Annotated in this window: 47 protein-coding genes and 1 pseudogene (1 of these 48 running past the window's edge); 21 read left to right on the top strand and 27 right to left on the bottom strand. The window is 60.0% G+C overall.

Going from position 1 to position 57,671, the window contains the following annotated elements; translation table 11 throughout:
• A protein-coding gene (locus LCH65_RS07025) for a hypothetical protein (protein ID WP_054080626.1) crosses the window boundary here: on the bottom strand, positions 1–187 show its 5' end (the start). Its footprint begins 377 nt before the window's first position; only the first 187 of its 564 coding nucleotides appear in the window; it begins with the start codon at positions 185–187; the stop codon falls past the left edge of the window.
• Positions 188–521: 334 nt separating this feature from the next.
• On the opposite strand from LCH65_RS07025, the gene LCH65_RS07020 reads away from it, so the two are divergent.
• Together LCH65_RS07020 and LCH65_RS07015 are read left to right on the top strand one after the other, a co-directional pair.
• Entirely contained in the window at positions 522–1,034 is a 513-nt protein-coding gene (locus LCH65_RS07020) for a sigma-70 family RNA polymerase sigma factor (RefSeq protein WP_003345995.1), read from the top strand.
• Positions 1,034–1,696: a ChrR family anti-sigma-E factor gene (locus tag LCH65_RS07015; protein ID WP_054080625.1), complete on the top strand. Its 663-nt coding sequence runs from the start codon at positions 1,034–1,036 to the stop codon at positions 1,694–1,696. The genes LCH65_RS07020 and LCH65_RS07015 overlap by 1 nt, the downstream gene beginning before the upstream one ends.
• A gap of 22 nt (positions 1,697–1,718) precedes the next feature.
• Here LCH65_RS07015 and LCH65_RS07010 read toward each other — a convergent pair whose 3' ends face one another.
• The 3 genes from LCH65_RS07010 to LCH65_RS07000 all read right to left on the bottom strand — a co-directional run bounded on the left by LCH65_RS07010 (position 1,719) and on the right by LCH65_RS07000 (position 4,562).
• Positions 1,719–2,975 carry a 3-phosphoshikimate 1-carboxyvinyltransferase gene (locus LCH65_RS07010; protein WP_054080624.1) on the bottom strand — a complete coding sequence of 419 codons (1,257 nt, stop codon included), beginning with the start codon at positions 2,973–2,975 and terminating at the stop codon, positions 1,719–1,721.
• 96 nt (positions 2,976–3,071) lie between these two features.
• The gene (locus tag LCH65_RS07005) at positions 3,072–3,554 is read right to left on the bottom strand and encodes a PAS domain-containing protein (RefSeq protein ID WP_003365711.1); all 483 of its coding nucleotides are present in this window, start codon (positions 3,552–3,554) and stop codon (positions 3,072–3,074) included.
• 3 nt (positions 3,555–3,557) lie between these two features.
• Positions 3,558–4,562: a response regulator gene (locus tag LCH65_RS07000; RefSeq protein WP_003433765.1), complete on the bottom strand. Its 1,005-nt coding sequence runs from the start codon at positions 4,560–4,562 to the stop codon at positions 3,558–3,560.
• A gap of 265 nt (positions 4,563–4,827) precedes the next feature.
• On the opposite strand from LCH65_RS07000, the gene LCH65_RS06995 reads away from it, so the two are divergent.
• The 4 genes from LCH65_RS06995 to LCH65_RS06980 all read left to right on the top strand — a co-directional run bounded on the left by LCH65_RS06995 (position 4,828) and on the right by LCH65_RS06980 (position 8,340).
• Positions 4,828–5,277, top strand: coding sequence for a DUF2384 domain-containing protein (locus LCH65_RS06995; protein ID WP_003408523.1), 450 nt, complete (start codon positions 4,828–4,830; stop codon positions 5,275–5,277).
• The gene (locus tag LCH65_RS06990) at positions 5,274–5,735 is read left to right on the top strand and encodes an RES family NAD+ phosphorylase (protein ID WP_054080623.1); all 462 of its coding nucleotides are present in this window, start codon (positions 5,274–5,276) and stop codon (positions 5,733–5,735) included. Before LCH65_RS06995 ends, LCH65_RS06990 begins: the two co-directional genes overlap by 4 nt.
• A 303-nt stretch (positions 5,736–6,038) precedes the next feature.
• The gene (locus LCH65_RS06985) at positions 6,039–8,075 is read left to right on the top strand and encodes an S-type pyocin domain-containing protein (RefSeq protein ID WP_226439265.1); all 2,037 of its coding nucleotides are present in this window, start codon (positions 6,039–6,041) and stop codon (positions 8,073–8,075) included.
• 1 nt (position 8,076) lies between these two features.
• Positions 8,077–8,340, top strand: coding sequence for a hypothetical protein (locus LCH65_RS06980; protein ID WP_003433769.1), 264 nt, complete (start codon positions 8,077–8,079; stop codon positions 8,338–8,340).
• A gap of 98 nt (positions 8,341–8,438) precedes the next feature.
• Here the strand turns inward: LCH65_RS06980 and LCH65_RS06975 are convergent, their stop codons facing one another.
• From LCH65_RS06975 to LCH65_RS06905, 15 genes are all read right to left on the bottom strand, one after another.
• The gene (locus LCH65_RS06975; RefSeq protein ID WP_054080621.1) at positions 8,439–9,590 is read right to left on the bottom strand and encodes a cell division protein FtsQ; all 1,152 of its coding nucleotides are present in this window, start codon (positions 9,588–9,590) and stop codon (positions 8,439–8,441) included.
• 11 nt (positions 9,591–9,601) lie between these two features.
• Positions 9,602–11,017 carry an MBOAT family protein gene (locus tag LCH65_RS06970; protein WP_226439264.1) on the bottom strand — a complete coding sequence of 472 codons (1,416 nt, stop codon included), beginning with the start codon at positions 11,015–11,017 and terminating at the stop codon, positions 9,602–9,604.
• 18 nt (positions 11,018–11,035) lie between these two features.
• Positions 11,036–11,710: an alginate O-acetyltransferase AlgF gene (locus LCH65_RS06965; protein WP_096105107.1), complete on the bottom strand. Its 675-nt coding sequence runs from the start codon at positions 11,708–11,710 to the stop codon at positions 11,036–11,038.
• Entirely contained in the window at positions 11,707–12,372 is a 666-nt protein-coding gene (locus LCH65_RS06960; RefSeq protein ID WP_003433776.1) for an SGNH/GDSL hydrolase family protein, read from the bottom strand. The genes LCH65_RS06965 and LCH65_RS06960 overlap by 4 nt, the downstream gene beginning before the upstream one ends.
• 16 nt (positions 12,373–12,388) lie before the next feature.
• A complete protein-coding gene (locus LCH65_RS06955; RefSeq protein ID WP_226439263.1) occupies positions 12,389–16,264 on the bottom strand; it encodes a cellulose biosynthesis protein BcsC in 3,876 nt (1,291 codons plus the stop codon).
• On the bottom strand, positions 16,240–17,451 hold the full coding sequence (bcsZ, locus tag LCH65_RS06950; protein ID WP_226439262.1) for a cellulose synthase complex periplasmic endoglucanase BcsZ: 1,212 nt from the start codon (positions 17,449–17,451) through the stop codon (positions 16,240–16,242). Before bcsZ ends, LCH65_RS06955 begins: the two co-directional genes overlap by 25 nt.
• 3 nt (positions 17,452–17,454) lie before the next feature.
• Positions 17,455–19,710, bottom strand: a complete 2,256-nt coding sequence (gene bcsB, locus LCH65_RS06945) for a cellulose biosynthesis cyclic di-GMP-binding regulatory protein BcsB (RefSeq protein WP_226439261.1) — start codon at positions 19,708–19,710, stop codon at positions 17,455–17,457.
• 14 nt (positions 19,711–19,724) lie between these two features.
• Positions 19,725–21,944 carry a UDP-forming cellulose synthase catalytic subunit gene (bcsA, locus tag LCH65_RS06940; RefSeq protein ID WP_226439260.1) on the bottom strand — a complete coding sequence of 740 codons (2,220 nt, stop codon included), beginning with the start codon at positions 21,942–21,944 and terminating at the stop codon, positions 19,725–19,727.
• Entirely contained in the window at positions 21,941–23,080 is a 1,140-nt protein-coding gene (gene bcsQ / locus LCH65_RS06935) for a cellulose biosynthesis protein BcsQ (protein WP_060708687.1), read from the bottom strand. Before bcsQ ends, bcsA begins: the two co-directional genes overlap by 4 nt.
• 268 nt (positions 23,081–23,348) lie before the next feature.
• Positions 23,349–24,551 carry an MltA domain-containing protein gene (locus LCH65_RS06930; protein ID WP_074805872.1) on the bottom strand — a complete coding sequence of 401 codons (1,203 nt, stop codon included), beginning with the start codon at positions 24,549–24,551 and terminating at the stop codon, positions 23,349–23,351.
• A 79-nt stretch (positions 24,552–24,630) separates the two neighbouring features.
• Positions 24,631–25,887: a phospholipase D-like domain-containing protein gene (locus tag LCH65_RS06925; RefSeq protein WP_226439259.1), complete on the bottom strand. Its 1,257-nt coding sequence runs from the start codon at positions 25,885–25,887 to the stop codon at positions 24,631–24,633.
• A 64-nt stretch (positions 25,888–25,951) separates the two neighbouring features.
• A complete protein-coding gene (locus LCH65_RS06920; RefSeq protein WP_003365740.1) occupies positions 25,952–26,602 on the bottom strand; it encodes a MotA/TolQ/ExbB proton channel family protein in 651 nt (216 codons plus the stop codon).
• Between the two features lie 25 nt (positions 26,603–26,627).
• Positions 26,628–28,910 carry a TonB-dependent receptor gene (locus LCH65_RS06915; protein WP_003433789.1) on the bottom strand — a complete coding sequence of 761 codons (2,283 nt, stop codon included), beginning with the start codon at positions 28,908–28,910 and terminating at the stop codon, positions 26,628–26,630.
• A gap of 20 nt (positions 28,911–28,930) precedes the next feature.
• Complete coding sequence (locus LCH65_RS06910; RefSeq protein ID WP_060708684.1) at positions 28,931–29,695, bottom strand: energy transducer TonB; 765 nt, start codon at positions 29,693–29,695, stop codon at positions 28,931–28,933.
• A 2-nt stretch (positions 29,696–29,697) separates the two neighbouring features.
• A complete protein-coding gene (locus LCH65_RS06905) occupies positions 29,698–30,105 on the bottom strand; it encodes a biopolymer transporter ExbD (protein WP_060708683.1) in 408 nt (135 codons plus the stop codon).
• Between the two features lie 201 nt (positions 30,106–30,306).
• Here LCH65_RS06905 and LCH65_RS06900 point away from each other — a divergent pair, with 201 nt between their 5' ends.
• The 3 genes from LCH65_RS06900 (at position 30,307) to ycaC (ending at position 33,219) form a co-directional block, all read left to right on the top strand.
• The gene (locus LCH65_RS06900; RefSeq protein WP_003433795.1) at positions 30,307–30,870 is read left to right on the top strand and encodes a GNAT family protein; all 564 of its coding nucleotides are present in this window, start codon (positions 30,307–30,309) and stop codon (positions 30,868–30,870) included.
• Positions 30,867–32,438: an alkaline phosphatase D family protein gene (locus LCH65_RS06895; RefSeq protein WP_226439258.1), complete on the top strand. Its 1,572-nt coding sequence runs from the start codon at positions 30,867–30,869 to the stop codon at positions 32,436–32,438. Before LCH65_RS06900 ends, LCH65_RS06895 begins: the two co-directional genes overlap by 4 nt.
• Positions 32,439–32,592: 154 nt before the next feature.
• Entirely contained in the window at positions 32,593–33,219 is a 627-nt protein-coding gene (ycaC, locus tag LCH65_RS06890) for an isochorismate family cysteine hydrolase YcaC (RefSeq protein WP_058416325.1), read from the top strand.
• Positions 33,220–33,411: 192 nt separating this feature from the next.
• Here the strand turns inward: ycaC and LCH65_RS06885 are convergent, their stop codons facing one another.
• Entirely contained in the window at positions 33,412–34,725 is a 1,314-nt protein-coding gene (locus tag LCH65_RS06885) for a PAS domain-containing methyl-accepting chemotaxis protein (protein WP_226439257.1), read from the bottom strand.
• A gap of 303 nt (positions 34,726–35,028) precedes the next feature.
• Between LCH65_RS06885 and LCH65_RS06880 the strand changes: the two genes are divergently transcribed.
• Together LCH65_RS06880 and LCH65_RS06875 are read left to right on the top strand one after the other, a co-directional pair.
• Positions 35,029–36,222, top strand: a complete 1,194-nt coding sequence (locus tag LCH65_RS06880) for a GGDEF domain-containing protein (protein WP_003433802.1) — start codon at positions 35,029–35,031, stop codon at positions 36,220–36,222.
• Positions 36,223–36,303: 81 nt separating this feature from the next.
• Positions 36,304–36,741, top strand: a complete 438-nt coding sequence (locus LCH65_RS06875) for a GNAT family N-acetyltransferase (RefSeq protein ID WP_054080612.1) — start codon at positions 36,304–36,306, stop codon at positions 36,739–36,741.
• A gap of 8 nt (positions 36,742–36,749) precedes the next feature.
• Here LCH65_RS06875 and LCH65_RS06870 read toward each other — a convergent pair whose 3' ends face one another.
• On the bottom strand, positions 36,750–38,390 hold the full coding sequence (locus tag LCH65_RS06870) for a methyl-accepting chemotaxis protein (RefSeq protein ID WP_187809384.1): 1,641 nt from the start codon (positions 38,388–38,390) through the stop codon (positions 36,750–36,752).
• A 258-nt stretch (positions 38,391–38,648) separates the two neighbouring features.
• Here LCH65_RS06870 and LCH65_RS06865 point away from each other — a divergent pair, with 258 nt between their 5' ends.
• Positions 38,649–40,661: an alkaline phosphatase D family protein gene (locus LCH65_RS06865; protein WP_096108033.1), complete on the top strand. Its 2,013-nt coding sequence runs from the start codon at positions 38,649–38,651 to the stop codon at positions 40,659–40,661.
• Between the two features lie 86 nt (positions 40,662–40,747).
• Positions 40,748–41,467, top strand: coding sequence for a phosphatidylcholine synthase (gene pcsA, locus LCH65_RS06860; protein WP_003433808.1), 720 nt, complete (start codon positions 40,748–40,750; stop codon positions 41,465–41,467).
• Between the two features lie 66 nt (positions 41,468–41,533).
• On the opposite strand, the gene LCH65_RS06855 is transcribed toward pcsA, so the two are convergent.
• The 3 genes from LCH65_RS06855 to LCH65_RS06845 form a co-directional block, all read right to left on the bottom strand.
• Positions 41,534–42,742: a sugar transporter gene (locus LCH65_RS06855; protein WP_054080609.1), complete on the bottom strand. Its 1,209-nt coding sequence runs from the start codon at positions 42,740–42,742 to the stop codon at positions 41,534–41,536.
• A gap of 268 nt (positions 42,743–43,010) precedes the next feature.
• Positions 43,011–43,442 (bottom strand): thiol-disulfide oxidoreductase DCC family protein, encoded by a 432-nt coding sequence (locus tag LCH65_RS06850; protein WP_032609522.1) that lies wholly within the window; start codon positions 43,440–43,442, stop codon positions 43,011–43,013.
• A gap of 108 nt (positions 43,443–43,550) precedes the next feature.
• Positions 43,551–43,895: a zinc ribbon domain-containing protein YjdM gene (locus LCH65_RS06845; RefSeq protein WP_032609549.1), complete on the bottom strand. Its 345-nt coding sequence runs from the start codon at positions 43,893–43,895 to the stop codon at positions 43,551–43,553.
• Between the two features lie 257 nt (positions 43,896–44,152).
• On the opposite strand from LCH65_RS06845, the pseudogene LCH65_RS06840 reads away from it, so the two are divergent.
• From LCH65_RS06840 to LCH65_RS06830, 3 genes and pseudogenes are all read left to right on the top strand, one after another.
• Positions 44,153–46,174: pseudogene (locus LCH65_RS06840) on the top strand (acyltransferase family protein).
• A gap of 65 nt (positions 46,175–46,239) precedes the next feature.
• Entirely contained in the window at positions 46,240–46,899 is a 660-nt protein-coding gene (locus LCH65_RS06835; RefSeq protein WP_058396866.1) for an HD domain-containing protein, read from the top strand.
• Between the two features lie 119 nt (positions 46,900–47,018).
• Positions 47,019–48,683 carry a methyl-accepting chemotaxis protein gene (locus LCH65_RS06830; RefSeq protein WP_226439256.1) on the top strand — a complete coding sequence of 555 codons (1,665 nt, stop codon included), beginning with the start codon at positions 47,019–47,021 and terminating at the stop codon, positions 48,681–48,683.
• 57 nt (positions 48,684–48,740) lie between these two features.
• Here the strand turns inward: LCH65_RS06830 and can are convergent, their stop codons facing one another.
• Positions 48,741–49,379, bottom strand: coding sequence for a carbonate dehydratase (gene can, locus LCH65_RS06825; RefSeq protein ID WP_003345939.1), 639 nt, complete (start codon positions 49,377–49,379; stop codon positions 48,741–48,743).
• A 170-nt stretch (positions 49,380–49,549) separates the two neighbouring features.
• Between can and LCH65_RS06820 the strand changes: the two genes are divergently transcribed.
• A complete protein-coding gene (locus tag LCH65_RS06820) occupies positions 49,550–49,957 on the top strand; it encodes a hypothetical protein (RefSeq protein WP_003365778.1) in 408 nt (135 codons plus the stop codon).
• A 9-nt stretch (positions 49,958–49,966) separates the two neighbouring features.
• On the opposite strand, the gene rimI is transcribed toward LCH65_RS06820, so the two are convergent.
• Both rimI and LCH65_RS06810 read right to left on the bottom strand, forming a co-directional pair.
• The gene (gene rimI, locus LCH65_RS06815) at positions 49,967–50,419 is read right to left on the bottom strand and encodes a ribosomal protein S18-alanine N-acetyltransferase (RefSeq protein WP_003365779.1); all 453 of its coding nucleotides are present in this window, start codon (positions 50,417–50,419) and stop codon (positions 49,967–49,969) included.
• Positions 50,412–51,218 (bottom strand): hypothetical protein, encoded by an 807-nt coding sequence (locus LCH65_RS06810; protein ID WP_003365782.1) that lies wholly within the window; start codon positions 51,216–51,218, stop codon positions 50,412–50,414. The genes rimI and LCH65_RS06810 overlap by 8 nt, the downstream gene beginning before the upstream one ends.
• 144 nt (positions 51,219–51,362) lie before the next feature.
• Here LCH65_RS06810 and mksB point away from each other — a divergent pair, with 144 nt between their 5' ends.
• From mksB to LCH65_RS06790, 4 genes are all read left to right on the top strand, one after another.
• Positions 51,363–52,640, top strand: coding sequence for an Mks condensin complex protein MksB (mksB, locus tag LCH65_RS06805; RefSeq protein ID WP_003404706.1), 1,278 nt, complete (start codon positions 51,363–51,365; stop codon positions 52,638–52,640).
• On the top strand, positions 52,630–53,337 hold the full coding sequence (gene mksE, locus LCH65_RS06800; RefSeq protein WP_003365786.1) for an Mks condensin complex protein MksE: 708 nt from the start codon (positions 52,630–52,632) through the stop codon (positions 53,335–53,337). The genes mksB and mksE overlap by 11 nt, the downstream gene beginning before the upstream one ends.
• Entirely contained in the window at positions 53,334–56,153 is a 2,820-nt protein-coding gene (gene mksF / locus LCH65_RS06795) for an Mks condensin complex protein MksF (RefSeq protein ID WP_003391215.1), read from the top strand. Before mksE ends, mksF begins: the two co-directional genes overlap by 4 nt.
• Before the next feature lie 173 nt (positions 56,154–56,326).
• Positions 56,327–57,574, top strand: a complete 1,248-nt coding sequence (locus LCH65_RS06790) for a right-handed parallel beta-helix repeat-containing protein (RefSeq protein WP_187809386.1) — start codon at positions 56,327–56,329, stop codon at positions 57,572–57,574.
• Positions 57,575–57,671: the final 97 nt, after the last annotated feature.

Raw genomic sequence — 57,671 nt, 5'->3', positions numbered from 1 at the left:
CATTGACCAACTGATCGGTGTTGGTCAGTCCCGGCGACCAGTCGGCAGTGTGAGTCCCTGTCAGACAGGTCGCCAGGTTCGCAACCTGAGCCTGTGATCGCTCAGGCGCAAAAATAAGCCCCATGCAAACGATGATCAACAACAGGGTGGCCAGCGAAGATGAAACGCGTGCAACCTGAGTATCCATGTTTGTCTCCATGACATTGATGACATCCAGAACACAAAGTAATCATTTAACGTTAATGACTCTACTGTCAGAAATGACAGTGACCAAAGACGGCAAGATCTGGCCCGCGGCCACTGCCATGGCCGGATCTGCAAGTCAAACCGCCACTCATCACATCCTGTGATCCACTCCCCACCCCGTTACGTAACACCTCTGCATAGCGAACCAAACCCACACAATGGTGATCAGAAGGTGGATCATGCGCATAACTGCCAGTCTCAGGACCTTCTGTCACTTGTCCCCCTCTCACAGCGAATCGACAATCACCCGACTTTGGATCGATGAAGTCACCGCCGTGGCCCGCCAGAGGGACCGCGACAGCTTCATGCGCATTTACGATCACTTCGCTCCGCGCCTGTTGCGCTACCTCACCGGGCTGAATGTGCCGGAAGGTCAGGCCGAAGAGTTGGTGCAGGAAGTGCTGCTCAAACTGTGGCACAAGGCCGACTCGTTCGACCCGGCCAAGGCCAGCCTGGGGACATGGTTGTTTCGCATCGCACGCAATCTTTACATCGACAGTGTGCGCAAGGACCGTGGCTGGGTGCAGGTGCAGAACTCGCTGGAACAACTCGAGCGTCTGGAAGCTCCGGTAGATCGAACACTCGATTACAGCCAGCGCCAGGAGCAACAACTCAACATCGCCATCCAGAACCTGCCTGCCGATCAGGCCCGAGTGTTGCGAATGTCGTATTTCGAAGCGCTCAGCCACCGGGAGATTTCCGAACGCCTGGGTATGCCGCTCGGCACAGTAAAGTCCTGCCTGCGCCTGGCGTTTCAAAAATTGCGCTCGCGGATAGAGGAATCATGATGGGTCCACAACATCATCCGGACGACGCCACGCTGGTCAGTTATGCCGCAGGGGCGCTGTCGCAGGTCATCGCGGTGGTCACTGCCGCGCACCTGGAACGCTGCGCCGAATGTCGGGCGCGGCTCAGGCAGGCCGAGGCAATTGGCGGCGTGTTGATGCAGCAGCACACCAGCAGTGTGGTGCCGCTCAAGGGCAGATCGGCCATGCTGGCGCGGCTTGACGAGCAGCAAGCGTGGCTTGTACCCGCCCAGCACTCGATGCCGGCCGCCAATCAGGACCCGGACCTGATGCCGGTCTGCATGCAGGCGCATTTTGGTCGACACCTGAGCGCATTGAAGTGGAAGACCCTGATCCCCGGCGTACAACGAGTACGCGCCGAAGGCATCGAACAGGGCAACCTGATGCTGCTGAAAATCGCCCCCGGCGTGAGCATGCCGGTCCACAGCCACGAAAGCGGCGAGATGACCATGGTCCTCAAGGGCGCGTATTACGACGTGCAGGGAGAGTTCGGACTCAACGATGTGGCCGACCTGGACAGCCATATCCATCACCAGCCCATCGCCTACCCCGACCGGGAATGCATTTGCGTACTGGCCACTGAATCGAAGCTGCGTTTTCACGGGTTGCTGGCGCGGATGATGCAGCCGTTTTTCGGGATTTGAAAAACGGCCGCTGCGCCCGCGGTCAGCGCTGGACGGTGACGCCCAATGAGGCCAGCGCATCCCAGTAGCCCGGGTAGGTCTTGCCGACGCAATCAGGGTCGAGAATGCGGATGCCGGCGATCTTCAGGCCCGCCAGCGCAAAGCACATGGCGATACGATGGTCGGAGTGGGTGTCGATCAAGGCATCGACCGTAGTGCCTGCCAGCGCCGGGTTGGCGTTGACGATCAGATCGTCACCCTCCTCGACCGCCAGGCCGGGTGCGATGGCGCACAGGCCGTGGGACAGTGCCGAGATGCGGTCGCACTCCTTGACCCGCAGGTTGGCGATACCGACAAAGCGCACCGGCTGACGATTGAAGGCGGCCAGTACGGCCAGCGTCGGAATCGCGTCCTGCATCTGCGAGCCGTCGATCACGGCCGGCATGTTCGGGAAGCTGGCGATGATCTGGCTGGCCAGCGCATCGGGTTGCGTGAACGCGTCGCTGGCCACGCCCAGGTCGATAGCGCCTTCGGTCAGGGCCTGCGCAGCCCACAGGTAAGTGGCCGCCGAGGCATCCGGCTCGATGTGGAAATCCGTAGCGCGATAACCGGTAGCCGAGACTTTCCAGGCGGCGTCGCCGATGGCCTGAACCTCGGCACCGAACGCGTGCATGGCCGCTAGCGTGAGGTCGAGGTAACCACGCGCGCCGATCTCGCTGCCTGTCAGTGCAACTTCCACAGGCCCCTTGCCACAGGCACCGGCCATCAGCAATGCCGACACGTACTGGCTGGACAGGTTGCCGTCGATTTCGATACGACCGGCCTCAAGACCGCCCTTGCCCTTGATCGCCACCGGCGGGCAACCGCTGGGTGCGCTGACTTCCACGCCCATGCGCTGCAAGGCATCGACCAGCGGCCCGATAGGACGCTTGCGCATGTATTCGTCGCCATCCACCACGAAGTCGCCTTCGAAGTTGGCCAGTGCCGCGGTCAGAAAGCGTGTCGCAGTCCCGGCGTTGCCGAGGAACAGCGCCTGCTGCGGCGCCTGCCAATGCCCGCTGCTGGTGACCACGAAGGTGCTGTCATCCGGCTCGTCGACCTGCACGCCCATCAGACGCAGGGCTTCGGACATCACGCGCGTGTCGTCACTCTTCAGCGCGCCGGTCAGGCGGCTGGTGCCTTTGGCCAGCCCGGCCAGCAACAATGCGCGGTTGGTGATCGACTTGGAGCCCGGCGGGCTGACACGCCCGACCAGCGGGCGCTCGACAGGCAAAACAGTGAGGGTGGCTTGAGGTCGCATGATGTCCCTGAGCGTCAGCGGAAAAATCGCGATCCTAGCACGAGCGGGATCAAGCCCGCAGTGCCGGTTTCATTCATCGCCAAGCCCGGGCGCGGCTCAGCTTTTCGCTGAGCCCGACAGTTGCTGCAGCTTGTTGTTGGCCGCCAGCAACTGATTGCGGTTGGCCGCGACGTCGGTGACGTCATAGATCACCAGACACACATGGCTGATCGCCCCGGTGGTCGAGCGCAGCGGGAACAGGGTGGTGTTCTGATACATGAACTCCTCCTGCCCGGTGATCGGCTGATAATTCTTGAAACGCACCAGATACGGCCGCTGCTCCCAGATGGTGAACGCCGGCGTGCCGAGGGTCACGACGTTATCGATTTTCTTACTGAACCACTTCGCGTTGACCTCCGGAAAAATCTCGAAAAAGGTCTTGTCGACTGCCACGTAGGGCACCACACCCGAGCGGTTTTCCATGAAGGTATTCCAGACCGTCACGCGGTAGTTCAGGTCCAGCACCACGATGCCTACGTCAATGTTCTGCGTAACGGCCAGCAACCAATGAAGCTCGTTGATTTCAATAGCGTTGCTCATGGGTCAGCTCATCATGTAGGCAAGTTTTTTGGTAAGCAGCTCGACCGAATCTTCGGTGAACAGCATCAGCAGATCGAAATGCAGATTGTGGCCTTCCACGCTGTAACTGATTTCGACCGCCAGGGTCTTTTTCCAGCGCTGTTGATTGATGCGGATAAGCTCGTCGATGCCGCCCTGTGCCCCCAGCAACTGGGGATGGCCCTGCGAAAAGGCAATGTCGATCTGTTCGGCAATGCCGCTCAGGCAGGCGCCGATCAGGATCGTGGACAGATCGAGCAGCATCTCCATGTCGGAACTGTCGGAGTGATCGCCGCCCATCAGTTGCGAGATTCCGGAGATTTCCGAATCATGAAAAATCAGCAGCGCTTCACCAGAGATACCGCCACCGATGTAGCCCTGACACACCGCGGTCAGACGCTGGTCGCTGTGAGCGTCGGCCAGCGCCATGTGCAACTCGCCAACTTCAAGCATGTTGACGTTGGGCACCGGCAGTTGCACGAACACGCCCAGCACCTTGGCCAACAACGCCGCTGCACGGCCCATGGCGACGTTGATGGTTTCGCGGAAGGCATCCTGAAAGCTGATCACCCCGCCCTTGTTGTTGAGGGCCGGCAGTGCAACCGGTGACGCGGCAGGCTTGCCCAGCAGGCCAAGGCGCTCCAGTGTGCTTTTGAGTTCGTCCGGGTCGGCGGGTTTTTTCAAAAACGCCAGCGCGCCCAGCTCCATGACCCGACGAACGGCCTCGTCCTGCACGTCGCCCGACACCACAATCACCTTGGCGTCGAGGTTTTCGGCACGAATCGCCGTCAGCGTCTGGTAACCGTCCATCACCGGCATGGTCAGGTCGAGCAGGACCACCTGGCCCTGACCTTTACGAATCGCTTCCAGGCCTTCCTGCCCCTGGGTGGCCAGCGTGACCGACACATCCCAGTCTTCAGGTAGCGCGCGCAACAGCTGCTTTCGCGCCATGTTCGAGTCATCGCATATCAATAGCGCAAGCGTGGACATCGTGTGGTTCTCACTGCAGGAAAATCAGGCTGACCACGGCGGACAGCACATATTCGTTAGACGGCACCATCGGAAGCGACTGACATCGAGCCTATAACGCGAGATCAGCAACATTCAAACTAAACCTATAGCCTAAGTCGGTGATTTTTGAAGTTTCTGTAGTTTTATTCGCAATTAGTTGCTGCGAATCACTATCACGACGTCTGAAACGTGCCTATTATCAATTGATAGATTCAATTGCAATCACTCGATAGACAGGTGTGCCATGTCTTTGCCCATAAGCGACTACCATCCGGCCCTGCCCCGGCAGGACGATTTCTGGCAACACCTGGGTATCCCCGCACGAGGCGCGCGGCTGTACTCGGCGCTGCATGACGGCTTGCCGTATGAAGTCTTCGAACGTCTGGCGCATTACACCGACCTGAACCGATCGACCCTGGCCGAGCATCTGGGCATCGCGCCGGCAACCTTGCAGCGACGCCTGAAGGTGCGCCGCTTCAACGCCGAAGAAAGCGATCGGCTGTTCCGCCTGGCAGCGGTGTACAAGGCGGCACTGGACCTGTTCGAAAACGACGCCGAAGCGACTCGCCTCTGGCTGGCCAACCCGGTCTACGGGCTGGGCAATCGCAGGCCACTGGAAATGCTCGCGACCTCGGCAGAGGCTCAGGCAGTGCTCGACCTGATCGGCCGCCTGGAACACGGGGTCGTGGCGTGATAGCGGTCTATCGACTGGTCAAGCGCAAATGGCTGGCACAGGCATTCGATGGCGAGGGCGCCAAGCTCTACGGCGGACGCTGGAACAGCAAGGGCAACGCCTGCGTGTACTGCGCGGGCAGCGAGTCACTGGCGCTGCTGGAAGTGCTGGTGCACCTGAACAACGCCACTGTGGCTCAACACTACACGATGCTTGAACTGCAGATTGCCGAGGAGCACGTCCTCAATGCGCGCCCGGACACCCTGCCCCACGACTGGCGTGAAGAACCCGCGCCACCGGCAACCGCCTCGTTCGGCGACGACTGGCTGGCCTCCGCTCAGAGCCTGGCACTGGCAGTGCCCAGCGTGATCATCCCGCGCGAGTCCAACTACCTGCTCAACGTCCAGCACCCAGAGTTCAGGGCGGTAGTGGCAACGGCCAAAGAACTGGAGTTTGTGGTCGATCCGCGTTTGGGGTGAACTGGCTGAACGGTTAGCTCGGTTATGGGGGGCTCTTGCTGTCCCATGGGTTCAAAGCAACGTACGCCGCGACCAATGCATTCAGCACCAGAAGTAACGCCTTAACACTGCGATGGATTACAAAACCGGCAACACTACGTGCGGCCGCTGACCAGTCTTACACCAGCATGCGTTTCAATTGCGTGCCTGAAAGCCTGAACAAAAAAACAACTACCTATACCTATGTACCGCACTTCGTGACTATTAATACTAGCTAATATCAAGGAGATATTATTCGGCGATTTAAACCTTAAGGATAAGCACATGCCGCAAAACGTCATTACTCTTCCACCCACAATCGTAACACCTGGCCAGCCGTTGCCCAGGCCATTAGGCCCGCTATCGGGAGCCGGAGTAATCGCCAGACCGCTGCGATGGGACGGCAGTATTCCTGCAAACCATGAGATGGATGCATTCTTCAGTAAAAGGGGTATAAGAAACGAGCAGTACACGATATCCATTATCGTGACGGCCTCTTCAACACAGCAAAATATCCATCAGTCTTACATAGACTTTTTGCCCCTCCTTCCGGCTGACGTTGACGCGGAAATTTCTGCCGGTGTAGGAGATTACCCCTTCTCTGAGTTAGAAAAGTCTACGATTGAAAAAAACGTGGTGGACAGCCTGATTTCACAGCGCGCTGCTGAGTTAGCCAAAAGCAAAGAAGGCGCTCATGCTTTCTTTGGCAGGCATGCATTGGCGGTAGATATTAAAAAAAACGCTGTGGATTTTTTAAATATCTTTCAAACAAGAAGAGACCTGGGCTCTCCCCTTGACGTTTATAAAAGCTGGGAAGCCTCAGTTACAGCAGCCTACAGAGCAAAAATTCTTGAAGAGAAAATCAGGATTCTCACAGAGAGGTCTGTATCACTGAGCCATACTATTGCTGCAGCGCGGGCCAGGGAGGACGCACGTATCGCGGCAGAAACCGAGTCGACGAGGCTTGCCGTTGAAGCTGCAGAGCACGCTCGACTTGCTGCCGAAACCGCTGAACAAGCCCGAGTTGCAGCGGAGGCTGAAGCCAAGCGAGTAGCGGATGAGCAGGCTCTTCTTGCTGCCGAAGCAGAAGCTCGCCGAGTAGCTGCCGAAGCGGCTGAACAAGCTCGTATGGAGGCAGAGACGCAGGCCCAGCGTGACGCTGACGAGCACGCGCGCGTAACGGCAGAAGCTCAAGCGCTAGAAGCGGGCAAGACGCTCAGGCTCCCGGAAGCTGGTACACCGCAGTTGGGTGCAGTTGCAGGAGTCATTTCCGTTACGGCAGGATCCGGTCTCTTTCTGGACGCTACCATTCAAGCCGCTATCGAAATATTAACGGCTCTCGCAGGCACGGCTGTCAGCTCTACCACAGCCGTAGGCATCGGCACGTTGCTGTACTCCCCTTCGCTTGGCAATGGAGAGTTACCGGAAAGAATGCTGGACCTTCCGGCCAGAGTTCTGATGCCTGATCTGTCCGACGCCTTGAATGACGTGGCGGCAACGGGTGGAACGGTCGATATGCCCTATAGAATTTACGGCGATCAGTCGAAGTATTCAGTCGTGGCAACACAAGCCGAAGGCGGATTTTCTCCCAAGGTGCCTGTGAGGGCTCTGATACTGGACCCAGTGGCCAACGCCTACACCTTTAACACTTCGGACACCCCGCCCATCACCTTGACGTTTCCAATCGCAGCACCTGGAAACAGCTCAACGACGACGGTGGCGCAACCAGTCGAAACTCCGGCGTACGCTGGAATTACACTGGAGCCTATCGAGGTGAAGGCCGAACCTTTACCCGGCACCAGTCAGATGGACATTCGGGATGCCATTTATGTTTACCCGCTAAATTCGGGTCTGCCTCCGGTCTATGTGGTGTTCAACAGCCCCTATGAAGGGGCAACAACCAAAGGAGAGCATAGCGGTCGAATGTACGATCCTGAAAAAGCGGGCGGCCCCACCCAGAACCTCGACTGGACAACCGCCTCAGTCACTCAGGACGGCATTGATCTCGTTAAGCTGCACACAAGCCGATTCGGCTCATCAGATGCAAATACTATAATGATCAATCGTCTGGAAAAAATTTTGCGTGGCGAGTTAGCCGTGACGGATACTGATAAAAGATTTTACACCCACGAGCTCAGGGAATTAGAACGTTACAGGGCACTGGGGGTGGCTGATGGCGTGCAAGGTAACGTATGGAATAACGCTCATACGGCAGCCCTTGAGGATTATAGAATTAACGAAAATCGTGATTTTCTTTACACCGAAGCGGCTCTATCGGCTGGAGACAAACAAGATCATGCAGACGCATTGAGAGGCCAATAAAATGACCAATATCAAAGACATTATCATTAATGAAACCGTGGCAGATGTATTGGCAGTCTTTGCTCTAAATTTGTCCCAACCACGAATAGACAGACTCTACACCGCTTATAAATTTGAGGCTCTCCAGTCCGGTGAGCTCTGGGGCACTTATACCAGACTTTTTCGTGAAGGCATTCTGGCTTTAGATGAAAAAGGTCGCACGGCTAAAGGCCCCCACTGGAAGGAACCCGCTTTCATCGCTGAGAAAAAATATACTGTTGAATAAACACCACCCTGCCTAAAGAGCGCCCGGCTTCGGCCGGGTGTTCTTCCATCTAAAGTTCGATATTCGTAACAGCAGCTCTAACAGGGTATGCCCGACGTTTATTTTACAGGTATATCTAACTTTTCGATCGCCACATAAGGCGTCTGCAGATCCCGTTCGGGGATTTCCCATATGAGCAGTTTGGGCGGCGTCTGGCGGAAGGCCGGGTTGTCGAAGTAGACGTTGGCAGCGCCCGAGAACTCGCCGCCGTCCCTGGCGAAGTTGCCAATCGGGGCGCCGAGTTCGCGCTGTAGAAACCCGACAAAACCCGAATTACGCGAGAACGACGTGCCGATCAGCGCGACGTTGGGCAGGTTACTGTCGCCGAACAGGTCGTCCAGGTTGTCGCTGCCAGTCGCTGATTCGCTGGCAAGCTCGGTGATCTGCGTGGCGGCTACGCTTTGCGGCGCAGGTTGTAATGACGACGGCAACCAGTCGAGTCCGGCGAGGCGCACCAGATCGCCGGGGCGTTCGGCAATGGGTAACGTCTGAATCTGGAATTGACGCTGCGGAGTGGCCTGAATGCCGGCTTTTTGCACTTGCAAGCCGATGGCTCTGGCGGCGCTGTTGGCGCCACTCTCGCTCCAGTGCGTATCAGTACGCAGGTAAGCTGTTTCGCCCAGCGGTTGAAGGGTTGCGGTCAGGTCCAGAGCATCGACGCCAGCCGCTTGCAAATCATGCGTCCATTGCTCGACACGCGCCTGCAATACGTCAGGCCGGTAGAGACCGCACAATCGGGTTGCGGCAATGCGGCTTTTGTCCGGCACCACGGCGACCAACAATTCGATACCGCGTTTTTTGAGGCTGCGCTGCACAGCGATCACCGCCTGGACTTTGCGCTGCGCATTGGCCTGCGCGTCGCGGTTGAGCCTGAACTCATCGGTCAGGAACAACCAACCCGGACACCCCTGGCGCACACGCGGGCCGGTGTCGTGGAGCAGCAGCCAGCTCGCACCGCGCTCGATATTGGCCGCATGCTGGCTCAGAAAGCTCCCGGACAGTTGTTTCGCCAGTTGGTGAGTCACTTCGCCGTGCAGCGCTGCGTCGAGGGTCAGCGGCCTGGGTAGCAGCTCGACCTTGCCGCTGACCAGCAACATGCCCGAGGCCAGCAAGCCAACGCCGAGGAACAGCGCCAGGGTAATGCCCGCCACACCACAGGTGCGCACGGCCAGTTCACTGGGTGGAGGCGGTACAGGAGACGGAGTAGTCATGGGCACCGGCCTCAGAACTGGAAGTACAGAAACGGAACCGTTTCGCGGCTGGCAATCAGCGCGAACGACAGCAGAAATCCGGCCACCGGCCACAGCGCGGTGCCATAGACGAATAGCGTCCGGTTGCCGAAACGCTGCTCACAGCGAGCCTGCAGCAACGGCGCGAGCACGCAGGCCACGCCCAACAAGGCGGCCATGCCGTGTGCCGGGCGCAGGGTCACGGCCAGCGCATCGCCCAGGCCCAGGCCGTGCAGGCCGAACTGCCCGGCATACATGTTCATCGCGGTGGCAAAGTCCGGGGCGCGAAACAGCGTCCACGCCAGGCATACAAACAGCAACGTCAGCAGGTGCGCCAGCGGCCTTGGAACAGCAGGCAGACTCGAGCGCGACCAAGCGCGATCGACGCACAACGCCACACCATGCGCCGCGCCCCAGAGCAGGTAATTCCAGCTGTCACCGCCGTGCCACAGACCGGCGATAGCCATGGTCAGGAACAGGTTGCGGTAGGTGTTCCAGACGCCGTGCCGATTACCGCCCAGCGCGATGTACAGGTAGTCGCGCAGCCAACTGGACAGCGACAGGTGCCAGCGTCGCCAGAAGTCCTGAATACTGCGGGCCAGATAAGGCCGGTTGAAGTTTTCCGGAAAGTGAAAGCCGAGCATCAGTCCCAGGCCGATGGCCATGGCGCTGTAACCGGCGAAATCGAAGAACAGTTGCAGCGAATACGCCAGGCAGCCAAGCCACGCATCGATCAGCGACGGGGCCGGCAGGTGAAAGGCCACATCGACCAGCGGCGACAGGGTATCGGCCACCAGCACCTTCATGCTCATGCCGATCATGAAGCGCCGCGCGCCCAAGGCGAAGTTCTGCCGGGTGAAGTAACGCTGCACCAGTTCACGGCGCACCCAGTCGTAGCGAATGATCGGCCCCGCAATGGAGTGGCCGAACATCGAAATGTAGGTCGCGTAATTGATGAAGCTGCGCTCGACCGGCACGGTATGCCGGTGTACGTCCACCAGATAGGAAATCGCCTGCAGGACGATGAACGACAGCCCGGCCGGCAGCGCCACACGCTGCCAATCGAGCGGCATCGCGCCATACCAGGTGATCAGCGCATTCCAGGTGCCGACGACGATATTGGCGTACTTGTACCAACACAGCACGGCGGTGTTGAACACGATCAACGCCACCAACAGCCGCATTCGCCCTTTCGAGCCTTGCCGCGCCCGGTCGATCAGCAGACCGCCGATCCAGGCCACCACGGTCAGCAGCATGTGCAGCGCCAGAAACAACGGGCTCAGCCAGCCGTAGAACAACCAGCTGCCGATCAACAGCACGACATTGCGCCACGCCGCAGGGCTCGCCGTGTAGGCCAGCAGAAAAGCGGGCAGGAACACCATCAGAAACTCGAGCGAGGCAAATACCATGACGACGAAAGAGCCTGATCAGTTGGACAATGTGTCCGTGGCCGACAACAGACGCGGGCCTGTGGCGGACGGCACCAGCAGCACGCTGTAGCGCTCGCCGGCCCTGAGCTCGCCCAGGTCCAGCGGCGCGCCGACAGTGGCGTTGGCGCAGACCAGTTGCACGGAAAGGCTGACCGGGTTGATCGAACGGCGTTGCAGGGTGCCCGTGGCAACCGACTTGAACAGGTCGGCGCTGCGACCGGCAGGACGCAGGCTCGCCTCACTGCACCCGGCATCCAGGCTGAAGAACGCCAGCGAGGCTTTCAAACCGTTGAAGTCATCGGGCTGTTCACGGACAGTCACCGGCTGGAGGCTACCGTCGGACTGTGCGGTGAGTACGACGGTGGCGAACTCGCCGGGCTCGACGCTGACGTCCATCGGCAGTTTTTTGTCGCCGCTGACCAGTGTGCCCTTTATCGAACTGCTGGCCTGCACCGGGAAAAACAGTGAAACCGGTTTTGCGCTGTCCAGTTGCAACGGCGCCTGGCCTTCACGAGCGATCACTTGCAGCGGCGCGGTGGCCGCATTGACGAAGCGAATGAACGCCGAATCCTGCGCAGGGCCGGTGGGATACAGGGCGATGTCGGCCGCCTGCGCTTGCATGCCCAGCAATACGGCAACCGCACTGGCGGCGATCAGGCGCAAGGCGATCATTGCCTGGCTCCTGCTGCGCTGACACTGCTGACCGGTAGTTTGCCCAGTGCATCACCGATCGCAGTGCCCCAGGATTTGTAACCGGCCACGGTAAAGTGCTGGCCGTCGGTGGTGATCCACTGGCCTGGCTTGGAAAAGCTCAGCGAGTCGATGTAGGTGCAGGGTGCCACGTTGCTGGCCAGGAACTGCGACATCAACTGGGTCCGTGCGTCGTTCTTCTGGTACATGCCGCCCGCCTTGCCCCACGCCGGGCCGACCCATGCGCATTTGGTGCCGGTGGCGGCAATGGCCTTGGTCAGGCCGGTTACGCTCTGCCACGCCCAGGCTTTGGGAAACGAAGGCTTGTCATACGAAGCCATGGTGTCACCGATCACGATGACCACCAGGTCGGGCTTGTCGGCAGCGATCAGTTCGCCAATCGGCGTAGTAGTCGCGTCACGGCCCTTGATGACGATCTTGCCGTTGCCTTTCTGTTCGGCACCGCAATCGACCTTCTTGCTGATCAGCCAGTCACCGGCACTGGCCCCGCAGGCGCCAATCGAATGCACGATCGCACCCTGACGGGTCAGGTTGTCATGCAGCGGCTCCATCAGGTGGTCGGCCAGACTCATGTGGCTTTCTCCCAGGACCAGAAGGGTCATACCGGCAAGAACGGAAGGCATCGAATTTCTCCAGAAATCAGTTGGAATAAGGTGAACGGTAAGGGCTGACCGGCAGCTCCATGGGGCCAGTCATGTCCTCGAACATGTAGCGCAGGTAAAGCGCTCCGCTGAACTGGCGATAGTCGCGGGCATTGTCCAGGCCCAGGTTGGCGCCCAGGAACAGGCTGGAATCGAGCTTGTATTCACCCGCCGCGCTCAGGTTGTAGCCCACACCGGTCTTGCTCTGCCCTGAGTAACGCTGGCCGGAAGCGGCTTGCAGAGTGCTGTCGTCGGGGAAGAATGCGGCGCCATCCTGCTTGAAGTGCTGCACGCCGACCGAACTCTTGACCTGATAGCTGAAGCGCTCGGTGCGCTGCGCCCACATCACCGGCACGCCGATGGCGTAGAAGTTCTGCGGACTGAAATAGCCACCATGACCGTAAGTGAAGTAACTCTGGTCGTTGGCGTAACTCATGCCCATCAGACTCAGGCCCGCGGTCAGCTTGCTGTCCTCGGCATTGCGCAAGTACCAGTAGACACCACCACCGACTTCGCCACGGGTGTTGGATTTGACGTTGGTGCCGACCAGCTTGTGCCAGGAACCGTAGCCATAGCCGCCAATGGTCTGATCGTCATAGCTGATCTGCCCGCGGCCGCCGTTGGCGGTCACGCCGCCCCAGGACAGACCGCTGCGCTCGTCGGTGGAACCGGCAAACGAAGTCACGCTGTCTGTCACCGGACGCCGTGACACGTTGAGGCCGTAACGCAGATCAGGGTTATTGCCCAACGGCCGGTCGACGCTCACGCCGCCTGCGACCGTGCTGTATTTGAAACCCACGGGGGTGGTGCCGATATCAGCCTTGAGGCCCTCTTCGGGGCGTTCGAAGGCGACCGCCAGACCGACGCCCTTGTCGCTCTGCGAACCTGCTGCGCCGGCCGTTCCACCGCCAAAACGAGCGCCCGCATCGGATTTCACACTGCCGGCATTCAGCGACACTGGCGTGACGCGCACGGCCACGCGGTTATCGCCGGCCGGCACGTTGATCTCCAGCGGCGTCTCGACCACAGTGAGCTTGCTCAGGCCGGACTCGCTGTTATTGCTGCGCACGGCGAGGCCCTGACTGACGAAGCCGCTGCGCTGTTCGAGAATACGATTGAGCGCCTGCTGTGCGCTGCTGGCCTGATCGCGGTCGCCAGCAGCCAGAAACGGATTGCCACGCACGCTTTGCGCACGTCCGGCTGACAACGGTTGCTGCGCAGCGCTCTGGCCGGGGTAGGCCGTTTCACGCGTGGCCGGCAAGCCCGTCGCCGCCCCGCCGCTGAGCGACACCTGTGCCGGTGCCGGGATGGCAGACGCTGCGGCCAGGCTGCGTGAACCGCCCGCCGCGAACGGATTGGACGACGTCACACCCGACCCGCCCTGGGTAGCCATCAGACGCTGTTTTTCGCTTTGTTCGATGGCCACAGCCTTGCGCAGCAACTCGGTGGCCGCGCCGGTCTGGCCCATGCTCTGGTAGATGCGCGCGGCCTCGGTGAGGGTCTGCGGGTCGTTGCGCTGCAACGCGCGGAACTGGCTCAAGGCCTTTTCGGCAAAGGCATAATCATGAGCCTTCACGGCCGCGTCAGCAGCCCCCAGGAGTACTTGCGGATCGTTGGGCTTACGCTGCAACAACGGCTTGTAGAGTTCGAAGGCCTTGGCGCTGTCACCGTTGGCGGTGTACATCCGGGCGAAGGCCGACACCGCCTGAATGTCGTCCGGACGCTGGGCCAGGGCCGGGGCCAACGTGTCATACGCGCCAGCCAGATCGCCGCCCTCACGCAGCAAATCGGCCTGACGAATGCGGTAGCGATACAGCAAGTCATCGAAGCGTTTACGGGTCTGCACGCCCATGGGCTGGCCCTGCACAGTGCGCAGGATCGCATTGACCTGCACGTCATCCTCCGCCGCGAGCAACAAGCTGGCGTATTGCAGCAGCAGATCAGGTGACTGCACAGGTGCCTGAGCGATGGCTGCGCGGGCCATTTCCCGGCCACGCTCCGGCTCGCCGGCGTCGATGTAGGCACTGGCCAGCGTGAGCTGACGCTCCGGGCTGCCGCTGGCGACCGGTTGCAGGCGATCGAGCAGCGCCAGCGCTTCCTGACGCTGACCGCGCCGGGCGATACCGATGGCCAGGTTGATCTGCACGGTCATGTTGACTTCGTCGGCAAGCGCCTTCATGTCCGGGGTGCGCTGGTCGACAGGAATGCGCGCAAAGGTAGCCTGCGCGTCCTGCCACTGGCCCATTTCCACCGACAGCAACGCACTGGTGTAGAGCGCGTCGATATCGTTGAGCCGAGACCTGAGCAACTCGTCGATCAGCACGCGGGCCTTGGGCGCCTCGTCAGTCTTGAGGTACAGACGCGCCAGGTCGAAACGCGTCCAGACACTGTCTGGATCATTTTTTACTGCATCCTTCAGGGCCGCCTGAGCGGCACGCAGATCGCCACGTTGCTCGGCCAGCCGTGCCGTCTGCGTGGCACGCAAGGCCTTGAAGCGACCGCTTTCGCCCAGCGCTGCCTGTTCGGCAGGCGACAGGGTATCGAGCAGGCGCAGCGCTTCATCGGCCTGGCCGCTTTGCGCCAATACGTTGATCAGCCCGCGCACGGCTTGCGGATTGCCGCGCTGGGTCGCCAGCACTTGACGATAGCCCGCCTGGGCCGCGTCGAGTTGACCGGCCTGGGCCTGCAAATCGGCCTGAGTCAAACGTACATCGATGCTGCTGGGGTTCTGCCGCTGCACCTGAGCCAGCAACTCTTGAGCCTTGCCGGTCTGCCCCTTGGCCTGCAGGTCGCGGGCCTGTTGCAAGGATGTCCAGAGCTGAACACTCTCGAGGGCGCTTTTCCAGCGTGTGCCACCAGGCTGGCGAGTCGCGCGGGTCAGCAACTGCTCCGCTTCGGCCAGTCGATTCTGTTGCTGGCGGACCACGCCCAGCCCACCCAGCGCATCGGCATCGTCGGCCTTGATTTTCAGACGCGCGGCAAATGCTTGTTCAGCAGCGGCATGATCATTTTGCTCCAGCGCCTTCAGCCCACGCGCCACCAGCGGATCCTGCTGCCAGCCTGAGGCGCCGCCAGCGGCGTGCTGCTGACGTCCCTTGTTGAGTTGATCACGAATGTCCTGATCATCGGGATGGACCTTGAGGAACGCCTCGAACAGCGGCACTTGCGCCGCCGTAGGCGGACCGATCCAGACCAGCGCCATGCGCCAGCTCTGATCGGCGTCCCCGGCGATGTCCGTGTGCGTACTCAGGCGCGCCAGCGCAGCGATCCCTTCGGCCCGGGTGTCTTCGCGGCGGGCCAGATGCTTGGCGAAAAACAACGCCAGAATCGAGTCGTCCGGATTCTGCCGGATCAGGCGTTCGAAGCCTTTGCGCGCTTCAGGCCAGTCCGCGCTGTTGAACCCCAGGTTGGTGTAGTACTCGCGCCCGATCGTGCCCTCGGGCAAACGGCCGTTGAACAGTTGGCGAAAGACCCCGGTCGCCTTGTCGCGCTCACCGGCATCGGCGAGGCGTCGGGCCTCATCCAGCAAGGCCTGATTCTGCGGCTGACCGAGGGCGATGTCCTGCTCCAGTTGCACCGACTGCCACGGCACTGGCGACAGGGCCTGCAGACGAGCCAGGTAAGTCTGCGCCTGCTGCGGCTTGTTCTGTTTGACGCCGATCAGCCCCATGCCATACAACGCGTCGATCTGATTGGGGTCGATCTGCAGCACCTTCTGCCAGACCTCGGCAGCCCGCACCGGGTTCGAGCGAGCCTGCCAGTATTGGCCCTGCTCGATCAACTGCGCCTCGGCGGTGGCGGCCTGAGCCTGAGAAACGCTGGCTGCGATCGCGGCAACCAACCCGATGACTAACGTGTGGCGGCGCGCGGGCATGACGTCTCCCAGGATAATTTGAGGGTTCCGTCTTCACGGAACTGATAGCGTTTTTCGACCCAGCCCAAGGCAAACAGGCTGAGCATGAGGTTGTAATAGGCCGGTTCAGTGCGGTCTTTCGGGTCACGGGCCAGCGCCTGGCTGACCCCGGCTTCGACCCTGCGCTGTTGCTGCTCGGCCAGCCAGGTCTGACCCTTGGCGTGGAAGTACGGCAATAGCGCAGCCGAATAACCGAAAGGCCCCTGCCCCTCGCGTGTACCGCTGACCACCTGGACCTTTTCCGGCGGCGTACCGCTCGAGGCAGTGCTGCTCGACATCCCGTCGAGACGGGCCAGCAGGCGTGCTGCCAACGGATCGGACGCAGGTGTCATGCCCGCCCAGAGGTAAACGCGAATCGCGTCATAGCTGCCCAGTTCGCCTGTGCTCGGATCGACCACGAACAGACCGCTTTTCGGGGAGGTCCCGCGGTAGCCAACCCAATCGGCGATAAAGCCCTTGGGGCTCGATGCGTCGATCAGCTTCGCGGTGTTGTCGGCAATTTCCTTCCATGGCCCGCCGGGTGCTTCTTTCGCCAGGCGCCGTAGCAGCGGAATGGGCAGGTAGCTGGCGTTCAAGCGCCATAGATGGTCGGGCTGCGCGAAACCTTCGGGGCCGGGCAGGAGCATTTTGCCGAGCCCCGGCAGATTGACCACCAGCCGCGACTCCACGTTCTTGAGCAAGGCCAGCGCATCGTCTCGATAGGCCGGGTGCTGCCAGACGCGCGCCGCTTCGAGCAGCGCGTAGACGATCCACAGGTCGGCATCGGACGCGGAGTTGGCGTCCTGAAGCGTCCAGTTGCCATCCTCGCCCTGCCCCCACAACCAGCCCGGCAGACGCGTTTTGACATCAGCCCCCATCATGTTCGCGGCGGTCCACGTCCACAGCGCGTCGAAGCGCGCGCGGTCATTGGCCACCAGCGCAAAGAGCATGCCGTAGGACTGACCTTCGGAGGTGCTGTGGTTGACCTTCAGGCTCGACTCCAGCATTCGGCCGTCGGCCTGCACATAGCGCGTGGCATAGTCCTGCCAGAACGGCCAGGCCACAGCATCGCACGCGCTGTTCGCCAGCACCGGCGTCAGGGTCGCCGACGCCAGCAGGCCGACCAGCCAGCCCGAGGCGCGGCGCAGTTTCAGTGCACGGAGCGGCATGGCTTATTCCTGCTCCAGACGGCGCTTGGCGAGCGAGCGCAGGGTCAGGTAGGCAACTCCGGTCACCAGCACCACACCCACGGCAACCACCAGCAGCAGCCACAGCACGTTGCGCGACATCAGCCACTGCACGTATTTGATCGGCCCAAGGTCACCGACGTAGTACTTCTGCTCGGCAACCAGCGCCTCGACCGAATCGCCGCGTACCACTACCAGGCTGCCCTGTACCTTGTCGCTGCTGCTCAGCGCACGGGCAACGTCGCTCATGCCGCCGGGCTGACCGCTGGAGATCAACACGACACTGCGCCCCTTGTGCAGCGGCGATTCGAAACCGGTCAGGAAGGTGCTGCGCGCGTCACTGGAAAACGCCATGGCCACCCGCGCCCGACGCTGGTTTTCATCCGGGTCCGGGCTCATCCAGTCGCGCAGACGGAAGGCCAGATCGGAAAGCTCGAAGCCCTGTTGCTGAGTATTGCCGGAAATCGGCAAACGGTCGGCCCACTGTTTGAGCAACGGCTGATCGCTGCCCGAGGACATGACCAGAATGTCCTTGTCGGCGGCACTGGCGATCTGTGCAGCGTGAATAACCGACACACCGGTCGCCGGGTAACCGGTCGATTCGCCGAAACGGCCCAATACGCTCAAGTAAGCGCTGACATCTTCAGTACTCGGCTGATCGGCCAGCACCACAGCGGTCTGCGACAGGTCCGCCAGGCGTGTGAACGGAAACCCGGAATCCTTGAACACACCCAGGTTCGGCATGGCCATGAAGTGGTCGTAACCGCTGAAATCCAGCGTCGATTCCGGATCGATGCTGCCGCGCATGTTATCGATGATGATGTCGCCACATTCGCCCTGCTTGAGGTAATCGAACATGTAGCGCAGTTGCAGGCGCGATTGCAGGGCCACGGAGTTGAGCGGCAGGTACACATGCGCTTCACGGCTGATCGTGTCATCGCCGCCCGTCAGTCGCGAGACGATCGAGTTGTTCAGGTTCTCGATCGACGGCAGCGGCTCGGCCTTGATCAGCGTGTCGTTGAGGCTGACCATGATCGACGAATTGTTCGAGCGTTCCTGCGGTGTGTAGCGGTATTTGAGGTTCAACGGCACGCCGTCTTCACGCCAGCTGAACAGGTCTGGCGGCAGGTTCAACGGCACGGTGATGTCACCTGGGTCGTAACCGGAGACGTTGAGTTTGTTGGCAGGCATCAGCTCGCCCAGTTTGATCGGCCGATCACTGGGCAGCCAGTTCGGCGCGTCATACGGTTTGCGCGGCGCGAGCAGGTCGACACGCTCGATCAATGCGCTGCTGCCGACCAGACTCTGACCGCCGACCACCAGCGCATTGACCGCCCGCTTGAGTTCCGCCGAATCACGCCCGGTGATCACCAACAGCTTGCTGTTCGGGTCGTTGGGATGAGTCACCATCGTCAGGGTCGGGCCTTTCGGCGCAGGCATCGTCAGCGCGCCGAGCTGCAATGGACCATCGCCCTTGAGCAATACCAGTGCGTTGCCCTTGGCCGGCAGCTCATTGAAGTGCGCCGGGAAGCTGGCCATGCGCGAGCGGGTCTTGGCCGCGCCAATCCATGAAGCCAGCGCGCCTGCAGCTTCGAGCGTCGCGTTATCGGGTGCCGCGCCCATCACCACGGGCAGATTCACGTCACGGTCATCGCGGCGGTCGAAGAACGGCAGCGGCAGAATCGCCAGGTTGTTGGGCAGCGCGAATGGCGTGACACGGATGTCCAGACGCGTGTCATTGTTGATCCGTGCCCAGAGGCTGGAATGCTTCGGGTCTTCGCAGCTCATCGTGTAATGGCCGATGAACTGCAGGCTCAGGCGGTTGAACTCGGTGATCATCTGCGGCGGAATCTCGATCACCTGCGTCTGCGGCTTGCCGGCACCTTCCTTGGGCAACGGAAGGGTCGCGGCCACTTCATCGTTGATCATGACGTTGATCTGCGACAGGTCCGCCAGCAACGCCGGCGAATAGCTGTAGCTCAGCGACAGGCTTGCGCCGGTCACCACCTGATCGGCACGCACATTGAAGTTGACGCTGTCGGTGGCTTCCACACCGCGCAGGTTCATCGGGTAATTGCGCCCCAGTTGTTGCAGCGTCACGCTGTAACCCTCGTTGGCACCCGTCGTTTCAGCAGCGCTTGCCCACATCCCGGTGGAGAGCACGGACAACGCACAAGCCAACAGGGCCCATGAGCGGCGAACGGCGAAGCGTTCGGCACCGAGAAAATACCGTTTAGTCATGACTACTCAATCCATCAATTTGCGGGAGGTGGGGAGATTTTTTTACGGGTCGGCAGTAACCGGCTGAAATCCTTGCGAGTGGCCTTGAGCAACTCGACGACGCCACGAACACCGATGTGGCTGACTTCGCGCAGCGCAGACAGCGGTGTGTCCGGCTTGCCGCGGCCCCAGGTCGACGCCCAGGTGTCGGCACGGCCAAAGGTCAGGCGTACCAGCTCGCTCTGCTGACGCAGCGACAGATCATCGAAACGAGTGCCCAGATAACCGTCGCGGCAGAACATTACCGTGGCAGGGAAATGGCTGGTCTGCGTACCGCGATACAGCGACACCGTGATGCTGTCGCCACTGTCGATGCCCGAATCGGCGGGCATCACCAGTCCGAGGCCGGTCTGGGAAAAATCCTGAGTCACGGCGTCGAATACCACGCCATCGGCGCAGGTAACGCGAATCGGCAGTCTGGCCTGGACCCGGGGCTCGGTACGCACCTGACGGATCTCGCTGGCCACCGCAATCGCAGCGCTGGTGATGATGATGTTGTAGATCGTCCAGGCCATGTTGATGACGATGGTCAGGGTGATCGCATCGTTATTCCAGCCCAGTTGGTAGAGGCTGTAGATACCGAGTGCGAAGACCACTGCGTTCAGCGTCAGCAGCACGATGTAAGGCCGCGCCAGCGTCCAGTCGAAAAACTTCTCCTCGACCACTCCGCCCTTGTCGGTCACGTTGAAGCCACCGAATTTCGGATTGACCAGCGCCATCAGCACCGGGCCCATGATGTACCACGCCAGCACCGCCTCGTAGACCTCGTTCCAGAACGAATGGCGGAAGCGGCCCTGAATCCGCGAATTGGTCAGGCTGGCGTGGGCAAGGTGCGGCAACACATAGGCGGTGATCATCAGCGCCGAGGCGTGCATGACCTCGGCGCCGAACAGCAGGTACGCCAGTGGCGCGGTGAGAAACACCAGACGCGGCAGGCCGTAAAAGAAGTGCAGCATCGAGTTGGCGTAGCACAGCCGCTGGCCCAGTGACAGACCTTTGCCCAGCAGCGGGTTGTCAGTGCGAAAGATCTGCGCCATGCCCCGCGCCCAGCGAATACGCTGGGCAACGTGACGTGACAGACTTTCCGTCGCCAGCCCCGCCGCCTGGGGAATCGCAAGGTACGCCGTGTTGTAGCCGGCCCGGTTCAACTTCAGCGCTGTGTGCGCATCCTCGGTCACGGTTTCAGTGGCCACACCACCGATGTCCAGCAACGACGAGCGCCGCAACACCGCACAGGAGCCGCAGAAGAAAGTCGCGTTCCACAGGTCGTTGCCGTCCTGCAGCAGGCCGTAAAACAGCTCGCCCTCGTTAGGCACGCTGCGGAATGTATCGAGATTCTTTTCGAACGGGTCGGGCGAGAAGAAAAAGTGCGGCGTCTGCAGCATCGCCAGTTTCGGGTCCTTGAGAAACCAGCCCATGGCGACCTGCAGAAAGGAGCGGGTCGGCACATGGTCGGCGTCGAACATGGCGATGTACTCGCCATTCGTGGCCTTGAGCGCTTCGTTCAGATTGCCCGCCTTGGCATGTCGATTGTCGCCGCGGGTCAGGTAGCCGACACCGATCTGTTCGCAGAACTCGCGAAAATCCTCGCGACGACCATCATCGAGCACATAGACCCGCAGCTTGTCGCGCGGCCAGTCGATGGACTGGGCGGCAAAGATGGTCAGTTTGACGATGCTCAGCGCCTCGTTGTACGACGGAATAAACACATCGACGGTCGGCCACTGGCTGGAATCGCTCGGCATGATCACCGGCTTGCGCTGCAACGGCCAGGCTGTCTGCACGTAACCCAGCACGATGACGATCAGCGTGTAGAACTCGGCGATGATCAGCCCATAGCCCAACAGGCTGTCCAGCCAGTTGTCGAAATCCAGGGTCGAGGTCAGGCGCCAGTACATGTAACGAAACGAAGCCAGCAACGACAGGGTCACCAGCGCCAGTACCGAAATACGCCCCGGTATCCGGCGAATCACCAGCATCGCAGCGAAGCATGCCAGGGCAAAAAAGCACTGTGCATAGAGGTCCAGCGGCACGGTGACGACCAGCGCCATCAGCAGCAGGCCGACGACAATCGCCACGCTTTTCAAGGTGCGTCGCAGGGTCGTCGACAGACCGCCGAACCACGCCAGCAAAGCATGCAGCCACAATGATGAGCGCGTCCGGGGTACGGACGCGTCGAGCGACAGGTTGGTCATGACAATCGGTTCTCTTCTACATCCTGAGTCAGCAGTCGGGCAATCAGCACATTACTCAGCACGCGAAGGTCTTGGGTGCCGGGAGAGGCACTCGGAACCTGGACCGCGTTGTGGCCGTAGGCCAGCGCTTCTGCGAGCGCGTAATCATCGCGAACGACGCCCAGCAGGCGCTCGCCAAGACGTCGCGCCAGTACGTCGTACATGTCGCGACTGAAGGTGCGCGAAGCATCGAACCGGTTGATGACGTAATGACAGGCCGGCGGCTGCGACCCCGCCAGAACCGGCTCGAGCCAGCCCTGCATCTGATCCAGTGTCACGTAGCACGCCGCATCGGCGGTCAGCACCACCAGGACCTGGCTGGCAGCAGTCAGCGCCTGTTGCAACATGCGCAGGTCACCGCACGGCACATCGAGAATCACCACGTCGCGGGCATCGAGCTGCATGCGGGCGATCTGACGGACCAGCCAGTGTGGATCGTTTTCCTGAAAATGCTCGAGGGAACGACGCTCATCGAGCGGCAGCGCGCCATATGGCAAAACCTGCGTGTCGCAGGAGCCGGTCAGCAACAGCGTGCGCCAGTTTTCGCCGCTCAGGCTGGCACCGCCGAGGCCGGCCACATCCGGGCTGGCATTAAGGTGGTGCATCAAGGCGTTTTGGGGGTCGAGATCGATCGCCAGTGTCTGCGCGCCGGGCACTCTGACCAGGCTGGCCATTGCCGCGCTGAGCGTACTTTTACCCACACCGCCCTTGGCTGACACCACCGCAATCACGCGCGCCGATGTTCTCGGCGGCTGGCCCTTGAACAGCGATTGGACCAGTGCTTCGTTGTTGCGTGCCTGCGCTTCAGCCTGGCGTGCCTGTGCGGCCTCGGCAAGCAGATTTGCCAGGACGCCGGAGGCTGCACCTTTGGCTGTCGGGGTCATCTGAAGGTCAGGTGCCGTGTCAGGCGTCTCGGCTGATTGCGCCGCACAGGTCTGCTCAGGCACCGATTGATCAGTTACGCGTGGCGGCGTAGCAGGAAAGACACTGTCTACGGGCGTTTCGTGGTAGTCCAGGCTGTCGTCGATCTCCAGATAACCCTCGGAGCTCGCGCCAAAACGCTGAAACAAATTGGCCACATCGTCAGCTCGATTCATCCGGAACGACCTCAAAAGGGGCCGCTACGCACGATCCCTGTGTAAATGCATTAATACCAATGTGTAATGTCATTATGACAGTGTCAAGAAACCGATATATGTCGTCCACAATTTACCGATGAACGGTAAATTGTTCTTTTCTTGACACATTTCTGGCGTTGAAAAACCGTGCATTTGGCTGTTTCAAATGCGTTTGGAAGGAAAACGGGTGCGAAAAGATAGCTACCTGTCCATTGAGCAGGACGGTAGCTATCGAGGTGAGAGGATGTCAGTGGCTAGCAGGAGCCGGGGTTGTTGCAGGAGCTGTTTCTGCGGACTGAGGCAGTGGCATGCCCTTGGGCCACAGCAGCCAGATATTGCCTTTCTGCTTCATGTCGCCAGCCAGCTTGCCCGCCTCATCGCCGGTCCCCCAGAACAGGTCGGCGCGTACCTCACCGGCAATCGCACCGCCCGTGTCCTGCGCCGCGACCGGACGGACCACGCTGCTGCCATCCGGCCGCGTCGTGGAGAGCCAGAGCAGACTGCCCAGCGGAATCACCTTGCGATCGATGGCCACGCTGTAACCGGGGGTCAGCGGCACATTCAACGAGCCGCGCGGGCCTTCGTTGCTGTCGGGGTTACGGGCGAAAAACACGTAGCTGGGATTGCTCGCCAGCAGCTCGCTGATACGCTCCGGATGCGCCTTGGCCCAGGCGGCGATACTGCCCATGGTCACGTCTTCCTTCTTCAACTGACCCTGCTCTACCAGCCAGCGACCAATCGCGCGATACGGGCGACCGTTCTGATCGGCGTAGCCCAGACGCAGCTGCGAGCCATCCTCCAGACTCACGCGCCCCGAGCCCTGAATTTGCAGGAACTGCAGATCCATCGGGTCGGTCAGCCAGGCAATCACCGGCGCGTTCAAGCCTTGCGCGCTGATCGTCGCAGCGTCGTCGTAAGGCTTGAGCACCCTCCCCTCAAGCCGACCGCGCAGCCGCTTGCCTTTGAGCTCAGGGTAAATGCTGTCCAGATTGACCACGATCAGATCGTCCGGGATGCCATAAACCGGCACATTGGCGGTGGTGGTCTGGGTCAGGCTGCCCGGATAAACAGGCTCGTAATAGCCGGTGATCAAACCATCGGCACTGCCTCCATCTGCGCGCAGGCTGTAGACCTGCAACTGCTCCTGCAAAAAGGTGCGGATCTGCGCCGCATCCGGTGCGGCCGCGAGACTCACCGCCGCCGCACACGTCGGCCCCCACACCGCATCGGCTTTCAAACGAACACAGGCGCTGCGCCAAGAGGCAAAACCGGCCTGCAAATCCGCGTCGGACACCGCTGGCAACGCGTCCCAGCCGGCCTGGCTATAAGTGGTGTGCGGCGCCGCAGGCGGCGTCACCGGCTTGTCGGACTTGTCACACGCGGTCAGCAACGCAGCCAGTGGCAAAACCAGCGCCAGGCCCCGCAACCATGGCTTGAAAGAGAGCATCATCAGTAGCACCAATCCTTTTACAGCCCGCAGCAGGCTGGTGGGTGAAAGGTGTCATTGTGGCTGAAGCGGGCGTTGAGACCTAGTGGGGAGCTGCATTCAACTGGCCCGGATGCGGCTCCGGATAGTCGCGATTGATGTCGATGGGCTTGGCGTACGGCCCGTCCCAAAGCTGCTCGTGCAACTGGCCGATGCGTTTGGCCATCGAGCCGTCGTGTATCACTACTTCCAGATTGCGCGAGTTGTCGAGGTAGCCGCCCAGCCAGTTGCTGGTGCCTACCCAGGCCACCTGATCATCAATATCCATGGTCTTGCTGTGGATCACGCGTGCATAGGGGATAAAACCCTGAGCCGCCATCGGCAATGTGACGACGCGCACCTGCACGTTGGGCACCAGCGCCAGACTCTTGAGGTAGGCGACTTCGGGCATGCCGGTGTTCCAGTCGGACACCATGAGCTTAATCGACACGCCGCGGGCGGCCGCGCTGCGCAGGGCATTATCGATGACCGCATAGTAAGGCCGGGTTTTGTCGGGCCCGTGGGACAGAGGCGCGTAATCCAGCAACTGGACACGAACCTCGCTTTTGGCTTGCGCCAGCAAACGCGGCAGTTCGGCCTGGGAGTCGACGACCCCTGGCGGGTTATAGCGCTGCGGGCTGGCGGTCAGGTAGTTGCCGTTGGGCGATGGGCTATCGATCGGGTGCGGCACGGGAGCCGGTTTGCCCTCGGTAATGGCAGCCTGGGCAAGCCAGTCCTGATCGAATATGGCCTGCGTCTGGCCCACGATGATCGGCTCGTCAATGCGCAGGCCGGTTTCGTGGATGTGCTCCAGTGAGCGCCAATCGAAATTCTGACTGCCGATGAACGCCTGTCGGCCATCCACGACCAGAAACTTGGCGTGAATGATGCCGCTGCCCGTGAGCTTTGCGTAGGGCAGTACGCGCAGGGTGAGATTGGGAATGGCGCGCAGTCGTTCAAGGGTCTGCGGGTCGGAAAGTTTCAGGCCTTTTTCTTCCAGCAGAAAACGGATTTTCACTCCGCGCTGCCCGGCTGCCGTCAGGCTTTCAAGCACCTTGTCCATGACCGAGCCTGCGTGGTCTGCGACATAGAACTGTTCGATGTCGATACGCTCGCGAGCCCCGTCAAACAGCTCCCGCCAGACCTCGTCGGGTGCTCGCAGGTCAGGCGTCTGCAGGTCAGACCCGACCGGCACGGTGTGGACCAGCTCGAAACCCGGAATGGCGAAATCTGCCTGCGCGCACGAACTGCCCAGCAGTAACACTGCGATCACGGCGCGGTAGCTCAGGGACAGTCGACGATACGAAGGGTAATAGGGCATTGCGAGCCTCATCGCCAGACACAGACAAGATGGTGCATGCCAGAGGCACGCCCCGTTAAGTGGATCAGGCCGTCCGGTATTTCGGTTGAGCCGAAGCAGCCGGATGCTCGGCTTCGTCATGCACACGTGCTCCGCTGGAAGCGCGGATCAGCAGGATCTTGAGTTGGTCGTTGATGCGTTCCAGGCTGTCCTGAAAGTAGTTGTGAAAGACCACGCAGAACAAGGCAATGGCGATACCCAGCCCAGTCGCGAACAGCGCTGTACCGATACCGGCGGAAATCTGCCCGGGATCGGACACCCCGGCACTGGCCAGGGCCTTGAAGGTATCGATGATACCCAGAATCGTCCCCAACAAGCCCAACAGCGGCGCAGCGGTAGTAATGGTTTCGATCAGCCAGAGGCTGCGGGCCAGCGGTGCGCGAGTGCTCAGGTACTGGGTTTCGATGACATCATCCAGATCCCTGCGCGAGCCCTGCGCATTTTTTTGCGCCAGCACCGGCAGTACCATTTCCAGCGGCAGGCTGGTCCGGCGTGTCAGCGTCTCCGGCAGATCCTTTTCACTGTGCACCGAAGCACCGAGGGCCGTTTGCAGCGCCCGAGACTGGCGACGCACGTAAGCAAAGTAGATGCCTCGTTCGATCGCGACAAAGATCGCTATCGCGATGGCGGCGTACATCACATAGAAGGTGATGTCGTGAAGCTGATTCATGTCCATGGCACGGACCTCTGGTCAATGAAGATTAGAAATTGGCTTCAAGAGAAACGGTAACGGTACGCTCGACCCCGACGATGTAGGCCGGGTCGCCGTCGCGGAAACCGCTGTAAGTGCCCGCGTTGGTTTTGGTGGTGTACACGCCGTCCAGGTATTCCTTGTCGAACAGGTTGTCGACGTTCAGACGCAGAGTGGCGTCCTTGACGATTTTCTTGTCCACCGGAAGGTAGATCCCCGCGCCCAGATTGAAGATGGTGCGCCCCGGAATGCTTTCGTCGTTGGTCAGGTCGCCATACAGCTTGCTGGTGAGCTTGGCGCCAAAGGTCCCGTAATAACTGCCGTCGTCGTAGCCGATGTTGGCGGCCAGCATGTTCTTCGGCACGTTGGTAAATTGCTTGCCGCTGGTGGGCAGCTCAATGGCGGTGCCGTTATTGAAGACGGTCAGGTCATCTTTCTGTTTGGCGCGGGTGTAGGTGTACGAGGTGTAGTAATTGAAATGGTGCGGCAGCAAGCCACTCCACTCCAGTTCCAGCCCGCTGTTGTCGACTGCACCGGCGTTGATGTCGGCAAAGTCGCCGTTGATATCTTTTGATGACACCTGCCGGTCCTTGAACTGCAGGTAGAACAGCGTGGCCGCCAGCGTCATGTCCTGTTCGGTGTAGCGCCAGCCCAGTTCGTGGTTCCAGCTCGTTTCTGGCTTGCTGTCGATGGAGCCGGTGCCCGGGTCATACAGAACGTAGTTCTGCGGCACGCGCATGTTGCGTGACAGGCTGTAGAACAACTGGTCGCGCTCATCCAGCTGGTATTTGAGGCCGACGTTCGGCAACAGCTTGTTGTAGGTCTGGTCCCGTTTTTCCGGCCGCTCGGTCAGGCTGCCGTGGTTGGTGCCTTCGCGCTCGACATTCATGTAGGCCAGGCCGCCGACCAGCGTCCAGTCCGGGGCGAAATACCAGGTGTCCTGAGCCCAGACTTTTTGGGCAGGCGTCACGGTATAACGGTCACGGCCCTGGATCTCGTTGCCGTTGGCATCGACCATGTAGTCCGAATCCGGCTGGATGCTTTCAGGCTTGCCATTGCTCTTCAGGCGGATGAAAGGCTGAGTCTGCGACTGTCGCGCGCGTTCATACCAGTAGCCGACCTGTACGCTGTGTTCGTCGTTGACGTCCCAGTTCAACTTGGTGGTGATCCCCGGACGCCACGTCTGGGTGCGCGACGGCCGGTAATAAACGCCAGTGGTCGATGATCCGTCTGCGTTATAAGCCGCCGCCGTCGGCAGGTTGCTCAGGTCGAACACACCGTTCTGGTTCGAACCTCGGTTGAGCGCATAGGAAGAACTGTTCACGCCGCTGCCATTACCCCAGAAATAATAGGGGATGACGGAAAGAGACAGGTTGTCGGCCAGTTTGAATTGGGTATTGAGCACGCCGGTGAACGTCTGGAAAGGGTTCTGCGCCAACTCGTAGTAGCTGGACAATTTACCGTTGCTGCCCAGCGCTGGCGTCGAAGGATAAGGGTCAAACTTGCGCCCGTTCTGCTGGAACTGACTCTTGGTGAGCTGGCTATAGCTGTTGTTGTCCTGCTCGTGGTACTTGAGGATCAGGTTGGCGGTATTGCCCGAGCCCATGTCGAAGAAACTGTTCCACTCAACCTTGTCGGCACGCACCGCGCCATCGCCGCGCCATTTCTGACCTTCGGTGTGAGACATCGACAGCCAGTTGCTCAGCCCGTTGATCTCTCCGGTGTTGAGTCGCGCGAAGGTCTTGTAAGTGCCATTGCTGCCCGCCACCTGCTTGACGAATGCGCCGGTTTCCTTGGTGGGCCGGATGGTGACGATACCGATGTTGCCGCCGCTGGAACCGATGTGCGGGCCGTCACTTTCGGCAGAGCCTTGAGTCACGAAAATCTGATCGATGTTTTCCGGATCCCCCAACAGATTGGAATACAACGCGTAGTTACCGGAGTCGTTGATCGGCATACCGTCCACCGACATGCCGACCTGATCGGAGTTGAGCCCGCGCATGGTGAATTTGAAACCAGAAAGACCTGTGGCGTCTTCGCTGGAGATATTCAGGCCCGGCGTGTACTTGAGCTTATCGATCGCATTCCCGGTCGCCGTCTGCTTGTCGAGCGCTTCCTTGGTAACAGTGGAACGCGCCTTGATGCTCTCCTCCTGCACCATGTAGCCCCCCCCAACCGTCGCCTTGCCTTGCACACCAATGGTGCCGACATCACTGCCACTCGAGTCGGCCATAACCATGCCGTGACTCATGCCCGCGGCGACCAACGCAAGGTGAATTCTGGAAAACTTCATCACTCTGTTCCTTGTCAGTGCTATTGCACGCTGTAGTTGAAGGTGGCGGTGAAGCGCTGTTCGCTGCGTCCACCAAAGGCTTGCTCGGGAAACGGCTTGACCTGCTTGATGCGTCGCAGACTGTTGGCGGCTGCGCGGTTGAGCAGCATGCTGGAGGCCTGGGTCTGAATGCCGGAGTCCAGCACTCGCCCCTGGCGGTCGACCAATAACCACACCACAACCTCGCCACTCGGACGCTCCAGTGAGGCCTGACGACCAGTCGGGTACTGTTTGTAACCGTCCAGCTCACTGCGCAGCCCTTTGAGGTAGCCACCTTCCATACCCTGGGTGTCGACCTTCGGCGGTGCGGGTGGCGCAGGCGGTGACGGCGGCGCAACCGGGGCGCTGGCGATCGGCTTGCTGGGTGCCTGAACCGGCTCGACGGGTTTTGCCACTGCCGATTTGGGCAAGGGCTTAGGCCTTGGTTCTGGCTTGATCTCCGGCTTGGGTTTTGGCTTGGGAACGGGCTTGGGCGGCGGTGGAGGTGGCGCCGGTTCGGCCTCTTCGCTTTCGACTACAGGCGGCGGAGGTGGCGGCTCGTCAGGTTGTACCGGAGGCGGTTCGGGCTGCGTCAATGGCTCAGGGGCGGGCTGCTCGGGCTCGACCAGCGCCAGCTCGACGGCAGATTCGTCGTAGACCGGCTCCATTTTCAGAGGACGGGTCTGTACACCAATCACGATTGCGATGAGCGCCACCAACGCAGGCAGGCCACCAAGCCACTGACGTACACGAAACAGGAAATACATGGTCAGGATTTGCGCGTGGCGATGGAGACTGACGTGAAACCACCCAGACGCAGGGTGTCCATAATCTCGACCAGACGAGTGACTTCCACGCCCTTGTCACTGTTAACGATGATCGTGGTTTTCGTGTCGGGCTTTTCCAGCGCTTTCAAGGCAGGCACCAGGGCGTCGACCGTGGTCGCCTTGCCGTCGAGCTGTAATTCGCCGTTGAGCCCCAGAGTCAGGATCGATTTGTTCTGCGGTTTCAGTTGCTGCGAACTGCTGGCACTCGGCAGCTGGGTTTTCATCCCCAGCGCCGGAATCACGTTCAGGCTTACCAACACGAAAAAAACCAGCAGGAACATCATCACGTCGATCATGGGGATCAGTTCGATGTGCGCCTTGCGCTTTTTAGGTTCGTCCCACGTTCTCATGCCAGCCTCTCGCTTTCTTGTTAGAGGCCGAGAATCTAGCAACCGAACATGACCGATCGGTTGGTTTTACAAGACCGATACATGACTGTTACATGGCTGTTACCTGTACATCTCATGACACTTAAATGATTCTTGAGGCCGTCACGGAAATGCCATAACAACGCGCCAGCGTTTGAGCATTCAACCCGACGGAAAATACGGATGAGTCACCCGCTGCCCACTATCAGAACCTCGCGTCTGCTGCTCGCCGCGTTGCAGCCGGAACAGGCACTCACCTTGTCACGCCTGGCCGACGAGCCGACGATTGCGGCCATGACTTCTGCACTGCCCAGCCCCTACACCCTTGAGCATGCGCGGGCATTCATTGCACAGACCCACGACCAATACACCGCCGGTCAGATGTTGAGCCTCGGGGTTCACATTCAGGAAACCGGAGAGCTGACCGGGATCGTCTCGCTACGCCTTTCGATGCCGCATCGCAGCGGCCATCTGGGTTACTGGACAGGAACGCACTATCAAAATCAGGGTTACGCCTGCGAAGCGGCTCAAGGCTTGCTGAGGCATGGCTTCACGGACATGAACCTCAACCGCATCGCCGGCCAGTGCTTCAGCGACAACCCGGCCAGCGCCAGGGTCCTGGAGAAGTGCGGGTTATCGTATGAGGGCTGTACCAGAGAGGCATTTCTGAAAAACGGTGTGTTCAAGAACATGTTGCTGTTCGGACTGTTGCGCTCGGAATACCCATCGTCGGAGGCCACGTCATGACCGATTTCAATCCGGATCGTCGACGCATCATTACCGGAGTCGCCGGTGCAACATTGCTGTCGATCCTCAGCCCATTTGCGCGCAGCGCGGGGGTCGATTATCCATTCACGCTCGGCGTGGCATCTGGCGATCCGTTGCCGGATGGCTTCGTGGTATGGACACGTCTGGCGCCCAAGGTGATGACGCCCTCGGGTGATGGCGGACTGAACAAACCCGTTGAGGTGCGCTGGAAGATCGCCAGCGATGCGGCCATGCTTCACGTAGTCCGCACAGGACAGGCCACCGCCCATCCGCGCCTTGCCCATTCGGTGCATGTTGAAGTGAGCGGCTTGCAGCCTGGACGCCCGTATTGGTATCAGTTCGAGAGCCTGGGGGCGCAAAGCGCTGTCGGGCAGGCCTGTACTGCTCCGCTGGCAAGTGCCATGGTCTCGGCGCGGTTCGGCTTCGTGTCGTGTTCGCACTGGGAGGCCGGGTATTTCAGCGCCTATCGCCACCTGGCGGCAGAGCGCCCGGATCTGGTGTTCTTTCTTGGCGACTACATTTATGAGATGAACATATCCCCGGAAAACCCTCGGTTCCCGCGTCACCACGCTACACCTGACCCCATGGACCTGGCGGGCTATCGTAATCGCTACGCTCAGTACAAGACCGACCCCGACCTGCAAGCGCTGCATGCCTGTGCGCCGAGCGTGGCCACCTGGGATGATCACGAAGTACAGAATGACTACGCCGCGCAGTGGTCCCAGGACCCGAACGTTCCGGTGGACAGTTTTCTACGTCGCAGAGCCGCCGCTTATCAAGCGTTTTACGAGCACATGCCCTTGCGCGCCAGCAGCCTGCCCAAAGGACCGGACATGCGTATTTACCGGAACCTGGACTATGGCCGCCTGGCACGCTTTCATGTGCTGGACGGTCGGCAGTATCGTTCCGAACAGGCGTGCATCCAGGCCAACGGCAGCCGTCGAGGCTACGTAGCGCCCAGCGACTGTCCGGATCTGAGTGACCCCAAACGCACCATGCTCGGCTGGGAACAGGAAGCCTGGCTGGACCGCAGCTTCGCTGAATCACCTGGACAATGGAATGTCATTGCCCAGGACTTGCTGGTCGCTCCACTGGAACAGCGCAATCTCAAGACCCAGGCGCTGGGCCACTGGACCGACGGCTGGGACGGCTACGCGGCGACCCGCGAGCGCGTGCTGGCATCCCTGCAACGCCACCAGACCCGCAACCCGGTGTTCTGGGGTGGCGATATCCATTCGTTCTGGACCACCGACCTGCACGCCGAGGCAGGCAATCCGGAATCAGCCATCGTCGCCACCGAATTCGTCGGCACCTCGGTAACCTCCAGCGGACCACGGTTCGACGCCTTCAACAGCATTCTCGGCCTCAACCCACACGTGAAGTTCTTCGACAGCCGTCAGCGCGGCTATGTGGCAGTGGACCTGAACGAACAGCATATGCAGACCCGCTTTCAAGTGGTGTCGGATGTGCTGGATCCTGCGGCGAACGTGTCGACGCTGAAGCGCTTTGTGGTGGAGGCTGGCAAGACGGGGGCTATTGCCGGGTAGGCGACGTTTTGGATTGGCCATATTGTGGACAAAATTGTCCACTGTGAAGAGACAGTAAAACCCGCTTCAGGCGCTTTTTCCCTTTCCGGTGAGCTACTAACCTGAGCCCATGTTGCACGCCAGACCTCACCTACCCAAACGAAAGGACTTGACCATGACCCACACCACCTACAACCGCCTGAACAAAGATGACGCCATCGTTTTGCTGATCGATCATCAGACAGGCCTGATCTCGCTGGTGCAGGACTTCTCGCCGAACGAGTTCAAGAACAATGTTCTGGCCCTGGCTGACCTGGCCCGCTTCTTCGAACTGCCGACCATTCTCACCACCAGTTTTGAACAAGGCCCCAACGGCCCGCTGGTTCCGGAACTCAAGGCAATGTTTCCCGATGCGCCGTACATTGCCCGGCCGGGTCAGATCAACGCCTGGGATAACGAAGACTTTGTAAAGGCCATCAAGGCGACCGGCCGAAAACAGTTGATCATTGCCGGGGTAGTGACCGATGTGTGCGTGACCTTTCCGACCCTGTCGGCATTGGCTGAAGGGTTTGAAGTATTCGTGGTCACCGATGCCTCCGGCACCTTCAACACCACGGTTCAACAAGCCGCGTGGTCGCGCATGACGCAGGCAGGTGCGCAACTGATGAACTGGTTCTCGGTGGCCTGTGAGCTGCAGGGCGACTGGCGTAACGATATCGAAGGACTGGGTAACCTGCTTTCCGAGCGCATCCCGAACTACCGCAACCTGATGAACAGCTATTCGGCGCTGACTGCTCGGTAGAGGCTGTCGACAAGTAGGGTGATAGGCGTCTGTAAGAAACACTATCGTGCCCATGCGTTGGCATGCCGTTCAGGATGCTTCGCGCGTCCGATCTTGATTGCGCGCCGCGGCGTAGAGGTGGATGGCCAGACTGCAAGGACCGGCCATTTCCACACCGCACAACACACCACAGAGTCCGCGAAACCAGAAAGACTACTTCAACTGATTGGCAAACCGCCCCACGGCGCCCACGACCTGTTTGGCTCCTTCCTGAATCTCGACGATCACGGCACCGGCCTCGTTGGCCAGCACCAGGCCCTGCTCCGCCTGGGTGCGGCTGTTGGCCATGCCGCGCACTGCCTCATCGGCCAGCGACTGGTTTTGCTGCACGACGCTGACGATTTCTTCGGTCGCGGCGCTGGTGCGGCCTGCCAGTTGGCGGACTTCGTCAGCCACCACGGCAAAGCCCCGGCCCTGCTCACCGGCACGTGCGGCCTCGATGGCGGCGTTGAGCGCCAGCAGGTTGGTTTGCTGGGCAATCCCACCAATGGTCTGCACGATGGAATTGATCAGCAATGACTGTTTGCCCAGCGCTTCGATGCCCGAGGAGGCTGACTGCATCTCTTCGGAGATCTTGCGCATGGTCTTTACAGTGTTTTGCACCACGTCCGCGCCGCGCTGGGCGCTGACGTCGGTCTGCTGGGAGATTTCAAACGCCACGCTGGCGGCCTGACTGACTTCTTCTTCGCGGGCCACCTGGTCGGTCACCATCGTGGCGAACTTGACCACCTTGTAGAGTTTGCCCTGAGCATCGTGGACCGGGTTGTAGGTCGCTTCCAGCCAGACCTCACGCCCGTTGCTGTCGATACGCTTGAAGCGCCCGGCCACGAACTCGCCACGGTTGAGCATCGCCCAGAATTCCCGGTACGACGCCTGAGAGGTTTCCGCAGGATCACAGAAGATGCTGTGATGCTTGCCCTTGATCTGCGCCAGGTTATAACCCATGCCGCGCAGGAACTGATCGTTGGCGGTCAATACCTGGCCGCTGAGGTCGAACTCGATCACGGCGGTCGAGCGTAACAGCGCCTGGATGAACGCGGAGTTCTCGGCAGCCGTTTCGACGATCTGGGTGATGTCCGAACCGTAGCATTGCAACGTCATCAGCCTGCCTTGCTCATCCAGCACTGGCTGCCAGAGGGCGCGAATCCACACCAGCCGGCCATCGGCATGCAGAAAACGGTACCTGTCGATGACCGACTCGCCCTTCTGCACCGCCACTTTGAGACTGCGGTAGCAATCCAGCTGTTTGACGTAAGTAGGCACCAAGTGATCGAGATCCTTGCCCTGCAGTTGCTCCAGCGAATAGCCAAGCGCATTGAGAAAGTTTTCATTGGCGTGGACGATGTGGTGGCTGGCGTCCAGAGTCAAAGACACCATTTGCGCATCCATCCCTTTCTGCATCTGCCGGTACATGGATAACTCGGCCTTTTGTGCCTGTAATTCCTTTTTCAAGCGAGCGTTGAACATGACGGCACCCATAGTGAGGTTGTACGTATATATCGACACAAGCGTAGACGGGATTAAGGCATTTCGTCTGATGGTGGCAGGATGAATTACAGGGCGTTTGCGACAGAAGAAACGACCGTCTCAAGGCCATCTCGCGCATTGCTGAGAGATGTTCTCAGCGATGACAGCCCGCGGCCATTTGTCACCCAGGGCACGCCGTTAGCCACCATCGGTCGACTTTGGACTGGCGGCACGATACATTGATGGCACTAAGACATCACCCGTGATGTCCTATGTCTCTCGATGTTAATGTCCCGGTGTCACATGCTTGTTTCTGCCCTTGAACGTCCCAATCTTGAAGATGCGCAACTCCTTGCCGAGGTCGAGCAGACGATCACTTCAGGTGTTGGCTCGTTACGCTTCAGCCGTGTTCTTGAGCAACGCTATCAGGAAGAAACCCGGCTACCGCGGCGCGAGTTCCTGACGGCGGTAGGGATTGGCGGCAGTCTGATCTACAACCTGTTCCTGATCAGTGACTGGTTGATACTGCGGGATGTGTTTTTCTATGTAGCCGTGGGCCGTCTGTGCCTGATGACGCCGATGTTTATCGCGCTATTGATACTGGCTCAACGCGTTACCACGCGCTGGGCGATGGAAACCATCGCTGCATTCGCCACGGTCGTGTGCTCGCTCATGCCATTGCTGGTCATGATTCACAGCGACAGCCCTTATCAGATCTTTTATCAACTCGGCATGCTGTTGATCATGGTCTACTGCACCATGATCCAGCAATTGCCGTTGCGTCATGCCGCTGTCGCCATGTCATGCATGCTGATCATCCAGTTGGTGACTACCTACATTGCCGACTTCGCCGACTTCGTGATCTGGCAGGCCAACGCCGTGTTGTTCGTCTCGACGGTAGCACTGCTGCTGATGGCCTCCTACTTTCTGGAGCGGGCAAGCCGCATGAGCTACCTGTTTGCGCTCCGCGGGCGCCTGCTTCAAGTGCAATTGATGGAGTTCGCGCGTACCGATGGGCTGACCCGGCTGTTCAATCGACACTACCAGGATGAAGTGATGACCTCCGTCTGGGAGCACGCTCGCAATACGCCGGCGAACGTGGCGATCATCCTGCTGGACATCGACCACTTCAAATCCTACAACGACAACTACGGGCACCCGCAAGGCGATACCTGCCTCAGATTGCTTTGTCAGAAAATCCAGCAAAGCGCGCATGAGCATGGCGCTGTGGCGTTCCGGTTCGGCGGCGAAGAGGTTCTGGTGCTGATGATCGGCGATGCCGTGCAGGCCAGAGAAGTGGCCGCGGCCCTGCAGAGCGCTGTTGCCGAGCTTAAATTGCCGCACCCGGTGCTGGGCGAAAACGCGCTGGTCACCATCAGCCTCGGCGTGGCGTGTGCGACAGCGCCCCTGACCAGCGCCGAGAACCTGATTGGTGCGGCTGACAATGCCCTCTACGCGGCCAAGCGCGCCGGACGTAATTGCGTGTGCTTTGCGTGAAATGAAACACCGCAGGATCCTGCTTTACGCCACGCCCCTGCCACTTTAATCTCGGCGCACACCCAGGCTGGGAGCCATCGCATGAGCATTCACATTGACGTCAACACCAACCCTACGGAAGAGGATCGTCTGGCGATTCTGGAACCACTGAAACGGTTCAACGCCGAGCAGGCGGGCGACGGCAAGTCCGGGAAAGTGGCGATGTTCATTCGCGATGATCAAACCCGGGAAGTCCTCGGCGGCCTGCACGCTCGTATTCTTTATGAGTGGCTGTTCATCGAGCTGCTGGTCGTGCCGGAACAAGCCCGTGGGCAAGGCATGGGCTCGCGTCTGATGCAGATGGCCGAGGATCTGGCGGTTGAAAAGGGCTGCACGGGAATCTGGCTGGACACCTTCGACTTCCAGGCCCCCGACTTCTATCGTCGCCACGGTTACACCGAGTTCGGCCAGATTGACGACTATCCGCCTGGCAACAAGCGCTTCTTTTTCCAGAAGCGCCTGCCGAACACAACGGCCTGATGCTTGCGTCAGACCTTGAACTTGCCTACCAGATTGTTGAAGGAAATGGCAAGACGCGACAGCTCCTGGCTTGAAGCACTGGTCTGGTGCGCACCTGCGGCGGTCTGGGTGGAAAGGTCCTGAATGTTGACCAGGTTGCGATCCACTTCGCGCGCAACGTGGGACTGCTCTTCGGAGGCCGTCGCAATCAACAGGTTGCGGTCGTTGATCTCGGCGACGCTCTGCGCAATGCGCTCCAGCGACTGCCCCGTGGCCTGAGCCAGGGTTTGCGTGTTGCTGGCCAGCGTGCGGCTGTTGCCCATGGCCCGCACGGCCTGATCGGCACTGGCCTGGACACTGCCGATCATGGTTTCGATTTCGCCAGTGGATGCCTGGGTTCGAGCGGCCAGCGCCCGTACTTCGTCCGCTACCACAGCGAAGCCGCGCCCCTGCTCGCCTGCACGCGCAGCCTCGATGGCGGCGTTGAGGGCCAGCAGGTTGGTCTGCTCGGCGATCCCACGGATCACGTCCAGCACCTGCCCGATCTCACGAACGCGTCCGGCGAGTTCTTCGACCATCGTGGTCGAACTGCTGATCTCGGCACTGACGGTATTGATCGCATTCACGGCATCACGGGCCTGATCACGACCGGCAGCCGCATCGGTGCTGGTCTGTCGGGACGCTTCCGACGTCGACATGGCGTTACGCGCGACCTCTTCGACCGCAGCGGTCATCTCGTTCACCGCCGTAGCGGCCTGCTGAATCTCATCGTTCTGACGGATCAGACCGCGACTGCTTTCTTCAGTCACCGCATTCAGCTCTTCAGCGGCCGAGGCCAACTGGTCGGCAGCGCTGGATATTTGCCCGATCGTGCTTTTCAGGTTGTCCTGCATATCGCTCAGGGCAACCAGCATCATGCCGGCTTCGTCGTGATATTGGCTGGTAATCGGCAGGGTCAGATCACCGCTGGCAATTCGCCGGGCATTGGTCACTGCCGTATTGATTGGCGTGCTGATGGCGCGACTTATGAACAGACCCATCACAAACGCGGCCAAGAATGACAAACCAATGCCGATGTACAGGTTTCGTTGCGCAGCGTCCTGTGTCTGGTCGGAAGCGACAGCGGCCTCCCCCGCCTGACGATTATTGGAGTTGACGATGGTGGTCAGCTGATCCATGACCCTCAGGTAACCGCTGCGTACATCACCGTCGATGATCGCTCTCGCACCCGCAATGTCACCGGACAGGGCAGTGCCTTTGGCCTGCTCGATGAGTGCCTGATAGCCAGGCCAGTCTCTGTCCATCTGATCACCGGCGGCGCGCTCGTCATCCTCAAGCGGCGTAGCCCGGTAGGTGGCGTAGCTTTTTTCAGCCTGAGTCCTGTTAACGGTCATGCTCGCGAGAATATCGTCCTTGACGCTTTGCGGGGCGTTGCCTGCCATGGCGGCCAATAAACGATAAAGATCACGGTTCTGAGCAATGACCGAGGCCTTGACCTCGCCGGTTTTTGTAACCGACAGCAGGCTGTTGGTAAACACGTTATCCAGGCTGACGGACAAGGCACTGATGCCTCGACTGCCTATTACGCCTACCCCTAGGGTGAAAAGCGCACATAACGCAAAAGACATGAAAAGCTTGGCCGACAGCCTCGCGTTGTAGAACCATTTCATAGCTGAAACCCTCATGAGCAAATATGGCACAACGCCATAAAAACTTTATGGAATTCAGATGCCTGTTGCATAGTCATGTATCGGCATTTTCAGCGCACTCTGCAGGCGGTTAACAAAGTCTTCATACGGACATGGTCGAGCGGGCCGCCTCGCATGCCTGCAATGTCCGGAAACACGCGCTCGCGTGGTGTAACAAGAACTTTCCAGGCCCGTTGCGTTACCATTCCCGCCTGTGTCCCGCCAGAGTCATGAGTCAGGATGTCTGCTTCTTCCATCGAACAACTCACTTCGTTACCGTCCATCCTTGCCGGCCCACTGTTGCGCCGTCAGGAAGCCGGCCGCCTGGTGTTGTGGCTGGCAGGGTCTCGTCCGTTGCGCCTGACAGTGCGCCTGCGCCATGCCGCTACCGATGCCCCCACGGCGGGCTTCAACGATTACGTACTCGACGACCGGCAATGCCAGGTCATCGCAGTCGGGCGCCAGGCGTTCATTCACCTGATCGATCTGCAACTGGAAGCCGAACTGCCCCGCGACACCTGGATCGAGTACGACCTGCTGGTGGAAGGCGAAGGCGGCATCGCCGAGTGGGCGCCGCACCTGCTGTACGAGGGCAACCGCTACCCGAACTTCGTGGTGCGCAGCAGCATTGATCACCTTTTGCATGGCTCGTGCCGCAAGCCGCACCACAGCGCGGCCGAGGGTCTGCTGTGCGTGGACCGCCTGCTGGCCGACGTCAAGGAGCCGCTGCAACGCCCTGCGCTGTTGATGATGAGCGGCGATCAGATCTACGCCGACGATGTCGCCGGGCCGATGCTGCGCGCCATCCATGTGCTGATCGAGCGGCTGGGGTTGTTCGACGAGCGACTCGACGGTGCCATCGTCGATGACAGCCCTCGTCTCTATGCTCATCCGGCCAGCTATTACCAGCGTGCCGACCTGCTGCCGGCCCTGAAAAGCAACGACACGCTGCGCGAGCGTTTTTTTGGCGGCACCAGCAAGCCGGTATTCACCAGCAGCACAGCGGATAACCATCTGGTTACCCTGGCGGAAGTCATGGCGATGTACCTGCTGGTCTGGTCACCCACGCCCTGGACCCTGATCGAACCCGGCAGGCCGCGGCTGGAAGACGGGGAAGTCGAGCGCTACGCCAGGGAGCAGCAAGTGGTCGAGGCATTTGCCGAGGGCCTGGGCGGCGTAGCGCGGGCGATGGCGCATCTGCCGTGCATGATGATTTTCGACGACCACGACATCACCGATGACTGGAACCTGTCGGCGAACTGGGAGCAAACGGCTTACGGCCACCCATTCTCCAAACGCATCATCGGTAACGCCCTGCTCGCCTATCTGCTTTGCCAGGGCTGGGGGAATAACCCGGATGCGCTCAACGGGCTGGTCAGGCAGGCTCACGCACTGAGCACCGAGGCCGTGTCGAACGACAACTGGCTGGACAGCCAGGCCCAGGACCAGCTGATTGATCAGCTGTTGAAGTTTCAGCAATGGCATTACGTGTTACCCACCAGCCCGGCACTGGTGGTACTGGATACCCGCACCCGGCGCTGGCGCAGCGAGTCGAACTTCAACCACCCGTCCGGCCTGCTCGACTGGGAAGCACTCAGTGAACTGCAACAGGAGCTGATCGACCATAAATCAGCGATTATCGTCTCACCTGCCCCCGTGTTCGGCGTCAAGTTGATCGAGGCCATACAACGGATATTCAGTTGGTGCGGCTATCCGTTGCTGGTCGATGCGGAAAACTGGATGGCGCACCGTGGCGCCGCCAACGTCATTCTGAACATCTTTCGCCATTCCAGAACACCGGGCAATTACGTGATCCTGTCGGGCGATGTGCATTACTCGTTCGTCTACGAAATCCTGATTCGCCAGCGCAGTGGCGGGCCTCATATCTGGCAAATCACCAGCAGTGGTATCAAGAATGAATTCCCCCGTCGTCTGCTGGACACTTTTGATCGGCTGAATCGCTGGTTATACTCTCCCCGCTCACCTCTTAACTGGTTCACCAAGCGCCGCCTGATGAAGGTTGTTCCGCGCACGCCCGAGCACAGCAAGGCCGGTGAACGCTTATGGAACTCGGCAGGTGTCGGGCAGGTACTGTTCAACGAACAGGGCCAGCCGACCCTGATCAACCAACTCAATGCCAACGGTGACCCGCCTACCTGTTTCGTCGAACCGGAAGAATACAGAGACCAGCGATCTGACCCAGAGCGTGGCTTTATGGAAAACAACCGGAAAACAAGGGAGAGTCACCGCTAAACTTATCGGCAATTGCCGGGTCGATAGTTGCTACCGGTCAGGTTGCGGCACACCCTGGCAAGCATTATTTCCTGGAGAGCGCCCCCGTGATAACCAATCAACGCATAGCCAGACTCAACGCATGGGGGGCGCATGGCTTCACCGCCACCGGCGTAGTCCTTGCGTTCCTGGCGACCATTGCCTTGTTCAACAATGAACCCAAAGCCTGCCTGTTGTGGCTGGGCGCGGCCCTGATCGTGGATGGAGTCGACGGCTCACTGGCTCGCAAGGTCAACACCACGTCGGTCCTGCCGCACTTCGATGGCTCGGTACTGGATCTGGTCATCGATTACCTGACCTACGTGTTCATCCCGGCACTGTTCATCTACCGCTATATACCGGTACCGGATTACACGCTGCTGCTGAGCGTATCGGTCATTCTGGTTTCGTCGCTGTTCTGCTTCTGCAACGTCGACATGAAAAGCAAGGACAACTACTTTCAGGGCTTCCCCGCTGCCTGGAACGTCGTTGCACTGTGCCTCTACATTCTGTCACCTGCCCCCTGGCTGACGTTCATCACCATCATCGCTCTTGCGCTGCTGACCCTGACCCGCATGAAGTTCCTGCACCCGTTCCGCGTGCGCCGCTTCATGCCGATCAATATCGCTGTGACCACCGTATGGTTGCTGTCCAGCGCACTGCTGATCATCAACCACCCGCACAATGGCCCGGTGGTCATGGGGCTGTGGCTGGCGATGTCGGCGTATTTCCTGGGGATTTGTATCTGGAGAACGTCGCTGGAGTGGCTGGGTCGGCTTAAAGCCTGACACTCAAGTCAGACCAAAAAGCTCGCTGAACGCATTGCGCGGTCAGCGAGTTTTTTTATGCGCGTCCTATTTGCTCTCGGCCTGCATCTCGGCAGCTGGCCGGACCTTGCCGAAGTGATGCGTTGTATAGCAGCAGAACCCCAGCCCGCCGAGGGCCAGCAGGCCGCCGACGATACCGACATTGGCAACCCCGAGATGGCTGCTGACCACACTGCCGAGCAGCGCGCCGCCGCCAATACCGATATTGAAGATGCCCGAGAACAGCGCCATCGCCACATCGGTTGCATCGGGTGCCAGCGACAGCACGCGCGCTTGCAGGGTCAGGCCGAAACACATGATCGCCATGCCCCAGATAATGGTCAGCGTGCCGAGCGTCACGGCGTCACCGGAGAGGGGCAACAGCATCAGCAGGCAAACGGTCAGCGTACCAATGGCGGTGATCAACAGTCCGTTCGGGAAGCGGTCGCTGAACAGGCTGAAGATGATCGAGCCCATGATCCCGGCACCGCCAAAGACCAGCAGCAGGATCGTGGTCATTTCGCCGCTGAGTCGAGACACAGTCTGGGTGAACGGCTCGATATAGCTGTAGGCGGTGAAATGAGCGGTCACCACAATCGCCGTCAGCAGGTAGATCGCCATCAACCGTGGGCGCTTGAACAGGATCGGCAGGCTGCGCAACGAGCCGGAGTTCTGGCTGGGCAGCAAAGGCAGCGCGCGAGCCAACAGGAAGACTACCAGCGCAGCGATGCCGGCGATGCCCAGAAAGGTAGTCCGCCAGCCCAGTGCTTCACCCAGCACGCGGCCCAGCGGAATACCCAGCACCATCGCCAGCGACGTACCGGTCGCCAGCAGGCCCAGCGCCTGGACCTGCTTGCCAGGCGGCGCGATGCGCACGGCCAGCGACGCCGTGACCGACCAGAACACCGCATGTGCAAAGGCGATACCGACCCGACTCACCAGCAGGATCGCGAAGCTGGGGGAGATTGCCGAGAGCACGTGGCTGACCACAAACAGGCCGAACACGAACATCAGCAACTTGCGGCGCTCGATGTTGCGCGTCGCCAGCATCATCGGCAACGACATCAGCGACACGACCCAGGCATAGATCGTGAGCATCAACCCGACCTGGGCCGGGGTCATTTCGAAGCTCTGGCCGATGTTACTCAGCAGACCGATCGGCACGAACTCGGTGGTATTGAAAATGAAGGCCGCCAAGGCCAGCGCGAATACGCCAAGCCAGCTACCTGCCTGCTCGTTTGGAGGTGAAGTTATCAAGAATCACAACGCCCTGAAAATGTTCCGACCCGAAGGCCGATCGTCACGCGTGAACACGCACGCCTGACACCTGTATGGAAAACGGCGGCTCGCCCCACTGAAAAACCAACGCAAAAATGCTCCGCTCGACCTTCTGAATCGGGCGCAGTGTGCAAAGTGGATTATTGTGGATATGGGGAGTGGAGCCAGATGACACGAATTCTACGGACCGCCAGAGTGGATCACAACCCGTGCACTCATAACAGACTTTACAAATGACCGCCGGTCGTCAGCCGTCGAGGAAGCGCTGCCGGTCCTCAGGCAACGGCAACAGGCAGTGATCATAGCGCCCGAACAGTCGATATCGGTTGAGCGCGATACGGTTGTACGCCCAGTCCCTTAGAAAGCGTGGAAAAATCCCCAGCACTTTCAGCAGCGGCCACGGCGCAGGCAACAGCCCCATGATGTGCAGAAAGGCATCCGAGCGTACGAACACCCGATTGTTGACGATGACCGCGATGGTATGAAAATCGTCGAGCGGCAGCCCGGCCCACTTCAGCAATGCCTGCCCTTGCTCCGACTGCACGGCGGCCAAGCGCAGACGCTGATGCGGATCATGGCGAATCAGAAACTTAACCACGCCATTGCACAGTTTGCAGACGCCATCAAACAGCACGACACATTCATCGGGTTTCAGATACGGGGCGGGGGTACTCGGCACAGTATTCACCTGTTCAGGAAAAACAGCCCTGGCGCGCCCGGAAACATGAACGCCCCGCCAGTCGAAGGACCAGCGAGGCGTTCAGGCTAAAGCCATTGCCCGACAGAATCAAACCTTGCGGACGAACTCCGACTTCAGCTTCATCGCGCCGATGCCGTCGATCTTGCAATCGATGTCATGGTCGCCATCGACCAGGCGGATGTTCTTGACCTTGGTGCCGACCTTGACCACCAGCGAGGAGCCTTTGACTTTCAAGTCCTTGATCACCGTGACGGTGTCGCCGTCCTGCAGCACGTTGCCCGTTGAATCCTTGATGACTTTCACGTCGTCGGATGCATCGGCGCCAGCGGCGTCGGCAGACCATTCATGGGCGCATTCCGGGCAGATCAGCAGGCTGCCGTCTTCGTAGGTGTATTCGGAATTGCATTTCGGGCAGGACGGTAAGCTCACAATGGTTCTCGCATCGAGGAGGGTAAAACCATGCATTATAAAGGGCTTTTCCTGTTTCAGGTGGGAAGAGACTGATCTGTCGTCATAAACCTGCTTCAGTCATTGGACAGAAGCGAAGACCTGAACTAAAAAATACAGCACGCTCTGTCCTGCAACTCCTCTTCGACCTCTCCCTACACGACCCCTGCGCCTCGCGTTGGCGGTAGCTATTGCAGCGTGCACTTACCGTCTCTTGCCACTTACTGCACTGAGCACATCACATGGGCATGCCTCACAACCCGGCACTCGGCTATCGGCCCGAGATCGATGGTCTGCGCGCGCTCGCGGTCATCCCGGTCATTCTGTTCCACGCGGGCTTGCCGCTGTTCAGCGGCGGGTTCGTGGGCGTCGATATCTTTTTCGTGATTTCCGGCTATCTGATCACGTCGATCATCATCGCGGAGAAGATCAAAGGGCGTTTCTCGCTGATCTACTTCTACGAACGACGCGCGCGGCGCATCCTGCCTGCGCTGTTCGTGATGATGCTGATCTGCCTGCCTGTCGCGTGGTTGACGCTCGATCCGTCTGACCTGAAATACTTCGCCAAGAGCCTGGTGGCGGTGCCGACCTTCTCATCCAACGTGCTGTTCTGGCTGGAAAGTGGCTATTTCGACGCCACGGCAGAACTCAAACCGTTGTTGCATACCTGGACGCTCGCGGTGGAGGAACAGTATTACCTGTTCTTCCCGCTGCTCTTGATGCTGACCTGGGGCCTGGGCCGCAAGCGGCTGATTGGGCTGCTGATGGTCGTCGCCCTGGCCAGCCTGACGCTGGCGCAACAGGGCGTCCATCAAGACACCAGCAACGCGTTTTATCTGCTGCCGGCACGCGCCTGGGAATTGCTGGCGGGCTCATTCATAGCCTTCTACTTTGCCTGGCGACCGCGCAGCACCGGGGGTGCTAGCGTTATCGATCAGACGGCAGCGGCGTTGGGGATTTTGCTGATCGGTTATGCCGTGGTCGGTTTCGACAGCAGCACGCCCTTCCCCGGCCTTAATGCACTGGTACCCGTGCTGGGTGCGGTGTTAGTCATCGTCTTCGCGCATGGCAAAACCTGGGTTGGAAGCGCGCTGAGTACACGTGTGCCGGTCGCGATCGGCATGCTCAGCTACAGCGCCTACCTGTGGCATCAGCCCGTTTTTGCCTTCGCCCGCCAGTACAAGCTGAATGAACCGGGCCTGCTGTTCATGCTGGCGCTTGCCCTTGTGTCTCTGATGCTGGCCTGGTTGAGCTGGCGTTTCGTCGAGCAGCCGTTTCGCAAGGCGGGCACCTTCAATCGCCGTCAGATTTTCACCACGGCAGGCGCTGCCTCAACGCTGTTTATCGCGCTGGGGCTGGTCGGCTATGTGAATAACGGCTTTCCCCAGCGCTTCGCTGTCGACCCGGAGCTGCATCAGGCATTCGCCGATCCGTTGATACGCGACAAATGCGACCCGCCCTTGGCCGGCAAAGGCGGTAACGTCGATTTTTGCCTGTTCGGGCTCGCTGACAGTCAGGCAGTGCCGGATATGGCGCTGTTCGGCGACAGCCACTCCGAGGCGCTGTTATCCACGTTCGACGCCTCCGCTCGGGATCAGGGCAGAACCCTCGCGCATATCGGCCTGGGCGGCTGCCTGCCCTTGCTCGGCGTGGACGTGGCCAACGGCAACTATGCTGCGGGGGTCTGCGAAGCGCTGGCCGATCGGGAGTTCGAATACGTGAAACAGCAGCGGATCAAGAAGGTCGTGCTGGTGGCGCGCTGGACGCTGTATACCGGCGATGATTACAGCGAGAGGACGATGAGCAAATATTTCCTGACCTCACGCGCCGATCCGCAGAAAAGCCGGGAAACCTCGCGCAGGGTATTCAGCCAGGCGCTTGAACACACGATCGAGGCCTACCGCAGTATCGGCGCCGAGCTGTTCATCGTTGCGCAGGTACCGCAGCAAATGATCAACCCTGAAAGTCTTTATTACCGCCTGGCGCGGGATGCTTCGGACAGCGATGCGCAGGCATTACAGCGGGTCAGCGAACTGTAGGTGCCGGTCGAAAAACAAGACCTGTTGCAGCGTTTCACCCGCCAGCTGTTCCTGCGCGCTAGCCAATCGCAACACATCAGCCTGATCACGCTGGATGACGCCTTCTGCAAGGACAGGCAATGCCTGATCGGCGACCTGCATTCGTACTACAAGGATTTCAACCACCTCAACGCCCGGGGTGCAGGGCTGCTTGCCGGCCAGATCAGCCATATTCTTGAGCAGTGACAGGGTTTTATCAGGCGGCATTGTCTGTAATGCTGATGCCTGACCAGACGCCCGAGGACCACCGCATGACCGCCGCCAGCTTCACCCCCTTCGAGGATCTGGCCAACCTGCTGATACCCCACACTCACGCAGAGAAAATCGACGGCTCGCACGATGTCTCGCACTTGCTGCGTGTGTGGAAAAACGTCTGCGCCATTCGTGACCGTGAAGGCGGCGATGCCCGCGTCCTGATTGCGGCGACACTGCTGCATGACTGCGTTTCAGTCGAGAAAGACTCGCCGTTTCGCGCCGGCGCATCACGACTGGCGGCAGCGCGGGCCAGCGAATTGTTGACCGAGATGGGTTGGGATGAACAGAGCATCGCCTCCGTCGCCCACGCCATCGAAGCGCACAGTTTCTCGGCGGCGATCACGCCCTTGACCCTCGAGGCGAGAATACTGCAGGACGCCGACCGTCTGGACTCGCTGGGCATGATTGGTGTGGCACGCACCTTCTATGTATCAGGGCGGCTCGGCAAAGCGCTCTACGACCCGAATGACCCGCATGCCAGCCGGCGCCCCTATGACGACCTGAATTTCGCCGTCGACCACTTCCACACCAAGCTGCTGCACCTGGCTGACGGTTTTCAGACCGATACCGGCGCACAGATGGCGAAAGTCCGGCACCACCGGGTCAAACGCTTTCTGGACGAACTGATGGAGGAAGTTGCACTTCCTCAGCCTTGATTCGTCAGTCGCACGGCAACCCCTCAAGAGATGTCATAAAGACATCACACAATTGCCCTATAAACGGCTCTCCGAGAAGGTCCGTGTGTTTATAGGGGTTGTGTGCCGTGAAAAGATTTATGCCTCGTTTCCTACGTCGGCAAGCCACAACGACAACACTCTTGCGCCGCTTCAAAATCACGCTGCGCCTGGTGATCTGCTTCGCTGTCACCTCCCTCTTGATGGTCGCGCTTGGCGCATTCTGCCTGTTGCAGATGCAAGCTATCCGCACCCAGGGCGAGGCGGTCGAGAGCGGCGCCCTGCCCAGTATCGCCACTGCAGATGCCATCGCCATCGGCCTGGTCAAACTGCGCAGCGAAACCACCCGTCTGATCGCCAACGCCGATGATCCGGGTGCCGTCATCAACAGCAAGATCAATGTCGAACAACTCAGGAATGAGGTAGAGAAAGGCTTCTCTGAATACCTCGCACGCGTTCAGTCGGGCACAGAGCATGACTCCATTGTCGCGTTGCAGGATGCCTACAAGGCCTTCATGCCCGGCTTGCAGGATCAGATCGCGCTGATCGAGCAGAACAAGCTGGACGAGGCCAGGATGCTGGCCAACACCATGCTCTCGCTGCAAGGCGACCTGATGGACATGCAAGTGCAGCTGTTGCGCGAACTGAACAAGCAGAGTGCGGCCACCGCTGTAGAGGCCGCAAGCGCCAGCTACGAGCAAACGCGGATCATCGCGCTGAGCGCCATCGGCCTGGTTCTGGCACTGACCCTGTTGCTGGCCTGGCGCCTGAGCGTCAGTATCATCCACCCGGTGCGGCAGGCTTTACACATCGCCAGCACCATTGCCGATGGTGACCTGAGCGAACACCCGATACCGGACGGCAAGGACGAGACCGCGCAATTGCTGATCACCCTGGGGCGCATGCGCACCAACCTGCACAGCACGATCGACCAGATCTACGCGGCGGCGGCACAGTTGTCGCAATCGGTTCAGGAAATGGGCAGCATCGCCGAAGCCAGTGCGCTCAATCTGCAGCTGCAGAACACTGAAATCGAGCAGGCTGCTGTCGCAGTCAATCAGATGAGTCAGGCGGCCATCGAAGTGGCAGGCAACGCCAGCAATACCGTGACCGAATCAGAGGCGTCGACCCAGGCGGCAGCACAAGGGCAGGAAAAGCTGTCGGCAACCATTCTTTCGATCAAGGAACTGACCAAGAATGTGCTGGATTCGTCGCATCAGGCTGAAGGGCTGGCCGAACGCACCCAGAGCATCAGCAGCATCCTCGATGTGATTCGTGCAATTGCCAATCAGACCAATTTACTGGCGCTGAACGCAGCTATCGAAGCTGCACGGGCAGGCGAAGCCGGGCGCGGCTTTGCCGTGGTGGCCGACGAGGTCCGCTCACTGGCGCAGCGCACCAGTGCATCCACCGCGGAAATCGAAGGGCTGATCAGCGGCGTGCAGCAAAGCACCCAGCAAACCGCGAGCTCGCTGCGCCACACGGCGACGCAGGCCAACCTGACGATGGAACAGGCCGCCTCGACCGGCGAAGCCTTGCAAGTGATCATCCAGTCAACCGCCACCATCAACGACCGCAACCTGCTGATTGCCAGTGCCGCAGAGCAGCAGGCCCAGGTGGCGACTGAAGCGGACCGCAACCTGAGCAGTATTCGCGACCTGTCCAGCCAGACCGCATCAGGCGCGCAGCAGACCACCGTCGCGAGTAACGCACTGTCGATGCTGGCCAATGACCTGAACCTGATGGTGCAGCGTTTCGTGCTGTGATGGGTTGAACGTCGCCAGCCAGCCTGCAACAACAGGCTGGCTGGCGACGATCGGCTGTCAGTCCTGCGGACGCAGACGGTACTGCGGCGGCAGTTGCTCGAAACCGCTGATGGTCACGTCGAGGCTTTTCCAGCGGCCATCCTTGATACCGTAGATGCAGCCATGCACAGACAGGCTCTGCCCACGGTGCCAGGCGTTCTGCACAATGCTGGTGTGACCGACGTTGGCCACTTGCTGGATCACGTTCAATTCACACAGGCGGTCGACGCGCTCTTCCTCGGTCGGCAGCTTGGCCAGCAACTCGCGGTTTTCGTAATACAAATCACGAATCGTGCGCAGCCAGCCGTCGATCAGGCCGAACTGGCGGTCCTGCATGGACGCCCGCACGCCGCCGCAACCGTAGTGGCCTGTGACCAGAATGTGTTTGACCTTCAACACGTCCACTGCGTATTGAATCACTGACAGACAGTTCAGGTCGGTGTGCAGCACGACGTTGGCCACGTTGCGGTGAACGAACAGATCACCCGGCAGCATGCCGACGATTTCGTTGGCCGGCACGCGTGCATCGGAGCAACCGATCCACAGGAACTCAGGGGTTTGCTGGCGGGCCAGTTTGGCGAAAAACTCAGGGTCTTCCTGCTTTATCGCATCGGCCCAGCGTGCATTGTTATCAATCAGGTCTTGTAGCTCGTTCATGCTTTGACGCCTCGATAATGATGCCCAGCCTTGGACTGGAGTCGAATCCTTCAAGTCACGCCTGTTTGCCACTACTGGCAAAATTCACCAACGCTCGTCGGTCAACAAAAAGGAATCTTCAAAGTCATGGCCGGTCCACTTTTTACGACCACCTGACATGAGGATTTCCCATGAACGATTCACGCCGTCCGTTCGGTGCTACCGAACCGGAACCCATCGACGATAACGAAGACCGTATGGGCTCCATGGAAACACTCGATTTCGACGAGGAAGAACCGGGCCGTATTGGCGATCTTATCCCTGAAGGCGAGCTGCAACATGAAATTCCGGATCAGCGCGTGCGTGAGGCCGGTCTCACGGGTGCTTCCACGGATGATCATCACTCGACTGACGATGATCTGTCTCCGGAAACCCTGATTCGTGAAGACGGTGCTCGTTCACCGTCCGAGCAGGGCGATGGCGACCCGGCTGATCTGGACCTGACCGTAGTCGACGAAGACGACATCGGCGGTGGCAACGGCCTGGACGAAGAAGAACTGGCAATCATCGACCCGCTGGACGGCAACACCCAGCGCTGACAGCCAGTATTACTCGAAAAGCGTGCAGGCCATGACCACTGCGTCTTCACGGCCGCCCACTGCCGGGTAGTAATCGCGACGCCGGCCTATCTCGTTGAAACCGTAGTTTTCATACAGACGATAGGCTGGACGGTTGCTGTCACGCAGCTCCAGAAAGCATTCCCGTGCATTGAGCTGATAAGCGCGTTTCATCAGATGGTCGAGCAGTAACAAGCCAAGACCCCGCCCCTGGTTTTCAGGTTTGACCGTGATGTTGAGCAGGTGCGCTTCGTCGATGATGACCTGAATGACGCCGTGCCCGACCTGCTGCGCGCCCTCGAACATCAGCCAGATCTCGTAGGACTTGAGCCCGTCGAGAAAGATGCCGCGTGTCCAGGGATGACTGAACGCCGCGTATTCGATTTTCAGCACCGCGTCCATGTCGGCTTCGGTCATGCGGCGGAAGGTTACGGCATCACTCATCGATCGATTTCCAGCGCGTCATCAGCCGACGCATGGCTTTCCAGACATCCGCCTTGCGCTCAGGCTCGTCCATCAGTAATTCAAGACCTGGCAGCGCCCAGGCCGTGCCCAGGCCTTCAATCTGCAGCTCACGGTGGTAAGACTCGGCATCGGCTTCACCGGCGTACTTCATCGACGGCAGCCCGATCAGCCACAGGCAGGCGCAAGGCTCGTCCTCGAGCCGCGCGCCGACGAAGCCCTGCACGAAATCACGCGCGGCCTCCGGGCCCTGGTCCATCTGGCCGCGGACCAGCAACGGCCAGCGCACGGGCTCGCCGATGATCTGTGGGCTGTCGGGCAGACCGGCGGCGCGCAGCATGTCCTTGAGCAGCAGGTAGGAAGGATCACGGCTCTGAAACGGCTGACCGGTGGTGAGTTCGACCAGCAACATGCAGCGTCCGGCGCGCAACAATTGCAGGGCAAAACGCGGTGGCGGTACCACCGGCGCCTTGGGCGGCGCCGGCTCGGCCTCTTCGGCGGCCGGGGTGGCTGCGCGCGTGCTCGCCAGTGAAGGGCGCGGCACCTCGACCCTCGGGCGTTCGGGCTGCCGTGCCATCGGCTCGACGTTCGACGTTTCGGCAGGTGCAGCGTGCTCCGCTGGCGAAGCAGCAGGCGCGACACGTTGCACCTCGACCGGCAGCGGCAACGGCACAAGCAGCTGCGGGCGCGACGGTGCGGCGAATGGCAGTTCTGTGCGCGGCAGCCAGTTGACCACCTGCATGGCAGTCAAATAAGCGCGGCGACGGGACTCGTTGAGCAAGGGTCAGCCACCTGTGGATAAGTTAAGCGCGCAATTCTAGCGTTGTTCGCCTTTTTGCGCTGCAGCATATCGCCCGTAGGTGAAATATCAGTCGGCTGATGCAGTACAATTGCCGCTTTTCACTTGCCAACAGTCGGCCTAACGATGATCGAACCCAAGCGCGTTCTGCGCGCCCTTGCCGAGCACTGGGCGCTTCTTGAGCCCTTATGCGAACATTTCGACCAGGGTACGTTGAGCCTGAGCGAGCTGCGCCTGCAACTGGGCGCTCAGCAGCAGGACAGCACTCCGCAAGACATCACCAACCTGCTGGACGTGTGGATTCGTCTGGACATTCTGGTGCCCGTCGCGAAAAGCCCGAACCGTTTCGAGCTCAACGCACAGATCCATGACTTCCTGTCGTACCTGCGCCGCGAGCACCGTCTGGGCCTGTGCCTGGAAATCGAGGCCTACCTGCGCCATCTGGAGCGACTGGCCGGTTACATTCAGGATGCATTCGAGGTTCGCGACGCCAACGATCTGGCCAGACAACTGCGGCTGCTGGACATGCGCGTGCGCGACGTACTCAAGAAGCTCGCCAACGACGAACAGGCGCTGGTCGCCGTGGCCGACCGGGCCAAGACCAGTGACCGGCAGATCCCGTTGCGTCAGCGCTATGCCGAAGTCTTGGCGACGTGGGACGAATACGTCGAGCCGATGATTCAACTGGTCAACGCAGACGGTGCGTTCGAACAGGGCGTGCGCAAGGTCGAGAACGTCCTGCTGCGCCTACTGACCGAGCAACAACGTCTCGGTCACCTGGTCGACGACGACATGCTGCTGCGCACCCACGCGCGCATTCTGGAAATGCAGACCAGCGCCCAGTTGACCTTGCGCCATGCGCGCGAACTGCTGCTGCCGTTGCGCGAAGAAGCGCGTCGCCATAATGCGGTGACCCGTGGCGCAGCGCTGGCCTTGTCCGCCATTCGCCGCAAGGGGCTGGATGCGGTGCCGCAGGCTGCCATGCCGATGTTCACCCGTCCGCAAAGCACGTTCCTGGGCAGTGCCAGTCAGGTCGAGGCCTACGTGTATGCCCTGGCGCGTTTTGAGCCGAAACCCGCGAGATTCCCCAAGGCCAGCGGTACCCGCAAGGGCCAGGCGCCACGCGCACCGCGTACGGTCAAGGAGATGCTCGAACGCTGCGAAGACGCCTTGCCGATGCCTGACCTGATGGTCTGGTTGCTGGAGCAGGAGCCGACCGGGGAGACCGACGAGCTGCTCTACTGGTTCTCGCGCCTGTCGCGCGACAAGCGCTTCGCCCGTGAACGCCTCGAGCGTCGCGAATATTTCACCCGGGAGCACCGCGTCAGCCTTCGCTCCTTTGCCCTGCTCGCTGCAAAAGACGAGCAGGCCGAGCATTCCGAGAGCACCGTTCATGCATCTTGATCTATCCGAAATGTCCCAGCTCGCGCCGATCTTTCGCGAGCTGTTCAAGGGCTATCACATCAGCCGCCGCGACCCGGAGCTGTACACCCAGCTCTCCAATTGCCAGGACCAGTACCGCACGCTGTTCAAGGCACTGGGCTTCGAACTGGTCTGCGACACGCGTGGCTTTTATTACTTCGTGCCTGAACTGGCTGCCGCGCAGGTCAACAAGACCGCCCAGCGCCTGGCACTGTTCACCTTCATCCTCGTTGAACATCTGGCAGATCAGGGCCGTGACCCCATGTCGGTGCTCGACGGTGGCAGCCTGGGCCGCGACGAGTTGCCTTCGATGCTGGAAAAGTACCGCGATCTGTTTCTCCAGGCTGAAGTGCAGACCCCGGAAGAGCTCGAAGAAAAGATCATGCGCCGCATGACGCAGTTGGGCTTTGCCAGTGAGGAAGTGGGTATCTACCGCTTCCTGCCGCCGATGCACCGTTTTCTCGATGTGTGCCTGTCGGTGCAACAGGATCGCGATCTGGCCGCCAGCCTGCATAGCGCCCTGCCCCTGCCGACGCCCGTGCTCATCGATGACGACAGCGATGAGAAACTGCTGGAAACCGATGACCCGCTGGACCTGGCTGAATTCGGTGAAGAGACCGAGGAAGAGGCACTGGCCCGGGCAATCGCCGATGAGCAACGACAGGAGATGGACACATGAGCCAGGAACGTTATGGCATCCGCCGCTTTGCCCTGTTGAACACTGCCGGTTACAGCCTCGGCCTGTTCCCGCTGGAAAATCCGCTGTCGGTATATGGTGCGAACAACCTCGGCAAAAGCGCCTCGATCAACGCCCTGCAATTCCCGATTCTGGCGCGCATGTCGGACATGAGCTTCGGCAAGTACAGCCTGGAACAATCGCGGCGCTTCTACTTCGCCTCCGACACCAGCTACATTCTGGTGGAAGTTTCCCTGCCCCACGGCCCGCATGTCATCGGCGTCGTGGGTCGCGGTCCGGGCGGCGGCTTCGGCCATCAGTTCTTCGCCTATGCCGGCGAGCTGGATCTGGGTCATTACCAGAAGAACGACACCTGCCTGCGTCAGAAAGAGCTGTTCAGCAACCTGGAAAGCCAGGGCCTGAAAGCCTACGAGCTGAAGCCTGACGAACTGCGCCGTCTGCTGGTCGGCGGGCACACATCGATTCCGCTGGACCTGACGTTGATCCCGCTGCGCTCCACCAGCGAGCAGAGCCTCAAGACCTTCCGCGCACTGTTCATCAACTTGCTGCACATGCGCGAAATCACCGCTGCCAAACTCAAGCAGCTGTTTCTGGATGCCTTCGAGCACAGCCTGCGTTCGGGCAGCGTCGACTACATTGCCGCCTGTGAAGAAGCCTTCCGCGATGTGCGGCGTATGGAACAGGACTACAACTCGCTGGTGCTGGCCGGCCCTCTGGTCGAGGCGCTGGCCGCTGGCGTCAAGCAGCGCGATGTGTTGCGCGGCAAACTGCATCGTCTGTCACCGATCCTCGATTCACTGCTCGGCACTTGGTCGGATTACTCCGGTGCGCGCAAAGAAGAGTTGGTCATCCAGGCTGAGCATTACCGTGCTCAGCAGGATGAGATGCAAAACGATCAGCGCAGCAGCACCCAGGAACTGATGCGCCTGGAGCGCGAGATCAGTAGCATCCAGCGCTGGGTCGGCGAGCTGTCGGTGCTGAAGAATCGTTTTGCGCTGGTCGATGACGTCAAGGTGCTGGAGCAACAGCTGCTCGCCGCCAAGGACGCTCATGATGAGCTGGCCGGTGCGCTGGCCCAGTCCCGGCAGTTCAGCGCCGAAGACCTGGACGAGCGCCTGCGCGATCTGGAAAAACGCCTCAAGTCGGTCAAACAGCAGCTCGATCATGCGGACAACAACAGCTACGCCCGCCTGCGCGAAGAGTTTTCCCAGCCGGACGTCGAACGTCTGATGCGTCTGTTCAACAGCGCACTGTTCAGCTTGCCGTTGGGTGAGCAAGGTATTGCGCTGGATGATGGCGATGCGTGGGTCAAGTCGCTGGAGACCATTCTGGATGGCTTCAAGGGCGATCAGTTTGCAGTACCGGGGCTGACCATCAACCTGTCGAGCATCGAGCCGCCTGCCCTGCAGGCGCTGGCCGATCGTGCCGCGTTGCGCGATCAGAAAGAGCGACTGGAGAAAGAACTCAAACAACTGAAAACCCAGCAGGCTGTCGCTGCCGACCGTTCGGCGAGCAAGACCCAGACCGAAGCGCTTTATCAACAAGTGCTGGATGCGCAAAAAGCGCTTGAAGACTTCCGCCGCTGCCAGACCTTGAGCGCGGAGGAATCCACCAAGCTGGAAGAACTTGCGCAGATGGAAGCCGCTCAGGATGAACTGAAACGCTCCAGCGACGCGTTCACTGAGCGCGTGCAGCAACTGTCAGCCAAGCTGCAATTGATCGCACGTCAGATCGGCGATATGGAATCCAAGCAACGCACGCTGGACGACGCGCTACGTCGCCGTCAGTTACTGCCAGCAGACCTGCCTTTCGGCACACCGTTCATGGACCCGATCGACGACTCCATGGATAACCTGTTGCCGCTGCTCAACGACTATCAGGACAGCTGGCAGGGTCTGTTGCGCAGCGATGGGCAGATTGAGGCGCTGTACGCACAGGTTCGCCTCAAGGGTGTGGCCAAGTTCGACAGCGAGGACGACATGGAGCGTCGCCTGCAGTTATTGATCAATGCCTACGCGCACCGTACCGACGAAGCGCTTACGCTGGGCAAGGCGCGTCGCGCTGCGGTCACGGATATCGCACGTACCCTGCGCAACATCCGTAGCGACTACGACAGCCTTGAGCATCAACTGGCGCTGTTCAACCGCGAGATCAACAAGCGTCAGGTCTCGAACCTGGCAAGCTTCCGTATCGTGCTCGCCCCTAACAAGGAAGCGCTCAAGCACATCGATCAGATCATCCACAGCGCCGGGCAGTACGAGGAAGGCGAGACGCTGTCGGTCTTCGACCTGAGCCAGAGCGCAGAGCAGGACAACAAGAACGAAGAAGCCAAGGAATATCTGGCCCGGCTTGTGGCTGCCAACCACAACCAATTGGGCTTGAAAGACCTGTTCGAACTGGCATTCGAAATCACCAAGGTCAATGGTCAGCCGGTTATCCACACCGATATCGATGGGGCTGCCTCCAACGGCACCACGATGACCATCAAGGCATTGACCAACATGTACCTGCTGTTGCACTTGATGGATCGCGATCAGGCCGGGCGGGTGCGTTTGCCTTACTACCTCGACGAAGCCGCAGACATCGACGAGAAGAATCAGGCAGCCCTGCTGGAAACCAGCCTGCAACTGGGCTTCGTTCCGATTCTGGCCAGTGTGAAGCCACAGGTCTCGGCTCACGTTGCCATCGACCTGGAAGGCGGCAGCGGACCCAATGGCATCTACATTGATGAAGCGGACTGGAAATACATTCAGCGTCGTGACGATGTGAAACCAGAGGTTCCGGAACTGGCCTCTTAAAGGCTGATTGCTGTGAACAGAAGGCCGCATGAAAATGCGGCCTTTTTTATCGTCTTTGAATTGAGTGAGGCCCTGTTGCGGGCCTCAGGCGAGCAGACTCTTTATTCATCGAATTCATAATGAGGGGCAGCAAACACGCATACGATTACACCAGGCAGGCTTGGAGTGATCCCATGAGAACGATACTGCTGACGGTCTTGCTGGTTGGCGCTGCAACAGCGCATGCAACTGACTACTACGTGGCCCCCAATGGCGATGATCACGCTGCCGGTACCAAAGGCGCACCGCTGCGCACCATCATGCGCGCACAGCAATCCGCAAAGGCCGGCGACACGGTGTACTTTCGCGGCGGCACCTATGCCTACACAGCCGGCATCAACCGCTGCGCTACCCGCACAGACACCGTGAATGCCATCACCCTGAACAACAGCGGCAGCGAAAACGAACCCATACGCTACTGGGCCTATCCGGGCGAAACACCGGTTTTCGATTTCTCGGCCATGAAAGACGATTGTAGGGTGAAAGGCTTCAACGTTACCGGTAGCTGGCTACACCTGAAGGGGCTGGAGGTGACCGGCGTACCGCAGCAGCCGGAAAACCATCTCAACCACGAGTCATGGGGCATCTGGAACAGCGGCAGCCACAATACCTTCGAGCAACTCAATCTGCATCACAACATGGGACCCGGCCTGTTCATTCAGAACGGCGGCTATAACCTGGTGCTGAATTCCGACTCTCACCACAACTACGATCCTTACACCTCAAACGGCGCAGGTCAGAGTGCAGACGGCTTCGGCGCACATATCAAGGCGGGCCATCCAGGTAATGTATTCCGCGGCTGCAGAGCGTGGGCCAATTCCGACGACGGCTTTGACCTGATCAATGCCTTTTCGCCAGTCACCATCGAAAGCTCATGGGCATGGCAGCAGGGTTACCTGCCTGGCACGCGAACAAAACTTGAAGCAGGCAATGGTAATGGCATCAAGGCCGGCGGATACGGTGGCAAGTATGTGCCTGACGGTGTGAAACACATCGTCCGTAATTCAGTTGCCTTCGACAACAAGTCCGCTGGTTTCTATGCCAATCACCACACCCTGGCACTGGACTTCATCAACAACACGGCTTTTGCAAATGGCGTGAACTACAACATGGCAGGTATCGCCCCGGATGGTTCGCTGATCCCTCTCGGTAACCTGTTCAACAACATCGCCTACAAGGGACGGTTGACCGTTAACACCGAGGGACTGGATATGGCACACAACTCCTGGACATTGCCAACGCCGGTAACCGACGCAGACTTTGAGGATGTTTCGGAGACGGGGTGGGATGCGCCACGTCAGCCGGACGGAAGCCTGCCAGTGCTGCGCAGCTTCCACCTTCGACCTGGCAGCAGACTGGCAGGGATGGGGGCGTTTCACTAAGCCTTGGGGGTCTCTGGCGCCTATGCGGCTGCATTGCAGTAGACAGAGAATGCAGAGATTTCTGAAACCCCAGACAAACAAAAACCCTCAACGCGTG

This window comes from Pseudomonas sp. MWU16-30316, from assembly GCF_020515645.1.
Lineage (GTDB): Bacteria > Pseudomonadota > Gammaproteobacteria > Pseudomonadales > Pseudomonadaceae > Aquipseudomonas > Aquipseudomonas cerasi.
This window is presented reverse-complemented; position numbering and strand designations above follow the sequence as displayed.

What these genes read in the sequence shown, in the direction of transcription:
- LCH65_RS07015 (WP_054080625.1), top strand. Translation starts at nt 1,034, where the DNA reads ATGGGTCCACAACATCATCCGGACGACGCCACGCTGGTCAGTTATGCC.
- LCH65_RS07010 (WP_054080624.1), bottom strand. Translation starts at nt 2,975, where the DNA reads ATGCGACCTCAAGCCACCCTCACTGTTTTGCCTGTCGAGCGCCCGCTG.
- LCH65_RS07005 (WP_003365711.1), bottom strand. Translation starts at nt 3,554, where the DNA reads ATGAGCAACGCTATTGAAATCAACGAGCTTCATTGGTTGCTGGCCGTT.
- LCH65_RS07000 (WP_003433765.1), bottom strand. Translation starts at nt 4,562, where the DNA reads ATGTCCACGCTTGCGCTATTGATATGCGATGACTCGAACATGGCGCGA.
- LCH65_RS06995 (WP_003408523.1), top strand. Translation starts at nt 4,828, where the DNA reads ATGTCTTTGCCCATAAGCGACTACCATCCGGCCCTGCCCCGGCAGGAC.
- LCH65_RS06985 (WP_226439265.1), top strand. Translation starts at nt 6,039, where the DNA reads ATGCCGCAAAACGTCATTACTCTTCCACCCACAATCGTAACACCTGGC.
- LCH65_RS06980 (WP_003433769.1), top strand. Translation starts at nt 8,077, where the DNA reads ATGACCAATATCAAAGACATTATCATTAATGAAACCGTGGCAGATGTA.
- LCH65_RS06975 (WP_054080621.1), bottom strand. Translation starts at nt 9,590, where the DNA reads ATGACTACTCCGTCTCCTGTACCGCCTCCACCCAGTGAACTGGCCGTG.
- LCH65_RS06970 (WP_226439264.1), bottom strand. Translation starts at nt 11,017, where the DNA reads ATGGTATTTGCCTCGCTCGAGTTTCTGATGGTGTTCCTGCCCGCTTTT.
- LCH65_RS06965 (WP_096105107.1), bottom strand. Translation starts at nt 11,710, where the DNA reads ATGATCGCCTTGCGCCTGATCGCCGCCAGTGCGGTTGCCGTATTGCTG.
- LCH65_RS06960 (WP_003433776.1), bottom strand. Translation starts at nt 12,372, where the DNA reads ATGCCTTCCGTTCTTGCCGGTATGACCCTTCTGGTCCTGGGAGAAAGC.
- LCH65_RS06955 (WP_226439263.1), bottom strand. Translation starts at nt 16,264, where the DNA reads ATGCCCGCGCGCCGCCACACGTTAGTCATCGGGTTGGTTGCCGCGATC.
- bcsZ (WP_226439262.1), bottom strand. Translation starts at nt 17,451, where the DNA reads ATGCCGCTCCGTGCACTGAAACTGCGCCGCGCCTCGGGCTGGCTGGTC.
- bcsB (WP_226439261.1), bottom strand. Translation starts at nt 19,710, where the DNA reads ATGACTAAACGGTATTTTCTCGGTGCCGAACGCTTCGCCGTTCGCCGC.
- bcsA (WP_226439260.1), bottom strand. Translation starts at nt 21,944, where the DNA reads ATGACCAACCTGTCGCTCGACGCGTCCGTACCCCGGACGCGCTCATCA.
- bcsQ (WP_060708687.1), bottom strand. Translation starts at nt 23,080, where the DNA reads ATGAATCGAGCTGACGATGTGGCCAATTTGTTTCAGCGTTTTGGCGCG.
- LCH65_RS06930 (WP_074805872.1), bottom strand. Translation starts at nt 24,551, where the DNA reads ATGATGCTCTCTTTCAAGCCATGGTTGCGGGGCCTGGCGCTGGTTTTG.
- LCH65_RS06925 (WP_226439259.1), bottom strand. Translation starts at nt 25,887, where the DNA reads ATGCCCTATTACCCTTCGTATCGTCGACTGTCCCTGAGCTACCGCGCC.
- LCH65_RS06920 (WP_003365740.1), bottom strand. Translation starts at nt 26,602, where the DNA reads ATGGACATGAATCAGCTTCACGACATCACCTTCTATGTGATGTACGCC.
- LCH65_RS06915 (WP_003433789.1), bottom strand. Translation starts at nt 28,910, where the DNA reads ATGAAGTTTTCCAGAATTCACCTTGCGTTGGTCGCCGCGGGCATGAGT.
- LCH65_RS06910 (WP_060708684.1), bottom strand. Translation starts at nt 29,695, where the DNA reads ATGTATTTCCTGTTTCGTGTACGTCAGTGGCTTGGTGGCCTGCCTGCG.
- LCH65_RS06905 (WP_060708683.1), bottom strand. Translation starts at nt 30,105, where the DNA reads ATGAGAACGTGGGACGAACCTAAAAAGCGCAAGGCGCACATCGAACTG.
- LCH65_RS06900 (WP_003433795.1), top strand. Translation starts at nt 30,307, where the DNA reads ATGAGTCACCCGCTGCCCACTATCAGAACCTCGCGTCTGCTGCTCGCC.
- LCH65_RS06895 (WP_226439258.1), top strand. Translation starts at nt 30,867, where the DNA reads ATGACCGATTTCAATCCGGATCGTCGACGCATCATTACCGGAGTCGCC.
- ycaC (WP_058416325.1), top strand. Translation starts at nt 32,593, where the DNA reads ATGACCCACACCACCTACAACCGCCTGAACAAAGATGACGCCATCGTT.
- LCH65_RS06885 (WP_226439257.1), bottom strand. Translation starts at nt 34,725, where the DNA reads ATGTTCAACGCTCGCTTGAAAAAGGAATTACAGGCACAAAAGGCCGAG.
- LCH65_RS06880 (WP_003433802.1), top strand. Translation starts at nt 35,029, where the DNA reads ATGCTTGTTTCTGCCCTTGAACGTCCCAATCTTGAAGATGCGCAACTC.
- LCH65_RS06875 (WP_054080612.1), top strand. Translation starts at nt 36,304, where the DNA reads ATGAGCATTCACATTGACGTCAACACCAACCCTACGGAAGAGGATCGT.
- LCH65_RS06870 (WP_187809384.1), bottom strand. Translation starts at nt 38,390, where the DNA reads ATGAAATGGTTCTACAACGCGAGGCTGTCGGCCAAGCTTTTCATGTCT.
- LCH65_RS06865 (WP_096108033.1), top strand. Translation starts at nt 38,649, where the DNA reads ATGTCTGCTTCTTCCATCGAACAACTCACTTCGTTACCGTCCATCCTT.
- LCH65_RS06835 (WP_058396866.1), top strand. Translation starts at nt 46,240, where the DNA reads ATGACCGCCGCCAGCTTCACCCCCTTCGAGGATCTGGCCAACCTGCTG.
- LCH65_RS06830 (WP_226439256.1), top strand. Translation starts at nt 47,019, where the DNA reads ATGCCTCGTTTCCTACGTCGGCAAGCCACAACGACAACACTCTTGCGC.
- can (WP_003345939.1), bottom strand. Translation starts at nt 49,379, where the DNA reads ATGAACGAGCTACAAGACCTGATTGATAACAATGCACGCTGGGCCGAT.
- LCH65_RS06820 (WP_003365778.1), top strand. Translation starts at nt 49,550, where the DNA reads ATGAACGATTCACGCCGTCCGTTCGGTGCTACCGAACCGGAACCCATC.
- rimI (WP_003365779.1), bottom strand. Translation starts at nt 50,419, where the DNA reads ATGAGTGATGCCGTAACCTTCCGCCGCATGACCGAAGCCGACATGGAC.
- mksB (WP_003404706.1), top strand. Translation starts at nt 51,363, where the DNA reads ATGATCGAACCCAAGCGCGTTCTGCGCGCCCTTGCCGAGCACTGGGCG.
- mksE (WP_003365786.1), top strand. Translation starts at nt 52,630, where the DNA reads ATGCATCTTGATCTATCCGAAATGTCCCAGCTCGCGCCGATCTTTCGC.
- mksF (WP_003391215.1), top strand. Translation starts at nt 53,334, where the DNA reads ATGAGCCAGGAACGTTATGGCATCCGCCGCTTTGCCCTGTTGAACACT.
- LCH65_RS06790 (WP_187809386.1), top strand. Translation starts at nt 56,327, where the DNA reads ATGAGAACGATACTGCTGACGGTCTTGCTGGTTGGCGCTGCAACAGCG.